At 59.9% G+C, this 56897-nt stretch carries 50 protein-coding genes, 1 tRNA gene and 5 pseudogenes (2 of these 56 cut by a window edge); 25 read left to right on the top strand and 31 right to left on the bottom strand.

The features are described from left to right. Both HU230_RS29760 and HU230_RS29755 read left to right on the top strand, forming a co-directional pair. Positions 1–514: the final stretch of a glycosyltransferase family protein gene (locus tag HU230_RS29760; RefSeq protein WP_224943712.1), read on the top strand. The gene continues 1007 nt to the left of window position 1, outside the view; 514 of the gene's 1521 nt are visible here — the last part of the coding sequence; the start codon falls outside the window, past its left edge; it ends in the stop codon at positions 512–514. Positions 515–622: 108 nt separating this feature from the next. After that, positions 623–696, top strand: a tRNA-Gly gene (locus tag HU230_RS29755). Positions 697–749: 53 nt separating this feature from the next. Here HU230_RS29755 and HU230_RS29750 read toward each other — a convergent pair. The 3 genes from HU230_RS29750 to HU230_RS29740 all read right to left on the bottom strand — a co-directional run bounded on the left by HU230_RS29750 (position 750) and on the right by HU230_RS29740 (position 4666). After that, positions 750–1763, bottom strand: a complete 1014-nt coding sequence (locus HU230_RS29750; protein WP_176534806.1) for a tyrosine-type recombinase/integrase — start codon at positions 1761–1763, stop codon at positions 750–752. Between the two features lie 444 nt (positions 1764–2207). Beyond that, a complete protein-coding gene (locus tag HU230_RS29745; RefSeq protein WP_176528763.1) occupies positions 2208–2993 on the bottom strand; it encodes a hypothetical protein in 786 nt (261 codons plus the stop codon). A 695-nt stretch (positions 2994–3688) separates the two neighbouring features. After that, positions 3689–4666, bottom strand: coding sequence for a hypothetical protein (locus tag HU230_RS29740; protein WP_176528764.1), 978 nt, complete (start codon positions 4664–4666; stop codon positions 3689–3691). 166 nt (positions 4667–4832) lie between these two features. On the opposite strand from HU230_RS29740, the gene istA reads away from it, so the two are divergent. From istA to HU230_RS29720, 4 genes are all read left to right on the top strand, one after another. After that, positions 4833–6332 carry an IS21 family transposase gene (gene istA / locus HU230_RS29735; RefSeq protein ID WP_166309211.1) on the top strand — a complete coding sequence of 500 codons (1500 nt, stop codon included), beginning with the start codon at positions 4833–4835 and terminating at the stop codon, positions 6330–6332. Further along, a complete protein-coding gene (istB, locus tag HU230_RS29730; RefSeq protein ID WP_166107168.1) occupies positions 6332–7195 on the top strand; it encodes an IS21-like element helper ATPase IstB in 864 nt (287 codons plus the stop codon). Before istA ends, istB begins: the two co-directional genes overlap by 1 nt. 157 nt (positions 7196–7352) lie before the next feature. Beyond that, positions 7353–7691 carry a hypothetical protein gene (locus HU230_RS29725; protein WP_176528765.1) on the top strand — a complete coding sequence of 113 codons (339 nt, stop codon included), beginning with the start codon at positions 7353–7355 and terminating at the stop codon, positions 7689–7691. A 130-nt stretch (positions 7692–7821) separates the two neighbouring features. Continuing rightward, positions 7822–9045, top strand: a complete 1224-nt coding sequence (locus HU230_RS29720) for a hypothetical protein (protein ID WP_176528766.1) — start codon at positions 7822–7824, stop codon at positions 9043–9045. Positions 9046–9050: 5 nt separating this feature from the next. On the opposite strand, the gene HU230_RS29715 is transcribed toward HU230_RS29720, so the two are convergent. Both HU230_RS29715 and HU230_RS29710 read right to left on the bottom strand, forming a co-directional pair. Further along, a complete protein-coding gene (locus HU230_RS29715) occupies positions 9051–9434 on the bottom strand; it encodes a hypothetical protein (RefSeq protein WP_224943709.1) in 384 nt (127 codons plus the stop codon). Between the two features lie 902 nt (positions 9435–10336). Then, positions 10337–10585 (bottom strand): annotated as a pseudogene (locus HU230_RS29710) (ATP-binding protein); the annotation flags it as partial. Positions 10586–10963: 378 nt separating this feature from the next. Between HU230_RS29710 and HU230_RS29705 the strand changes: the two are divergent. Further along, a complete protein-coding gene (locus tag HU230_RS29705; protein WP_224497196.1) occupies positions 10964–11116 on the top strand; it encodes a hypothetical protein in 153 nt (50 codons plus the stop codon). Positions 11117–11320: 204 nt separating this feature from the next. Here HU230_RS29705 and HU230_RS29700 read toward each other — a convergent pair whose 3' ends face one another. Beyond that, on the bottom strand, positions 11321–12865 hold the full coding sequence (locus HU230_RS29700; RefSeq protein ID WP_176528767.1) for an integrase catalytic domain-containing protein: 1545 nt from the start codon (positions 12863–12865) through the stop codon (positions 11321–11323). Positions 12866–13208: 343 nt separating this feature from the next. Here HU230_RS29700 and HU230_RS29695 point away from each other — a divergent pair, with 343 nt between their 5' ends. From HU230_RS29695 to HU230_RS29670, 6 genes and pseudogenes are all read left to right on the top strand, one after another. Beyond that, positions 13209–13850 carry a hypothetical protein gene (locus tag HU230_RS29695; protein ID WP_176528768.1) on the top strand — a complete coding sequence of 214 codons (642 nt, stop codon included), beginning with the start codon at positions 13209–13211 and terminating at the stop codon, positions 13848–13850. A 484-nt stretch (positions 13851–14334) separates the two neighbouring features. Then, positions 14335–14757, top strand: coding sequence for an IS66-like element accessory protein TnpA (gene tnpA / locus HU230_RS44180; RefSeq protein ID WP_176528769.1), 423 nt, complete (start codon positions 14335–14337; stop codon positions 14755–14757). Beyond that, positions 14754–15110, top strand: a complete 357-nt coding sequence (gene tnpB, locus HU230_RS29685; RefSeq protein ID WP_176528770.1) for an IS66 family insertion sequence element accessory protein TnpB — start codon at positions 14754–14756, stop codon at positions 15108–15110. Before tnpA ends, tnpB begins: the two co-directional genes overlap by 4 nt. 50 nt (positions 15111–15160) lie before the next feature. After that, positions 15161–16703 (top strand): annotated as a pseudogene (gene tnpC / locus HU230_RS29680) (IS66 family transposase). Next, entirely contained in the window at positions 16700–17344 is a 645-nt protein-coding gene (locus tag HU230_RS29675) for a UPF0149 family protein (RefSeq protein ID WP_224943706.1), read from the top strand. The pseudogene tnpC and the gene HU230_RS29675 overlap by 4 nt, the downstream one beginning before the upstream one ends. Positions 17345–17911: 567 nt before the next feature. Next, on the top strand, positions 17912–18448 hold the full coding sequence (locus tag HU230_RS29670) for a hypothetical protein (protein WP_176528771.1): 537 nt from the start codon (positions 17912–17914) through the stop codon (positions 18446–18448). A 438-nt stretch (positions 18449–18886) separates the two neighbouring features. On the opposite strand, the gene HU230_RS29660 is transcribed toward HU230_RS29670, so the two are convergent. The 3 genes from HU230_RS29660 to HU230_RS29650 form a co-directional block, all read right to left on the bottom strand. Next, positions 18887–19540 carry a DUF3800 domain-containing protein gene (locus tag HU230_RS29660; RefSeq protein WP_176528772.1) on the bottom strand — a complete coding sequence of 218 codons (654 nt, stop codon included), beginning with the start codon at positions 19538–19540 and terminating at the stop codon, positions 18887–18889. A 314-nt stretch (positions 19541–19854) separates the two neighbouring features. Further along, positions 19855–20097, bottom strand: a complete 243-nt coding sequence (locus HU230_RS29655) for a hypothetical protein (RefSeq protein ID WP_176528773.1) — start codon at positions 20095–20097, stop codon at positions 19855–19857. 297 nt (positions 20098–20394) lie between these two features. After that, positions 20395–20952, bottom strand: coding sequence for a hypothetical protein (locus HU230_RS29650; RefSeq protein WP_176528774.1), 558 nt, complete (start codon positions 20950–20952; stop codon positions 20395–20397). Between HU230_RS29650 and HU230_RS43875 the strand changes: the two genes are divergently transcribed. The 5 genes from HU230_RS43875 (at position 20914) to HU230_RS29630 (ending at position 27874) form a co-directional block, all read left to right on the top strand. Beyond that, positions 20914–21207, top strand: coding sequence for a helicase-related protein (locus HU230_RS43875; RefSeq protein WP_176528775.1), 294 nt, complete (start codon positions 20914–20916; stop codon positions 21205–21207). The genes HU230_RS29650 and HU230_RS43875 overlap by 39 nt on opposite strands. Positions 21208–21692: 485 nt before the next feature. Further along, positions 21693–23036 carry an IS1380 family transposase gene (locus HU230_RS29645; RefSeq protein WP_176528776.1) on the top strand — a complete coding sequence of 448 codons (1344 nt, stop codon included), beginning with the start codon at positions 21693–21695 and terminating at the stop codon, positions 23034–23036. A 249-nt stretch (positions 23037–23285) separates the two neighbouring features. After that, positions 23286–25202 (top strand): RNA-directed DNA polymerase, encoded by a 1917-nt coding sequence (locus HU230_RS29640; protein ID WP_210284164.1) that lies wholly within the window; start codon positions 23286–23288, stop codon positions 25200–25202. A 190-nt stretch (positions 25203–25392) separates the two neighbouring features. Beyond that, positions 25393–26619, top strand: a complete 1227-nt coding sequence (locus HU230_RS29635; RefSeq protein WP_176528777.1) for a hypothetical protein — start codon at positions 25393–25395, stop codon at positions 26617–26619. A 112-nt stretch (positions 26620–26731) separates the two neighbouring features. After that, on the top strand, positions 26732–27874 hold the full coding sequence (locus tag HU230_RS29630) for a phospholipase D-like domain-containing protein (RefSeq protein ID WP_176528778.1): 1143 nt from the start codon (positions 26732–26734) through the stop codon (positions 27872–27874). Positions 27875–28131: 257 nt separating this feature from the next. On the opposite strand, the gene HU230_RS29625 is transcribed toward HU230_RS29630, so the two are convergent. The 9 genes and pseudogenes from HU230_RS29625 to HU230_RS29585 form a co-directional block, all read right to left on the bottom strand. After that, a complete protein-coding gene (locus HU230_RS29625; protein WP_176528779.1) occupies positions 28132–31317 on the bottom strand; it encodes an nSTAND1 domain-containing NTPase in 3186 nt (1061 codons plus the stop codon). Next, the gene (locus HU230_RS29620; RefSeq protein ID WP_224943703.1) at positions 31314–32855 is read right to left on the bottom strand and encodes a toll/interleukin-1 receptor domain-containing protein; all 1542 of its coding nucleotides are present in this window, start codon (positions 32853–32855) and stop codon (positions 31314–31316) included. Before HU230_RS29620 ends, HU230_RS29625 begins: the two co-directional genes overlap by 4 nt. A 299-nt stretch (positions 32856–33154) precedes the next feature. Next, on the bottom strand, positions 33155–33607 hold the full coding sequence (locus HU230_RS29615; protein WP_234633841.1) for a plasmid partitioning protein RepB C-terminal domain-containing protein: 453 nt from the start codon (positions 33605–33607) through the stop codon (positions 33155–33157). Then, complete coding sequence (locus tag HU230_RS29610) at positions 33579–33953, bottom strand: ParB N-terminal domain-containing protein (RefSeq protein WP_224943700.1); 375 nt, start codon at positions 33951–33953, stop codon at positions 33579–33581. The genes HU230_RS29615 and HU230_RS29610 overlap by 29 nt, the downstream gene beginning before the upstream one ends. A 40-nt stretch (positions 33954–33993) precedes the next feature. Next, positions 33994–34872, bottom strand: a complete 879-nt coding sequence (locus HU230_RS29605) for a plasmid partitioning protein RepB C-terminal domain-containing protein (protein WP_176528781.1) — start codon at positions 34870–34872, stop codon at positions 33994–33996. Then, on the bottom strand, positions 34850–35359 hold the full coding sequence (locus tag HU230_RS29600) for a recombinase family protein (RefSeq protein WP_176528782.1): 510 nt from the start codon (positions 35357–35359) through the stop codon (positions 34850–34852). Before HU230_RS29600 ends, HU230_RS29605 begins: the two co-directional genes overlap by 23 nt. Positions 35360–35369: 10 nt before the next feature. Next, positions 35370–35991 (bottom strand): annotated as a pseudogene (locus tag HU230_RS29595) (IS3 family transposase); the annotation flags it as partial. 328 nt (positions 35992–36319) lie between these two features. After that, positions 36320–37602 (bottom strand): annotated as a pseudogene (locus HU230_RS29590) (IS256 family transposase). Positions 37603–38271: 669 nt separating this feature from the next. After that, positions 38272–39087 (bottom strand): helix-turn-helix domain-containing protein, encoded by an 816-nt coding sequence (locus HU230_RS29585; RefSeq protein WP_176528783.1) that lies wholly within the window; start codon positions 39085–39087, stop codon positions 38272–38274. Between the two features lie 404 nt (positions 39088–39491). Here HU230_RS29585 and HU230_RS29580 point away from each other — a divergent pair, with 404 nt between their 5' ends. Further along, complete coding sequence (locus tag HU230_RS29580) at positions 39492–39743, top strand: DUF3551 domain-containing protein (RefSeq protein ID WP_176528784.1); 252 nt, start codon at positions 39492–39494, stop codon at positions 39741–39743. Positions 39744–40171: 428 nt separating this feature from the next. Here HU230_RS29580 and HU230_RS29575 read toward each other — a convergent pair whose 3' ends face one another. Continuing rightward, a complete protein-coding gene (locus HU230_RS29575) occupies positions 40172–41191 on the bottom strand; it encodes an LLM class flavin-dependent oxidoreductase (protein WP_176528785.1) in 1020 nt (339 codons plus the stop codon). 245 nt (positions 41192–41436) lie between these two features. Between HU230_RS29575 and HU230_RS29570 the strand changes: the two genes are divergently transcribed. Next, the gene (locus tag HU230_RS29570; protein WP_176528786.1) at positions 41437–42603 is read left to right on the top strand and encodes an NADH:flavin oxidoreductase/NADH oxidase; all 1167 of its coding nucleotides are present in this window, start codon (positions 41437–41439) and stop codon (positions 42601–42603) included. A gap of 38 nt (positions 42604–42641) precedes the next feature. Further along, positions 42642–43571 (top strand): dihydrodipicolinate synthase family protein, encoded by a 930-nt coding sequence (locus HU230_RS29565; protein ID WP_176528787.1) that lies wholly within the window; start codon positions 42642–42644, stop codon positions 43569–43571. A gap of 6 nt (positions 43572–43577) precedes the next feature. On the opposite strand, the pseudogene HU230_RS29560 reads toward HU230_RS29565, so the two are convergent. The 7 genes and pseudogenes from HU230_RS29560 to HU230_RS29530 all read right to left on the bottom strand — a co-directional run bounded on the left by HU230_RS29560 (position 43578) and on the right by HU230_RS29530 (position 48953). After that, positions 43578–44746: pseudogene (locus HU230_RS29560) on the bottom strand (cytochrome P450). A 107-nt stretch (positions 44747–44853) separates the two neighbouring features. Further along, positions 44854–45651, bottom strand: a complete 798-nt coding sequence (locus HU230_RS29555; RefSeq protein ID WP_176528788.1) for a helix-turn-helix transcriptional regulator — start codon at positions 45649–45651, stop codon at positions 44854–44856. A gap of 194 nt (positions 45652–45845) precedes the next feature. Next, positions 45846–46208 carry a nuclear transport factor 2 family protein gene (locus HU230_RS29550; protein ID WP_176528789.1) on the bottom strand — a complete coding sequence of 121 codons (363 nt, stop codon included), beginning with the start codon at positions 46206–46208 and terminating at the stop codon, positions 45846–45848. 94 nt (positions 46209–46302) lie between these two features. Then, complete coding sequence (locus HU230_RS29545) at positions 46303–46623, bottom strand: cupredoxin domain-containing protein (protein WP_176528790.1); 321 nt, start codon at positions 46621–46623, stop codon at positions 46303–46305. 11 nt (positions 46624–46634) lie between these two features. Then, positions 46635–47156, bottom strand: coding sequence for a DUF4142 domain-containing protein (locus HU230_RS29540; protein WP_176528791.1), 522 nt, complete (start codon positions 47154–47156; stop codon positions 46635–46637). A gap of 94 nt (positions 47157–47250) precedes the next feature. Then, positions 47251–47940 carry an RNA polymerase sigma factor gene (locus tag HU230_RS29535; RefSeq protein WP_176528792.1) on the bottom strand — a complete coding sequence of 230 codons (690 nt, stop codon included), beginning with the start codon at positions 47938–47940 and terminating at the stop codon, positions 47251–47253. A 104-nt stretch (positions 47941–48044) separates the two neighbouring features. Next, complete coding sequence (locus HU230_RS29530; RefSeq protein ID WP_176528793.1) at positions 48045–48953, bottom strand: LysR family transcriptional regulator; 909 nt, start codon at positions 48951–48953, stop codon at positions 48045–48047. A 106-nt stretch (positions 48954–49059) separates the two neighbouring features. Here HU230_RS29530 and HU230_RS29525 point away from each other — a divergent pair, with 106 nt between their 5' ends. Together HU230_RS29525 and HU230_RS29520 are read left to right on the top strand one after the other, a co-directional pair. Next, a complete protein-coding gene (locus HU230_RS29525) occupies positions 49060–50124 on the top strand; it encodes an aromatic ring-hydroxylating dioxygenase subunit alpha (protein WP_176528794.1) in 1065 nt (354 codons plus the stop codon). A gap of 276 nt (positions 50125–50400) precedes the next feature. After that, positions 50401–51462, top strand: a complete 1062-nt coding sequence (locus HU230_RS29520; RefSeq protein WP_338077306.1) for an alpha/beta fold hydrolase — start codon at positions 50401–50403, stop codon at positions 51460–51462. A 65-nt stretch (positions 51463–51527) separates the two neighbouring features. Here HU230_RS29520 and HU230_RS29515 read toward each other — a convergent pair whose 3' ends face one another. The 3 genes from HU230_RS29515 to HU230_RS29505 form a co-directional block, all read right to left on the bottom strand. Next, positions 51528–51878, bottom strand: coding sequence for a RidA family protein (locus HU230_RS29515; RefSeq protein ID WP_028339041.1), 351 nt, complete (start codon positions 51876–51878; stop codon positions 51528–51530). Between the two features lie 179 nt (positions 51879–52057). Then, on the bottom strand, positions 52058–52984 hold the full coding sequence (locus HU230_RS29510) for a CE1 family esterase (protein WP_176528796.1): 927 nt from the start codon (positions 52982–52984) through the stop codon (positions 52058–52060). A 76-nt stretch (positions 52985–53060) separates the two neighbouring features. Further along, entirely contained in the window at positions 53061–54524 is a 1464-nt protein-coding gene (locus tag HU230_RS29505; RefSeq protein ID WP_176528797.1) for a CDGSH iron-sulfur domain-containing protein, read from the bottom strand. A gap of 105 nt (positions 54525–54629) precedes the next feature. Between HU230_RS29505 and HU230_RS29500 the strand changes: the two genes are divergently transcribed. Beyond that, the gene (locus HU230_RS29500; protein WP_176528798.1) at positions 54630–54977 is read left to right on the top strand and encodes a winged helix-turn-helix transcriptional regulator; all 348 of its coding nucleotides are present in this window, start codon (positions 54630–54632) and stop codon (positions 54975–54977) included. Positions 54978–55406: 429 nt separating this feature from the next. After that, the gene (locus HU230_RS29495) at positions 55407–55556 is read left to right on the top strand and encodes a hypothetical protein (protein ID WP_176528799.1); all 150 of its coding nucleotides are present in this window, start codon (positions 55407–55409) and stop codon (positions 55554–55556) included. A 155-nt stretch (positions 55557–55711) separates the two neighbouring features. Here HU230_RS29495 and HU230_RS29490 read toward each other — a convergent pair whose 3' ends face one another. Further along, entirely contained in the window at positions 55712–56149 is a 438-nt protein-coding gene (locus tag HU230_RS29490) for a lipocalin-like domain-containing protein (protein ID WP_176528800.1), read from the bottom strand. Positions 56150–56510: 361 nt separating this feature from the next. After that, a protein-coding gene (locus HU230_RS29485) for an EF-hand domain-containing protein (protein ID WP_176528801.1) crosses the window boundary here: on the bottom strand, positions 56511–56897 show its 3' portion. Its footprint extends 3 nt past the window's final position; 387 of the gene's 390 nt are visible here — the last part of the coding sequence; its start codon lies off the right edge, out of view; its stop codon occupies positions 56511–56513.

Genomic DNA, 56897 nt, shown 5'->3' with positions numbered 1-56897 from the left:
CGATTGGATACAATGGCTGCGCACGAAGGTTGCGTGGCGTCGCTGGGCATTGCCGATCGTCCTCGGCGGCTGGGCGCTGCTGTCGTTGGCGCTGGCCGGCGCCAGCGAAGATATGCGCGAGTATTGGACGCGCGGCGTCGGTGCTGCGCGGCTCGCGGCTGAGCTGCGCAGCGATCCGCAGATGTGCGGCCTTGCGCTTTACGACGTTCGTTTCCAGCAGTTGCCGGGGCGGGAGCGATTGGTCGGCCCGGTGCCGCTCTATGCGCTGCAGCCCGCCGATCCGCTCGCCGAGCTGATCCTGCCGCCGCTGCTGCTGCGGGCGACCAAGCCGGCCTTCAACCGCATCCTTGCGCGGCCCGAGGCCGCAGGCGATCTACCGGCGGATTTTTCACGGCAAAGCTGTGCCCGCGTCGGCTTTAGCGATGCCTGCATCTATACACGCGGCGGAAGCTGCGACGCATCCGCCGCGACGCCCTTTGTGATCAATGATGTGCTTGTGAGGATGGGCTGGTAGCAGGTGGCGGCGCGGCGATCGGTGTCAATGCACGCTTGATCCTCTGCCTCGGCCCGGGCTATGGTCCGCCGGTCGCACCCGCAGGGGCGACCTCAAGCAATTGAGATCGCGGGCGTAGTTCAATGGTAGAACGGCAGCTTCCCAAGCTGCATACGAGGGTTCGATTCCCTTCGCCCGCTCCAACACTTAGCTGAAGTTCGTAGAACGGTTTTGTCGGTGGTTTTGCAAGTTTTGTTCATTCTTTGGCTTCCAGCTTCTTGATTCTCGCCTTAATCGCCGCGGTACGACCGACGTAGCGGCGGATGATTTTCTCGACTGACTCCTCTTCCCAAGCAAGCGTCTCTGCGATCTCGCGCATGGTGAAGCCGGCGATGTAGAATTTAGTCGCAGCTGTTCCTCGGAGGTCGTTGAAGTGCAGATCTTGTTGCGACATCCCGGCGTCGATCTTCGCTTTGTTAAACGAGCTCCCGAAACCATCGGCCGTCCAGGGCCGGCGTCGGCTGTTGGTCAAAATTGTTGTTGATCGCTTTGGAATCCGAGCAAGGATTTCTCGGAGCGCGCCGTAAAGTGGAATGATCGCTTCGCGACGGTGGCGGCTTTTGCCCGTGGTCAGAATAATGGCATCGTCGCTGATATGTGACCAAGACAGGCGCAAAAGATCGCTCAAGCGCAAACCCGTGTGGCCGGCTAGATCAACGGCAGTCGCGATTTCGTTCGAACACGTATTTTTCAAGCGGGCGATTTCCGCATCAGCCCAGATGATTTCTGATCGATCGTTCTTATAGAGGTGTTCAACGCCTTCGCAGGGATTGCCGGCAATCTTGCCCGTTTTTACGGCATGTGCAGCGACACGGGAAAGCACCTGCATGCCGTAGTCGGCCGTTCGTGGCGTATCGGCCCATTTGTTACGCCAGCGGCGAATTACCGGCCTGATCTTTTCAGGCCTATCGAACTGTGAGATCCGCAGTTCGCCGAAGTATTCGGCTATGCGATCAAGCCAGGTGCCCCACTGGTCTCGCGTGGATTGTGCGAGCTTCCTATAATCGTTGCTTCGCTTGTAATCGCTAACAACAAACCGAAAGCGGCTCTTATCGGGCGCGCGATGGTCCTGAACAGCTTCGTTGTAGGACGCGATAAACTGGGGAGTACCAGGCTCGCCCTTCAGTCGCGGTCCACCGCGCCAAGCGTACCAATAGGTACGCCCCTTTGCCGTAACCTTCGCAATTCCCTTGAGCTCAATTCTCACCATGCTTCGCCTCGAACTCAGCCAACTCTCGATCAAGCTCATCCACTTCCTCGCGAGGCGAGGTTGAAGACTTAGTAACGAGAACGATCCGGCCATTTTTGTCGATTTCGACTCGCTGAACACCCACACCAGCCGCAATCGTCGCCCGCAGCAAGCGAGTGACGTCTTGTTGCTTGAAGGTGCAGGGGCCGCGGCGAGGCATCGATCAGAGCCCCTCTTGCCTATACTTCGATGGAGGCGCGAAGCCGCGACCGCTCTCGAGCGCGGCGGGAGCGCCAGCTGATGCACGTCCTGACGCACAATCAGCGGGTCCGTTGCTTGCCTTGGACCGCGACCCGTCAGCTTTTCGGTTTGCAGTCAGCAAGCGCGACGGCACAAGGGTTGGATGAACGATGTGCTGGCGCGTCATCGTTCCGTGCCCATTCTTGAGTATGCGAAGGTCGAAAGTCATGATGCGCCATTGATCCTTAGAAGCTTGCGCAGTGCTACGCGCAACGTGAGACTGGCGTTGACTGAAAATATCGAAGTTGGACTATCGACAACGCGCTTTATGGCGTCTCTCTCAAATTCGCTGGCGGTCCTTGACTTGAATATGCGCGATTTGCCGGCAAGTGCGGATTTTGGATGAAACTCGCCAGCCGCCCAATCTGGTACGGTTCCAGAACGATCGATCAGTTCGTCCCAAACGGCACCTCGAAAGACAATGATGTCGCTGCCGTCGTCGGTAAGATGACCGTAAACCTGCTGGCTCGCAGCAAAGCCCGAAGCGATAAAATGTCGGTTGATCAATGAGACGTAGAAATCGCCCGGCTGCTTACCGGGATCCTCAGTCGTTGAAAACCAGCTCCATTCTCGTTCGCCATGAGGCGCCTTGTCGACCATGCGCTGGTGGGCGTGCCAAGGATCAATGGAGTCATACAGGAGAGATTCCAGCAGGGTGTTTGCATAGATTAGTTTCCCCGAAACCTGGAGATTGAGGCCACCATGCTCGTGCATTGGGTAGATGAGGGCCGCGCGCTTCAGCATGCGACTGTCGAAAAGGCGCGTGGCAGTCCGCGATTGTGGGACAGCCTGCAGAATACCGAGCTTAAGAAGCTCGCGCTGCGACCGCTCTGAGAGGCCTGTTGCGCGCTGCATATCAGCCGCATTGAAGCGACTGTTGCCGTACCAAACGATTGCCGACTCGGCTCCTTCCATAAGCTCTAGACTACCATATTGACGCTTGTCCGTCAATGACTTTGACGCAGTCGCGTCAAAGAGGCGGTGGTTAATGACGGCTAGGACTAAAGTCTCGTCCGGGTGAGGTCGGCGCCCGAACCCGTGAAATTTCTAAGCCCTCTCGTACCAACGGTTCGAATCTTCCTTGCTCCGCCACGTAGTCTCGTTGGCAAGACCGAGAAGAGATTTCGGCGCGAATTCCGCGACACTGCCGCGGATTTCCGCCCATAAAATGCCGTCAAGGTAACCTCAGAGCCAAAAACCGGACGCGGAAAGGCGAACCCTTGGGACCATTCTCTAAACCGAATGTCCCCGGTGGCTTCGCCAACCGTATTCCGAGTTTGAATCCCACTCTCTCCGCCAGTTTGCCCCGACATTTCGTACCTCGGAACGGAGACAGGCCCGAAAACTCGGCCGTTTTCGTGAATCTTTTCGCCCTGGAGAATGCCGGCCGTACTAAAAACGAGCGACGAATGGGGCTGGAGAACGCGTTTTTCTCCGAATCCTAGAACGTCGGGAATCGGTACAGTACGGCATTCGGCGAAAAACAAGGCCCTCATGGGGGCCGGTTTTGAATCTCTCTCGCTCAAGCAAACCGAGAACTGTCAGAGAGCTGACACGGTCTCCGCCCATCCTCGAACCCTTATCAGTCAGGCTCCGGCAAGCTCCTGGGCAGGCAAGACGTCGGACCTCCGCGATGAGATGGTCCGCTAATAATCGGCCGCAAATTCGCTGTCGTAAAGGCTCTTTGCGTCTTCCGTTGCCCTGACCGCCCGGCGGACGTCCTCCCTAGTAAGATCCAACGCTCGCAGCTTTTCTCCAATCTTTGCGATAGCCTCGACACGACGATAAACGGTAGCGTGATCCTCGGCATACTGTGCCAGCCCCCGCAACTTCGGCAGCGCGTCCGCCAATTGCGGACCGTGGGGGTCTACGATGTCAGCAGCTATTGATCCATCAAATTGATTGGAAAAGAAAATGAAGTCGGGTCGCATGATCATGACCCGCGAGTTAACGGCGTAGGCAATACCGAGCGAGTCCTGACTCGACCGTGAGGGGTTCCGGTACCAGGCTTGAAACCCAGTCCGTGCCATCTCTGCCTTAAGAACCTCAATCTCCCATGTGTTCATTTCGGCTGGAAACTCGCCGTTGTCTCCGCAAAGTAAGTGGCGATCGTAAGTCGGCAGATGAGTTTCGTTACCATCTTGCTCACGAATCGTGGTGGCCTCCATCCACGACTTCGGCTTTGCAAGGTCGATGTCCTCTGGATCTGCGCTCATCTCTTTGATTTGGCGATAAGCTTCCTGCCGTTCATCTGACAAGCTCTTAACTTGGACGCGGTACTTGCTTAGCCATGACTTTGCCAGTTTACTCGCCTCGTCATCGAGATACGTCTTCACATCAGGCACCAAACCGAGCGCTGCAATATCCGCATGCGCCTCAATGAGGGCCTCCTCAACAGAGTCAGCCTCTTTCTTGTCTGCGAGATGTTCCGCGTATGTGCGAGATAGATCGGGGCTTATCACGCGCGAAGCTCGGCGATAGGCGTCCTCAATTACCGTGAAGTCGGCCTCCTCCCAGAAGTCGTTGAAGGACATTCCGCTTCCTTTCAGATCAGCCTTCAGAGTCTTTCCCTCGACGGTTAGCACCGCTTTTCGCGCTAACGTGATCTCGTCGGCGTACCGCATCTGGGCGGCGTCTAGGACCTTATGAAGCTCTGTATGCGCGATCTTACCAGCGTCTGTGTTTCGGCATGGAATAAGGACCCCCGTTTCGGGGTGATCGGCATCCAATCGGGACCCCGGGATAAGGGTCCACAGTGGCTTCCATCGAGTCATGGAAGCCGAGGTTGGGATGCTGGTGGTGGAGACGATTGGTAAGATCCGTCGCGCCTACTTTGTTGATGGTCGTCCGATCAAGGCGATCTGCCGAGAACTTGGCGTATCGCGGAAGGTGGTTCGCAAGGTCATTCGTTCTCAAGCGACGGAGTTCCGGTACGAGCGCGAGACGCAGCCGCTCCCGAAGATGGGTGCCTGGAGTGCCGAGCTTGATCGGTTGCTGGCAGGGAATGAGAGCAAGGCGGCGCGGGAACGGCTGACGCTGATCCGGCTATTCGAGGAACTCCGCGGCCTGGGTTATGCCGGCGGCTATGATGCGGTTCGTCGATACGCCCGACGGTGGACCAAGGAACGCGGCACCTCGACAGCGTCGGCTTATGTGCCGCTGAGCTTTGCACCAGGCGAAGCCTACCAGTTCGACTGGAGCCACGAGGTGGTCCTGCTGAGCGGCACCACGGTGATGGTGAAGGCTGCTCATGTTCGGCTCTGTCACAGTCGCATGCTGTTCGTGCGGGCCTATCCGCGGGAGACGCAGGAGATGGTGTTCGACGCCCACGACCGGGCATTCGCCCTGTTCAAAGGCACCTGCACCCGCGGCATCTACGACAACATGAAGACCGCGGTGGAGACGATCTTTGTCGGTAAAGGCCGTCTCTACAATCGCCGCTTCCTGCAGATGTGCAGCCACTATCTGGTCGATCCGGTCGCCTGTACGCCAGCGTCGGGCTGGGAGAAGGGGCAGGTCGAGAACCAGGTCGGGCTGGTCCGGGAGCGCTTCTTCACGCCGCGGCTGCGGTTCAAAAACCTCGACGAGTTAAACGCCTGGCTGCTCGACAAGTGCATCGCCTACGCCAAGGCTCATCGCCATCCGGAGCTGGTCGATCAGACGATCTGGGACGTGTTCGAAGCCGAACGCCCCAAACTCGTTCCCTATGCCGGCCGCTTCGACGGCTTCCATGCGGTGACAGCATCGGTCTCGAAGACCTGCCTGGTGCGCTTCGACAACAACAAGTACTCGGTCGCAGCCAGTGCAGTCGGACGACCGGTCGAGGTTCAAGCCTATGCCGATCGCATCGTGATCCGTCAGGATGGACGTATCGTTGCCGAGCACCCGCGATCCTTTGGCCGCGGCGATACCGTCTACGACCCCTGGCATTATGTGCCGGTGCTCGCCCGCAAACCCGGCGCCTTGCGCAACGGTGCTCCCTTCAAAGACTGGGTGCTGCCGGCCGCGATCGAGCGGATCCGGCGCAAGCTGGCCAGCACCGACGATGGCAATCGGCAGATGGTCGACATCCTCACCGCGGTGCTGACTGACGGTCTGTCCGCGGTGGAAGCGGCTTGTGCCGAAGCGCTCAGTCACAGCGTCCATTCCGCCGATGTCGTTCTCAATATCCTGGCCCGTCAACGTGAACCCGCCCCACCGGCCAACATCATGACGCCGGCCGCACTGACGCTCCGTCATGCACCGATCGCCGATTGTGCCCGCTACGACAACCTCCGGAGGACCATCTGATGGAACGAACCCAAATCTTCGACCTCATGGGCGAACTTAAGCTCTACGGCATGAAGGCTGCCTTCGACGAGATCATGGCAACTGCCGTCAAGCGCCAGCACGAGCCTCAACGCATTGTCGGCGACCTGCTCAACGCCGAGATCAACGAGAAGCAAGCCAGGTCGATCAAATACCAGCTCACCATTGCCAAGCTGCCGCTCGCCAAGGACATCGCCGACTTCCAGTTCGACGGCACGCCGATCAATCAGACTCTCGTCAATGATCTCGCTGGCGGCGGCTTCATCGCCCAACAACGCAACGTCGTGCTGGTTGGCGGCACCGGTACAGGCAAAACCCACCTGGCCATTGCCATCGCCAGAAGTTGCATCCGCGATGGCGCCAGAGGACGCTTCTACAACGTAGTCGACCTCGTCAACCGGCTCGAGACCGAGACCCGCAACGGTCGGCAGGGACGGCTCGCCGAGCATCTGACCCGCATGGACTTCATCGTTCTCGACGAGCTGGGCTATCTGCCGTTCGCGCAATCCGGCGGTCAGCTCCTGTTCCATCTCATCAGCCGGCTCTACGAGCGCACCTCCATCATTGTCACCACCAATCTTGCGTTCGGCGAATGGCCCAGTGTGTTCGGTGATGCCAAAATGACCACCGCGCTACTCGACCGATTGACCCATCACTGCGACATCGTCGAGACCGGCAACGACAGCTGGCGATTCAAAAGCCGCGACGATGTTCAAACAACCCGCGCTCGCGCCGTCTCCGCAACCCCGACCAGCTCCGACGACCCGAGCGCTACCAGCAGAGCACGCCGATCAAAGGGGTCCCTTTTGGATGCCGATAGGGGGTCCCAGTCGAACGCCGATTGACAACCACCGCTCAAACGACTGCTGAGTGATGCCTGAGAGGCGGCCTGGACAAACTGTCTGTGAATAGCTAGGAACATCGAAGAATTCTGTTAGTTAATCCTTGACTCGTTCGTGTTAACTTGGAATCACCGCTCACTGTTGATTCGCGAGCAAAGCCATGAAGACCCTAGGTTACATTGCCTTGTCGGGTGCGTTCGTTGGCGTGGTGGCGGCTCTGGGGACAAGCTTCATCATCCTCACAGCTGGCTTGGCTATCGCTGCCATCTCTCTTGTATTTGCTTACAAATTTATTCGCGCGGACAAGATCGAACTGCGCAAGAGCCAGACCAGAACCGACGACGTTAGGTCCGTGCTTCTCGGTCGCGCCAAGACTCGGGATGACTGGATACCCGACGCTCGCGTGCAGGGCGGAATGATTTTCAATAAGAGGGCCAATCGGCTCGAAATTACTGGCAAGCTTTCAAACGACACTCTTGACCGCGTCTTCAGATCCTGACCTCAACGATCCCACTGACGTAGATCAATTCGCAGGTTGGATACCCACTGCGAACGGACGTCTTTCATTCCGCCATATTGGCGAGACGCGACACCCGACGCCGTCCAAATACGCAAATGTTGCGACCACCTTGGACCGCTACATCCTTGTTTATCAGCGACGTGATCTAAGCGACTCGGTGTTTCGCACGATTACGGATCGCATTTGTCGAAGAAGCGGTGATTTTTGGTTTGCGCTCGTGGCAAAGAGTGCGGCTGCACCAGACAACGTAGATGGCAATTTATCCGGAACCATATTTGTATTTAAATCGAAAGAGGACTGGCGGACTGGACCGCAAGAAAAGGTTCGAACAGCAATTAATGAGATGAACGCGGCCCGACTATCCCTCGCCTCGGATCGAGATCGAGTGATTGAAGAGTCGCTTGTATATGGCCGTAAGGCCTTGGCAGACTCCGCCGACGTCTGGATCAACTTCGTCCTGGAAAGGAATGGCGAGTTACGGGTTGATAGACCTGCATTTAGCGATGACGACTTGGCCTATGCTTCGCGAGCCTTCGCAACCCAAGAAGGGCATGACTTCGACAAGTGGATTGCTGACCAGGGCTATTTCTTCTTGCGTGACATCGCCCACCAGCATCAGCATCACGATCATGCCGTTGATACGATCCTCATACTGCAACGGAAAGATGCCGCTGATGTCTCCTGGCGCCGGAATCTGCTGTTCTCTCTACAGTTCTATATTATCAGTAATCGTCGCAGCAGAGACCCGAGGGCCCTCATTCAAGCGAAAGGCATACTTGCGTATTTTGAATCTTTCCTCGGCATTTGCCGCAGTCGGCTCGAAGCTCGGTTCGATCAAATACCCCGCTTCGAGATAGAAGCCCTTCGGAATTCCCTCGACGCCAGCATCGAAGAGCGCGCCTTAGAGCAATCAATCCAGGCCGGGCGCTCAGCAAAAACAAGCAACTTCCGAGTCACCGTGTTGGCTGTTCTAGCTCCGACACTGGCTCTGATTGGAGTGGCACTTCAACCTCACATCGGCGGCGCGGAAAATCTCAAGGAATTTCCTGCACTCAATCACACGGCTTGGTTCATTTCGAGTTACGCAGTGGAGATACTGGCAATCACGGTGTTGCTTGCGACGTCAGCGATGGCGATTCAGTTTGCAGTAGGATCTCTTGCACGGCGTGGCAGCTACTCGCGACAGCTGCTTGCATTCGGCATTGCAAACCAACGAGGCGCATTTTTTGCCTCGCTGCTCATCGCTCTAGTGAGCGCGGGAGCAGGGATGTACTTCGGCCGAGCCTCATTGATGGAGCTGCTCGAACTCTTCGAAGGACTGTTCGGCCGATAGGGTGCTTACACCCAGTGCTCATCTGGAATTTCGCGCGGGAACACATGGATGATCGGCCCACCCGACACGATTCGAACGTGACCTTCTATTTGGGAAGCAACTCCGCCTCTATTTAAAGCGTGGAGTTCCATAACATTCGATGAGCGAAATCGAGCCGAGGAAGCCTGCGCCTGGCGCTTCGGTCTTTCCTCAGTCTCAAGCAGCGGGCGAGGCGGCAGCGTCAGTCGATAAAGAGAGGCCGCAGATTTAATGCGGCCTCTGTCTTCACCACCAATGGCGGTGATGATGCCGCCAACCGTAGTGATGGCCCCGGTGCCAGCCATAGTGGCGACCGTGGCCCCAACCGTAGTGATGGCCGCGACCACCGTGATGGCCCCACCCGTGTCCATGGCCGCCTCTGACCTGGATAATTCCATCGTCTGTGCTACCCAGCGTATGTGGCGTTGCCATCGGCATGGCCGATGCCGGCAAAATTGGCGTGAGCGAAAAAGCACAGCCAATAAATGCGATTGCGAGAAGCCGTTTCATCTTATGAGTCTCCACCCTTCTTGACTAATAACCCGACAGATTATCAGTTGGGTGTTGGAATGCCCGCTGAACGGAGCGTTCACCTCCGGTTCACGGCCGCTGCGTCCGGAGCCAAGCAGAGCGCGGCGCACTCTTGCGATGGCGTCGACCAAGAGCCTGATGACAACATTCATGGAACGTCGTTCGGATCGGGTGGTTGGTTGGCGGGGCTCACTCTGGAGGACAAAATGAAGCGCACAATCATCGCACTTTCCGCAGCATGCCTGATGGCTTCGAGCACCGCCGTTTTTGCACAAGGCGTCTCGAGCAAATCTCCCGGTCATGAGATGCAAGACAGGGGCTCCAAGAAGGGAAGCCCTGGCGCCTCAGGCTATGCGCCTGGACAGGAAATGCAGGCAAGAGGCTCGAAGGCTGGCAGCCCCGGCGCCTCGGGATACGCTCCTGGTCAGACGACAGGGGCCAACACGGGCATGAAGTCGGGCGGCTCGACCAGGTCCAAGTAGCCGGCTTGCGGGTCTTCCCAGCATTCGGCTGGGACGACCCGCGTCATCTCGGCCTTGGGCCGCGCGGCGCGGTGGCAAAGTTTAGACCTAGAACCTTGGCTCTGAGCCGTACTGCTGATTCGCTGCGGCTCATCTCGACGGCGATCTCGACAGCATAGCGGCCTTCCGTGATGAGCTTATGCAGAAGGTCGTCTTCAGCGGGATCCCAGGGGCGGTTCTTTGGCATCGTGATGCAAATCAGTCTGTAAGGCCAATTCGTGTCAATCGGCGTTCGACTGGGACCCCCTATCGGCATCCAAAAGGGACCCCTTTGATCGGCGTGCTCTGCTGGTAGCGCTCGGGTCGTCGGAGCTGGTCGGGGTTGCGGAGACGGCGCGAGCGCGGGTTGTTTGAACATCGTCGCGGCTTTTGAATCGCCAGCTGTCGTTGCCGGTCTCGACGATGTCGCAGTGATGGGTCAATCGGTCGAGTAGCGCGGTGGTCATTTTGGCATCGCCGAACACGGCAGAGTACCCCTATTCTTGAACGGGTCGTGTCTCACGTCACGATCACTGACCCGCATCATTTCCTATTTGGGCACCGGCTTGAGGTGCTGAAGGAGCGGTCGGGACGCGGTCCCGCCTACGTTGTTGTCGCGCTGCCGGACGGACGGCGGCGGGGGGTTCGGATCGCGTCGACGGATCTTACCGAGACGTCGATCGCTTTCCGCCCGAACGCGGCCGACCTGCCGCGCATCAGTGTACGGACGCTGATCCCATTGATGCAACATTTGAGCGCGAGTCTGAGCCTTCTCGACGAGAAGGTGATTCGCGATGACCCACCGACCGCTCCCAGGTCGCGTTGCGTATCGACCCCTGCCAACGTTGGCAAATCCATCCGGCCGTCCGATGGCCGACATTCCGCGCCTCTGGCCGAATCTGTCGACCGCGACGCAAACCCAGATTGCTCAAACGATCGCCGCGCTGATGCGGCGAATGCAAGCGATCCCCGGCACGCCCGGAAGGGGACTGGGTCGTGCTGATCAGCTCGACCGTCGCTGACGAGCGGCTCACGACGGCTCACCGAGCCAAGTTGGCCTATGTCTACGTGCGGCAGTCATCCGTGAACCAGGTGCGCCAGCATCAGGAGAGCACCGAGCTGCAGTACCGCCTTGTCGATCGCGCCATCGGTCTGGGCTGGCCGCCCGAGCGCGTCTGTCATTCGGCCTGCAATATTGCCCCCCCGTATTGCCGCATCTGCGAACGTTACCCTGATGGCGCCATTGCCGATGACGATCCGATGTCGATTGATCGGCCGCGCCAGGTGACTTTCCCGGCTTGCTCGACGAGAGGGGCTGTGGGCGGGTCGGGCCCTAAATAGCCCGAGCCGTCCACAACCCCGGGCAATGGGGCAGCGGTCGTGGCGTCGCCGAACGGACCCTGGGCGACCAACTGTTCGGCAGCCCTCCGTCTGAGCGCCCTCAGCAGACGCTGCACAATCGAATGCTGTCTCTTCCCGAACTCCTCGGGGTATTTCTCGCTCAGCCGGCCGACAATTGCGAGCGCCGTCAGCTGCGGCTGCTCTGCGAGCCAACCTTCGATCGCAGCAATATGCGGGTCGAGCTTGGACGGCATGCGAACTCTGGTCTTATAGGGCCGACGAGTTCGCCGGTGCGTGGCACGCGGCTCGCCGACCGTCACCGTCTTGCCGAGCGTCTTCGCGAACGTCGCCGCGGTCGCTGGCAGGGTGCTAGTGTGAGCGGGTTGCAGGCCGCGCGCCTGTCCGGCACGACGATCGACGCGATTGCCGAGTTCCTCTTGGGTTACGCGAATCTCCGCCAACAGCGCGACCGGATCGAGCGAGCGATACTGATCGCGTAGCCGTTTCTTCACGGCCGCGGTCACCTTGGGATGCGCCAATGCACGCTCATAGGGCGTCGACGGGGGATGATAGCGCTTGATCACTTTAGCCCCTTCGCGACGTTTCTCCTTCAGCTTGAACGACGGCTGGAAGAAGTTGACGTAGAGCCGTGCCGCCGCATAGAGGCGGCCCATCACACGCACCGTCTCGACGCCATCGAAGCGGCCATAGCCCATGAGGCGGCGGACGACGGCACCATTCTTCTGTTCGACGAACGCCTGATCGTTCTTCTTGTAGGCGCGCGAGCGAGTGACTTCGAGCTTCTGTTCGCGACACCATGGCACGACGACATCGTTCATGAAGGCGCTGTCGTTGTCGAAGTCCACGCCGCGCAACAGCCAGGGGAACAGGCTCTGTGCGCTGTTGATCGCCTCGACGACCAGCGAACCTTCCCGCGTCAGCAACGGCAGGCACTCCGTCCAGCCGGTGGCGACATCGACCATCGTCAGGGTTTGGATGAACGAGCCAGCCACCGACGTGCCGCCATGGGCGACCATGTCGACCTCGCAGAAGCCGGGCACCGGGCTGTTCCAGTCATTGAACGTGCGGATCGGGACCTCGCGCCGGATTGCCGAATAGAAGCCGGCACGGCGCCGCCTGCCGCCGCTCGCCACGAGCTTCACATCGACGAGCAGGCGGTCAATGGTAGCGGCACTGATCGCCAGAACACGATCACGGTCCGCCTGCCCAAGCTGCAATCGGCCATGTTGCTCGAGAGCTGGCAGCAAGGTCGGGATCATCACCTTGAGCCGCTTGCCGCACACCCGATCCGACGCCTCCCACAGCGCCGTCATCGCGTCCTTGACCGTCGCGCCATATCTACGCTTGCGCTCTCGCGGCGCCTCGACCTTGCGGGGCCCAACCGTCGCGCGTGGCCGAAGTGCACGCACCGCATGCTTGCGATGCCAGCCTGTCGTCGCGCATAGCGCGTCGAGGATGCGTCCCTTCTCCGCCCGTCCGCCCGTCCGGCCGATCGGTAACGCTCCATCACCGCCGACACCACTTCGCGCCGCGCGCCCATGCTGATCTTTCCCGCCATAGAGGCCACCGAACCGATTCGGTGGCGCCGACCCAGTCATCGGCGAGAAGTTGTCCAGTAACATTCTCGATGAGGCAATGCGGGGTCAAATTTGCAGGCCGATTGACAGATAGCCAAAGTCGGCGCCGGCGCTACGAAGCGCGACTGGAGTGCCACTTGGCGAAATTGGATCATTGCAGCCGCGGAGCGCATCTATGCCCGTCCTTCCTATCCCGCTTCCCAACGTTCGCAAACTGGATCAGATGCCGTCTTGGCCGGAATGGGTCGACTTGCGCGTGCGATCGATGAAAGACGAGTGTCAACGATCGTTGGTGGACGGGAAATACAGGACCCTGCCGACGCTCCCCGTCAACTTGGTTTTGACCCGAGATCAGAGAGAGGTGATTGAGCGTTATGTCTGCGACGTGAATGCCCTCTTTCAGCAGACGCCGGCTCAGCATGAAGATTGGGTGCGGGCTACGCTGGCAAAGATCACAGTGCTGCTCATGGGCCAATTTCGCAATGCGCGGCTCACGGCTGTAGAGGCCGAAATAGCCGGGAAGCATTATCTTCTGGCCCTTAGGGACGTGCCGTCATGGGCAGTCGAAATTGCGATCGATAGCTGGAGCGGCGGTTTCTGCGGTAACGATGAACACGGCGAACCGTACGATTGCGCATGGCGGCCCGTTCCCTTCGTGCTGAAGAAGCTTGCTATCAATGTGACCTTCCCCCTGTACAAGCAAACCCGAACGCTACACCGGCTTCTTGCGGCAGAGCCGATTGTCGAGTTCAGCGAGGAACACCGCGCCAGCATGAGAGCTAGGGTCGCCGGCCTGTTACCATCGGCGCGCGCTTAATTCGTTTGTTGAGTTCGTATGCGCTGGTCGGTTAACGGCGGCGGCGCGTATTGATCGCCTACCGTGGGATGCAGCCAAAGCAATGCCCGGCCTCGAGCGTGAGGGCGGCTGCCGGCGAGATGATGATCGCCGCAAGTAGACGCGACCTGTGTGGCACCATCGCATGCACGGGGTCCGATAGCGACGGGCCTGGCTCCGCCGAGCATGATCGCTGAGGACATGGGAAGCATCTCGGCGCGATTAGCGCTGGGATTGCTCGCCTATGTCCTCCGCAACAAACCTTCACCACCGAACATTCGAGGGCTTCGCCGTCGGTGAAAGATGCGGACGCGACGGTGGCCGTAGGGCTGAGGCGTTAGGCTGTTATCGCGGGAGCGGTTGTGGTCTGTTTAACAGATAGCGGTACGACAACCCCACCTCGTTTAAGTGGACGGGATGAGCGAGACTCGCGCGTGGATTTGACAACGCGAGGGACGCTCGTTCCATGCATCAAGACAGACATCAAGACAGGCATGATGCCGCCTCCTATCAACGGATCGAGGTGATCACAGGGGAAAGGCGACGGCGCAGTTGGAGCGATGCGGAGAAGGCGCGGATCGTGGCCGAGAGCGCCGATCCGGAGACGAGCATTTCCGAGGTGGCTCGACGCAACGGGGTGAACCGGGGACTGCTCAGTGTGTGGCGGCGCCAGGCGCGGCTCGCGTCGAGCGAAGCGCCGCAGTTCGTGCAAGTCAGGCTCGACGCCGCCGTCGAGGCGCAGCCGAACGCGATCGATAAGGCGCATGTTCTGACGGGGCCGGCCGAGCGGATCGAGGTGATGATCGCGGGCGCGACGGTGCGCGTGCCTGTCCGCGTCGACACTGCGACGCTGGAGCGCGTGCTGGCGGCGGTGAGATCGACGCGATGATCTCTTTCGGTCCAATGGTCCGTGTGTTCGTCGCGACGCAGCCGATTGACTTTCGTAAAGGCGTTCATGGCCTTGTCGCGCTGGTAGCGGAGGGATTGGGCGGCAAGCCCTACAGCGGTGACGTTTATGTCTTCCGATCGAAGCGATCGGATCGTTTGAAGTTACTGGTTTTTGACGGCTCGGGAATGGTTCTAGCGACGAAGTGGCTGGAGAATGGGGGCTTCGCCTGGCCACCTGTTCACGAGGGTACGATGCCGGTAACGGGGGCGCAACTGGCGATGCTGATTGAAGGTCTTGCGGAGTGGTCGCGTGTGGTCCCCAAGGTGACGAAGCGGCCGACGAAGGTTGCCTGACGCGTCTTGTTTTGCTGGCGATTGTGAGTGTGTTCGTGTAGCTCTGCGATATGGCGCTTCGCCCCGAAGATCTCCCCTGTGACCCTGCAGCTCTTGCCGAGATGGTGTTGGCTTTCGAAGGCGAGAACGATGATCTGCGCGCAGAGATCGCCACGTTGAAGAGCCTGATCTTCGGCGCACGATCGGAGCGCTCGGCGATCGTCTGCGCCGAACAGATCGCGTTTGATCTGGAACCGACCGCCGGCTCACAGCTCCCGGCCAATGACGACAAACCGGACGCGCCGAGACCGAAGCGGCGCAAAGCGAGGCGCAACATCGGCGCACTGCCGGCGCATCTGCCCCGGATCGAGCGGGTGATCGAGCCGGCGTCCACGCGGTGCCCGTGCTGCACGGGTCAGATGCATCGGATCGGCGAGGAGAGCAGCGAAGCGCTCGATCGGGTGGCTGCGTGTGCTCCGCACGATCCGTCCAAAATACGCCTGCCGCTCCTGTGAGGGCGCGATTGTCCAGGCCCCGGCACCGGCGCGGCTCGTCGAGGGCGGCATGGCGACGACGGCGCTGATCGCGCATATCGCCGCGGCCAAATATGCCTGGCAATCGACGCTCTACCGCCAGACGCAGATCCTGGCGGGTCAGGGTGTCGTCGTCGACCGTCAGACGCTGGCGCGCTGGATGGGGAGCGCGGCGTGGCTGGTCAGGGGCCTCTACGATCTGCAACTGAAGACTATGCACGGCTTCGAGCGGCTGTTCTGCGACGAGACGCCGATGCCAGTGCTCGATCCGGGACGCGGCCGCACGAGGATCTGCCAGTTCTGGGCGCACGCGACGGACGATCGGGCGTGGAAGGGGCCGGCGCCGCCGGCGGTCGCCTACGTGTTCGCAGGTGGTCGCGGCAAGAAGGAGATCGTGGCGCAGTTGGCCGGCTTCGAAGGCGTGCTGCAAGTCGACGGCTATGCCGCCTACGCCTCGCTGGCGGGCGATGCGAAGATGTCGGGCCAGATCCAGCTGGCGTATTGTCTCGTTCACGCGCGCCGCAACTTCGTGAGGGTGCACAAGACGACGAACTCACCCTTCGCCGCGGAGGTCATCGAGCGCATTGCGGCCGTCTACGCGATCGAGGAGAGGATCCGCGGTCTCGACGCCGGGGAACGCCGCGCGACGCGACAGGCCGAGACGAAGCCGCTGATGGAAGCGTTGAGGATCCGTCTGATCGCGGTGAAGGACGGGATCTCCCGCCGCTCGACGCTCATCAAGGCGATCGACTACATGCTCGAACGCTGGCAGGGCCTGACGGCGTTCCTGGATGACGGGCGGCTCGAGCCGGACACCAACACGGTCGAGCGATCGATCAGGCCCATTGCGATCGGAAAAAAGAACTCGTTGTTCAGTGGTGACGAAGGCGGGGGCGAGACTTGGGCGATACTCGCTTCGCTTCTTAACACAGCGAAATTGAATGGTCTCGACCCCGAGGCGTATCTCATCGACGTTCTCGATCGCATGGTGAGCGGCGCCACGAAGACCAACCAGCTGCACGAACTTCTGGCCTGGAACTGGAAGGCCGCACGCGAAGCCGAAAAGCGGGCCGTGGCATGACGAAGCCGAAGCAACGGCGAGGAAAACGGGCCAAGACGACGATGGCGGACTATGCCATGTCGTTCGAACGGCTCGGGCAATGGATCAGCGAGCGCGCCAGGTCGCCGACGCTTCGGCATCCGCGGGCGACGTCGCTCTCCATGCTCGACGGCGCGGTGGCCGCGGTCGTTGCCGGGCCGGTCTCGATGGCGTCCGAGGAATGGGTGTGCCCGCTCCTCGGCGTAGATCCCGACGCCTTCAATCACGACACCGAGGAGTTCTCGGCGATCGCCGCCACGCTGATGCGCCACAACGCAATCAGCGAGACGCTGTCGACGGGACCGGAGAGCTTCGAGCCGCTGTTCGTGCGATCACCGGACGGCGAAGTCGACCCGCAGCCCTGGTGCATGGGCTTCTACGCCGTCATGAAGCTTCGGCTTCTCGTCTGGTCGCGGCTTCTCTCCCCGAACGGAACCGAACACCTTATGCTGCGGCCGATCTTGGTCCATTGCATCGACGACGCCGGTCGGCCCTTGCTACCCCCGGCCCGGCACACGCTGGGAACGCTGCCCGTCGCTCAAAACGTCCGGCGCGACATTCCCGTAGCCGTTGAGGCCCTGCGGCAGTTCTGGATGCCTATACGCTTCAAGCGCGGTGCGTAGGCCGTCCGCGCCAAGTCGTGGCCCTCTCGCACCGTTACGTTTAACAGGGGGGGTGGGTCAAAAGTCTACGAGTTGCTCTCGTCGACCGGTCCCCAAGGTTCACACGCAAAATGTTCGGAAATAAAAACAAAAAGCCCACTTGGCCTAACGACTCATTTGCGCCGACTGAGGTGGAACGAGGGGTGGGGGGTGGTCAATTCCTCAGGGACCCTCATGCTTAGGGACCGGTCCACGGACACGCTCGGCTGGCTCGGCGTGAAGTATTTTGCCTGGGCTGCTGGTCCCGCTAGGCAGAGAGTTTGCAAACTTCAAGTGAATGGCAGCGGTTGAAGCATCGCCCGTCATTTACACTTGGGCGCGGGGTGCATTGAATGGTAGAGCGGCGGAGTCAGTCAACCAACAGCTCAATGAAAATGCCTAAATTTGAGAGGCCCAAGGTTTGCCGGCGTCGATGGCAGAGTGCAAATTCATATGGTGCGGCCAAAAAATGTAATCCGGCGCGCAAAACCAAATGACGATATATTTTGCTCGACCCGAGCTTGGGATCACGGCTCGGAAGTTGGATTCATGAAGAAGCTGGAAGACGACTTCCAGCGTCTGGTTGAATTGATAATCGCAGGTGATGTTCTGAGCTTAGATCAAGCGCAGATGCACATCATTAATGCCTTCTATGCGCTTTGGATGGCCCGCGCTGAGATTCGCGTCCAGCCGGCTCAAGACTTCTTGCTCAAGGGCGTCGTTCCCGGCCGCGCCTTTACAGCAGATGAAGAAGAAAGCTTAGAAAAAGTCGGATATGCCTTCTTTCGAGGATCCACTGTTCCCTCGCGGATCGTGAACGGCATGCGAGTGCACTTCCTGGTGGGGCGATATCTTCGCCAACTAAAGCCCACGGCAGATTGGGGAATCGTACGCACTTCCAGTGCTGAATTTGTTGTGCCTGACTGGCCCGTACATGGGTTTCTGCCTGTTCATCCGACTTTGGCGCTCGTGAACCCGGCGAGCAACCAAACGCTGACGACGGCTTCGGTGTCGTTGGTGAACAGACAACTTCGTGCGGCTAGCCGCTTCTACTTTTTTGCTCGAGATTTTTCGCGGTGCCCATAGCCACGCTGAGAGGCTCGAAATCCTACCGCATCACTGTAACAGCAGTTCTTAAGTCCAATCAGCGAGGGCTAGCGCCCAAGAAGGCGTCTATCAGTACTGCGGCAAGAAGCATGTGCACCGCTGTCTCTTGGAGTTCGACAGCAACCGTGTTGCGCTTGGTGTGGATGATCGGGACCGGGCCGAGAAGACAATCCTGGTTGTCACCGGCAAGCAGCTTACCTATCGGGAACTCGTTTCGTCGCAGAGGAAACGAGTCTCTAAAAAAAGACGCGGCCCGCTAGTTTTGGCTGAGTCTGGCTTATGAGGCCAAACGGTGCCCGGGGGCACATTCGCCAAGTAAGGGCCGCGTCCACAATATAACTCCGGTGGTTCACGATTGGAATCCCAGATGGAGAAATATTTCTCCCAGGAAAATCAATGATTTATTAGAGAATCACTTCAGTAGAAGTGGCGTGTTCCATGTGCCCAAAGGTCGAACTCAGATGAAATCTTGGCACTGATTAGCTTGTGAGAGCGGTCATCGCCGCTTTCCCATTTTCTCTGGATCGCCCAAGCGCAGTAATCGGCGGCCCAGAGCATTGGATCTTTTGCCGAATCCATGAAGCTGACCTCCCAGCTGTTCCTAGGGGTGGTTTGCTGGATGGTATTGTTGAGCGCCAGCTTGAATGACGCCTTCGTTTTCTTTTGGCCTAGGGCAGCCGCCGTTATCAGGAGCTTCTGATTCGGCACAATTACCTTCGGTCCGACGTGCTTGAAATGGTAGAACCAGGCATACTGATAGAAGATGGCATCGCTTGTTCTGGTCTGCGGTTGCGCCTTGCTCTTCTCAAGGAGAGTGGCGTCTATGCGAAGTGGATGCTTCGCGAGCACCGCAAATACCGCGTCTCGCGTTGATTGTGCATCGGCAGTCGCGTGCAATTTGTCCCGATCCACGTCGCCGCCCACGATCAGTTCACGGCGTATGTGCAGCAACTCGTGCGATAGCGTGCAGTCGTCAGTACAGATAGTGCAAAGCATGAAGTATTTGCTCGCTCCCTGCACCCTTTTGAAAGTGAAGCAGCCGGCCTCGTCTGCGAATAGGAATTTTGCCATGGTGGACTCGGGCTAGGAAACCAACGCAACTGGACAGGTTCAAGCAAGCCGCCCGCGACTCGGAAACGGACGACAACGAAAAGCGCTTTGACGGGAGACTAAGAAAAATCGCTCGTCAGAAGCCGACGTCAACGAAGCTCACACCCTCCAAAGAAAAGGTTAAGTGCTCTTAACCAGCGCGGAAATATGTGCCGTGGTGGGACATCTGGCCCATTCTTAGCGGGTGATTCTTAATGGATCATCAATATCTCCCAACGCTCAGCCTGACGGTCGGGGAGACGAGGTTGGCGTGGATTCGGGAGCTTTCTGAGCGCCTATCGCTTCTTGAAAAGATCGTTGATTGCCCGGTCGAGCTTCTTGATCTCGTCCTCGGCAGCCTTTGCGGACCCTTCGGTCTCGACTTTGAACTTGTGGCTGCATCTGCAAGTGAGGACAGGGTTTCGCTTCAAGTCGGCGAGGGTTTGGTCGCTCTTATGGCCGCACTTCGGGCATTTGATCGGAAACTTTGCCTTCCCGGCCATGTCTGACTTGCCGGTGGTGGTGATCGTCACTTTCATAATACGAATCTCCGGTTGAGCCGATTCGGTTGTAACAACCTCTGTGACTCATGATCCGGAACCGGAAATTCTCAAAATCGAATCTGACTCAAGCCACTGGAAATTAAGACTTATCCACGGGACGGACGTGCAGAGTGCACAATTGCGTTCGGCGACGCAGACTGCGATCGGCGAGATTTGCGCTTGTTGGTCATGCCGCACTCCGCTGTCGTACGAAGACATTCGAGTCATGAAACGAGACAGTGAAGGCACGCCGTGGCCACGCACATCGACGGCGCCGCTCGGCGCAAGCTCGGATCAGGCGGGTTGAGACTTGTCCTTTTGAAATCCGCCAATGATCCAGCCGATAGCAATGCCCAGCAACAGCAAGGCCACTGGCGGGATGATGGTGATGAGCCAGACTTGCAAAGCCCGATCCCCTGCTTCTAGCATTGTATCGATGTGGTTGAGGATGGCCTCGCGTGTGCCCGCTTCGACCTTGTGGCCCGATCTCACCTTTTCTTGCTGTATTCCGGCATCCAGCGTCTGCGTTAGTTGATCACGTGTCATGGAAGCATCGACGGTAATTTGCTGACCGGTGGGGCTGGTCACCGTATACTTCGTACGGTGCCATAGCGCCGGATACGCTTCTGGCTTCGCAATCATCACGGCTAAGCCTATCCACAACACCGATATGACAATCCAAGCCCTAAAAAACCCGCGTCCCCATCGCAATTGCACGCCCATCTCCCTTGAAAACCCAGCTAAATCAGGAATAGCTCGAAAGAGCCAATTTGAAGCAACACCGGGCGGGTCATCTGCACAAGTGCGTTCGGCATGGGCCCAGACATTCCAAACGTTCGCATGGTCATCCATTGGCAGCATCCATCCTCAGTCGAGGACTATCTCCAGGAATTCGGACGCGCCGGCCGAGACGGTAAGGCCTCTGTCGCGGTTCTCCTTTTCGATCAGAGAAGCAGCCGCGACAGCGGTCTTCTCAAGTTTATGGCCGATCGGGCAGTTGAGCGCGCGCGATTCACGAGGCGTTGGCCGCGTCGAGCCAGAAGCTCGCTCAAATCGGCAGGATGGCAACTTTGGCAACGAGCCGTGAATGCTTCCGCGACTTCTTAGTCGGCTATTTTAGCGGGCCAAGACGCACTGCGCGCCGGAGAGCTTTTCGACCTGGCTATTAGAACTCGTCTTTGCCGATCGCGGCGGAGCACAACAAAAGGTGATTTGTTGCGATGCTTGCCAGCAGCGATTGATCAAGCGTCAGGGACAGCTAGCCTTTGTCAGGAAAGTACTGAGTGAGTAACAGGCGCACACATAATCCTTCACTGTCCCGGTCGTGGCGATGCGGGTCTTGTATGCTTTGGTCCGGGATCGAAGGGTACGCAGAACTGCGAGCATCCAGCTGACATTTGTCAGCCATTGACCGAATTCTTCCATAACATCTCATACGGATGAACCGTGCGCGGCCTTGCGCTCTTTGACTAGCCCGTCTTATTCATCAGCGGCTTGTTGAGAGGCTGGCGAGCGTGGCGTAAGCCGCTGAGATGGCGTAGGATTCGGTTGCTGACACCCACCCTCCGCGCATCCGGGCCGCCACACTCGCCATGACCGACGATACGAGTCTGCCGTTCTCATTTCCAGCCGTTTCCCGCAAGAAGATCACAGCCTCGTTCGACGGCGGCAAGCTGACGTCGGATGGCGGCGTCATGCTTCTGGCCATGGCGGACCGGCGCCTCGGCTTGGCCGCGAAGTTGTCCTGCGTATTCCCCGAGCGGCGCGATCCGGGACGCATCGTGCACAGCCTTGCGGATATGATCCGCGCCCGCATCTTCGCCATCGCGTGTGGCTACGAGGATGGCAATGATCTCGATCGTTTACGCGGCGATCCAGCGTTCAAGCTGGCTTGCGGCCGACTGCCGGACACTGGCCGGGATCTGTGTTCGCAGCCGACCCTATCGCGCCTGGAGAATGCACCACACCTGCGCGAGGTGATCCGGCTGAGCTCTGTGCTGGTTGACCTATGGATGGACAGCTACGCGCGAGCGCCGAGCGCAATCACGCTCGACATCGACGACACGGTCGACGTGGTGCATGGCCGTCAGCAACTCTCGCTGTTCAACGCCCATTATGATGAACACTGCTTCCTGCCGATCCACGTCTACGACACCGAGCACAGCCGGCCTGTTGCGGTCATCCTGCGCCCCGGCAAGACGCCGAGCGGCCGCGAGGTGCGGGCACACCTGCGCCGCCTGGTTCGGCGCATTCGCCGGCGCTGGCCCGATACGCGTATCACCTTCCGCGGCGACAGCCATTACGCCGGCCCCGAGGCGATGACTTTTTGCGAGCAAAACGGCGTCGATTACATCTTCGCGCTAGCCGGCACGAAGCCGCTCGCCAGAAAGGTCGACGAGGTCTGTGATGCATTTCGAACCGAACGTGCGATCGAGAACAAGATCGTGGTTCGCGGCTACACCGAGACCCGCCACGCGGCCGGCTCCTGGCATCGTGAGCGCCGCGTCGTCGCCCGCATCGAGGCAACCCAACAAGGGCTCGACGTCCGCTACGTCGTCACCAGCCTGGATATCGGCTCGGCTGAGTGGATCTATGACAGCCTCTATTGCGCTCGCGGACAGGCCGAGAACCTGATCAAGCTGCACAAGACCCAGCTCGCCTCCGATCGCACCAGTTGCCGCTCGGCGCTCGCCAACCAGGTCCGCCTCGTCTTCCACACCGCCGCCTATTGGCTCATCCTCGCCGTGCGCGATGCCATCCCAAAGCCGCGCGATCTGGCAACGGCCGAGTTCAACACGATCAGGCTCAGGCTTCTCAAGATCGCAGCCCGCGTCATCGAGACCGCCACCCGCGTCCGTCTCGCCTTCGCTGCGGCGTGCCCCGACGCCGACCTGTTCCGCGGCTTGGCAAACGCTCTGGTCCCGCAAGCACCCTGACGCGCGGGGCATGAGCCCCCGGTCACCCCGCTGCCGTCCTCCAACGCGTTCACGAAGTCGGGTCGAAAAGCGGCGAAAAAGCCGAAGCGTTCGCGCGCGCCTTCACCCCGACCGGAAATGTTCCAGCTGCCCCGCCCGGCAATCATGAATAAGACGGGCTAGAGTACAATGTAGGCATTGATCTGTGGCTCTCCCAGGCCGGGAGCACGCAAAATTGCTTGCGTGCGTAAAACCCCATAGGGGCCGGCGATGAACATCGCGAGTGGTCCGTTTGTGCGTGCCATTGGCGTGATGCCGAAGGCGCCGCAGACGCGGCACCTGCCAGAGCACGAATCTCCTTCACGTGCTGGCTGTGCGATGCGCAACCAGGTGACCAACGGTGAGTTCAGCAAAGCTGACGAGTCGCCATTGCCAGCGGCAGCCGCAATGATGTTAACTGGCCAAGAGCGGGGAATACCAGCGAAAATGAGCGCCAAGACCAAATCCGAGCGCCTCAGGCGCCTTGCCTCGCACGGCTATTTTGCGCCCGAACTGCCGCCGTGCTTCGTGTCCGAAGATCTTGCTAGGTATCGTACGTCGATACTCGCAGCGATCGATGCCCTGCCACTAACTCGGCGGGGAGACCCAGCCCACTATGCCTTCGTATCGGAACCGGCTTGGTTCTATTTTCCGCGTTTCGGCAAAGAGGATCGCCGGCATGGCGTACCTAACCCCGTTGCTCACCTATTGCTCTCGAGGGTCCTGGCCGACAACTATGTCGATCTACGCCGTAGAGCGCGCGCGTCCAAGATCACACTTTCGCCGCCGGTCTTCGACTGGTCAGGATCCCGCGCCCTGATGCGCTCGAGTGTTGAGCTTAGAGACGACTTCCGCGTCAATCTTTCGTCTCGCCGCGAGGAGTATGTCGTGGCAGACGTTCGTGCCTTCTTCCACTCAATTTATACCCATGCCGTCCCTTGGTCGATCCATGGAAAGCAGTTCGCTAAGCGAAACCGAGGCTGGACACACTATGGAAACGTGATCGACCTCCTATGCCGCAACGCCCAGGACGGCCAAACGCTAGGTCTTCCGGTCGGTCCAGATACGTCGCGACTGATTGCAGAAGTCGTGGCATCCGCTATGGATGCGCATCTCCAGCAGCGCCTGATCATCGGGAGCCGAGACGCGTCGCGTTACATAGATGATTACACGCTCAGCAGCCCGAACGGGGCTAGCGGTGAAGAACTACTAGCCGCGCTACGTCAATCAGCGGCGATTTTCGAACTTGAGCTAAACAGTGAAAAGTCGGCAATTCACCCGACGTCGCTCCGTCAGAACACGGGATGGCAGCAGGCTGTTCTTGCGCATCTTCCACGCCCATCGCCGTCGGTGACTCGGATTGAGGCAGGCGCGCTACAGCATTTCCTTTATCAGCTCGGCCGCATATGCGTCGCTCACCCCGACATGAATGTGGAGAAGTTCGGGCTTCAACACGCGCGTTCGGCCATCGTCAACGCCGATCACTGGAAGACCCTCCTGTTCGCACTAATTAACGCCTATCGTCGAAATCCGAGTCTGATTTCGCTATTGGTGGAAGCGTGCCTACTGCGACAGGTGGTTCATGGGGATGTGCAGCTCGAAATCCTTAAGGAATTCATCGAAAATCGAATTCCCATCCTGGCCCGGGCTAACCGGACTGGTGAGATCATCTGGCTTCTATTCCTGGTGATGCGCGTCGGCCTGGTTCTTTCGGCTCACCGCTTGACGCCGCTATTCTTAGTCGAAAATGCGTTTATCGCACTTCTTGTGGTTTGCCTTGACGCCAGGGGCCTTGTACGCGGTGATGTCGACCGCTCTCTTTGGGACGAATCGCTGACAGGGGATGGCCTGCGCAGCTCCATGTGGCTCTACGCCTACGAGGCCGTCACACAAGGGTTCATTCCCGGCGTCGATGATGGCTTTATCACGAGAGACTCTTATTTCAGTCCGCTGCGATCTAAACGCGTGCAGTTCCTCGACATCAGGCGAGGCTATAATTCCATCACCGCGACCTTGCGCAGCCTACGGAACGAGAACACGCGCTTGAGGCGTATGCGTGAAGCAATCCAGGTTGAGGATTTCGATGGCCTCGACGATCTTGATGAGGGCGAAGAGTATGAGGATATCGGCGAGATAGATACTTACTGAGTCTCTGCGCCTCGTGGTGACCTCACAGACTACTCGTCAATGCTCTGGGCAAATTGATTGCGGTGGCCGCAGATAAATGGTCGCGTGAATCAACCTAGATGAGACGATTGCAATCGTCCGTTGTGGAGGTACGCTGTGGCCGTTTGATTCTCTTGATTGTCGATTGCCGGCCGCTGTTACTGGAGATGTTATGCGACGTCGCGACGGTGCACCCCTTATTATCACCGATGGTCGTGCCAGTCCCTTGAGTCGAGTGGACCTATCGGCCAAGCTCGTTCCCGGTCGATATGACGAAGCTTGGCTTCAAAAATTGCTGTTCGATCATCCCGAGTTGCTTCCTATAGAGCAGATAGAACCGGGGTTTGGTGATGTCGTTCCACTATGTCGTGAGCTTCCCCTCACGTTTGGCGCCGGTAGATCGGGCGCAATGGACAACGTTTTCGCGACAGTAGACGGTGGACTGGTGTTCGTGGAAGCGAAGCTTTGGCGTAACCCGGAAGCTCGGCGGGCCGTCGTCGCTCAAGCAATGGAGTATGCAGCGGCTATCTTCCGCTTGAATTATGAGGAGTTCGATGCTGCGGTTATGCGCGCTCGCCGCGCCATACCGTCAGCTGCAAAGTCTCTATATGCGATCCTCAATGAGAAGGATGGCCTGCTTGACGAAGCCGAATTCATAGACGCGATATCTAGAAATCTAAAGCGAGGAAGAGCCATCATAGCTGTTGTCGGCGATGGGATTCGTGAGGATTTAGAACAGTTGGTCGAACTCCTGCAGAGCCATGCCGGCCATCGATTTATATTCGCCCTAATAGAGCTTGGCATCTACCAGAGCGCTGACAATGCAACCAGAGTCATCACACCATCAATTCTGGCAAAGACAGCGCTAATCGAACGTGGAGTAGTTCAGATCGCCGCGCAAGGTGGAGGACAGATTATTGTCGAAAGGGTCACTCCGGCTTTGCAGCTTTCGGATAAGCCTCGCTCTATCGGTTTGGGCGAAGATGAGTTCTATGAACTCCTCGATAAGCGCGATGCGGGTATGGCAGCAGCCCTGAGGAGCTTTTTAGGAAAAGCGGAGGCACTCGGAGTTACTGCCGACTGGCAGAGGGCATTGAATCTTAAGCATCCATTTCCGGACGGTAACCCGCTCAACCTGGGGACTATCGACAAATCTGGATATCTGGATGCTGGACCAGCGACTTGGTGGGGGCGGACAAATATTGGGCGAGAGTATAACGAAGTGATCGCCAAGCTCATTGGTGGCTTCGTCAGAGAAATCAATCACGGCAAAGAATCGGCTGTGCGAACTGCCTCGGCTAAGATGCCTAGGCTTAAGGACTTTCTCCCTATCCACGAAGAAGCCTGGTTGAAGGCGATGTCTGATTACATCGAGGCCGCGCTCCGAAATCCTTCTTGAGTGCGTAGACCGGCAATACCGCTGCTCGCGATACTTGTGCAGTGTGTGATGCCGATTGCAGAGTTACATTTCTTTGGTGCATTTATAGCGCTGCAACTCTTGGACGAATAAAATGGAATTAATGCTGCACCGGCCCAATGGGCATGCGGGCCTAGCGATAAACTACAAGACTGCGTTCGAGAACGCTGTCGAACTATACATTGTAAGCGCGTACCTCACGGACTGGGATGAGCGACTAAGGCTAAACTCGCGATGCCGACGGCTCAGAATTATTATCGGTAAGGACTTCGGCATTACGCGGAAGGCTGCATGCCTTAAAGTGCTGGCCTGGCTCCCGAGGGGTAAGAGGGCGAACTGTTTCAAGGTGGCTGAGCAAATCAAAGGGTTTCACCCCAAGGCGGCCTTCTGGACCAACACAGATGGCAAGCACTTTGCAATTGTTGGATCGTCGAATCTCACCCGAGCCGCATTTGATGGCAACTACGAGGCTAACGTCTTCTGCGAAATCTCGAACAACAACTATGTCGCTGCGAAGCGTTGGGTGCGGGATATCGAACACGCCTGCGTGCCTGTTTCCGAGGACTGGCTCAAAAAGTACAAAGAAGCTCCTAGGATGCCCGGCGGAGAATCGGGAAGTTCAACCAATGGCGCCCGTCCCGAAGTCGTGCCGCTTCGACTCCCGCGGCCGACGGGCATGAAGAGATTGCTTCAGCAACGAAGGCAGCAACTCTCTCAGTACAGCAAGCATAAGGCTGGTTTGATGAAGCTCATTCGAGATTGTGCTGCCGAGCGAGTCACGAACGACGACTTCTACGAGCGGCTACCGAAATACTGGAGCCATGAAGTGGGTGACCGCCTGCAGGGAAGCGGATGGGAGCGGGCCGGCAAGAGTAGCAACTTCCAGGAACTTTCGCGCAGTTTCCTTGCCATTGAGGATTGCGATCCAGAAGAACGCGATGACGTGTTGGTTGCGGAGGTCGATCGCCTGAACGAATTGGGCGTCGCCGCGAGAGGCGCGTTCTTCTCTGAAATGCTGTGCCTTCGCTTTCCCGATCTGTATCCCGTTTTGAATAATCCCGTGTGGGAGTATATGAGCGACACCGGCTTCAAGGCGCCTCGTGGGTCGACCGAAGGAGAACGATACGTGGATCTGGCGCTGAAGCTTCGAGCAGCTTTGCGAGGCAATCCAGGGTATCCAGCTAAGAATATAGCGGAATTGGACGCCATCGTTTGGGCAACTTACGGCAGGGAGTGAGCATTTCCGCTATTGCCTGGTTTGGCCTTGCTCGCCCACCTGTCGGCGTGGGTCGGTGATGCTGGTTTGTTATGGACGACATTTGCGGTCCTCTTGGGCCTGGCGACGTATCCCGGATATCTTGTCCTGACATCGTCACCGATGTCGTCTCGCTTGCCACTTCTCGTGGACTCCCTGGGCGCAGTCCGATCACCCAAAGGCCGAGTTCTTCCATAACAAGGGATGGGCGAATGAAGATGGCTCGCCCAAAACGTAGCTTAGTGTCGCGACTGGATCAAAGGTTGCTGCTTCGCAAGCTTCGCATTTAGGTCTGCTGTTCGAGACACAATCTGCGAAGCTTCGGCTTCTTTACCCGGTGTCGCCTGGATGCTTGCAAGCGCCTTTTCATAAAACGCCCGCGCATTGATCTCGCCTACAGTGGCGACGCCACCGTTGGCTTCGCTGGCAAGGAAGTCTCCGGCCTCTTCAAGCGACTTAGAGAGGGCTATCTGCCAACCTGTAACCGCCTGGATCGCAGCTGCCTTCTGCGCAATCTCGTAAGCTGAGTCATAGGCGCCGAGCGCCAAACTAAATTTCTTTTGGCGTACCAGAACGTCTGCGATCTTGAGCTTCATGTCGAATAATTGACGATAGGGGGGAGATGCGATGTTGAGCAAGCTTTCGTAACTCTGAGCTGCCAAGTGATAACGTTCCAGTGCGGCGCTGGTGAACAGGAGCTCTGGCCCATCGGGTCGATTTATGACCTCATTCCACCAGGACATAAGGACATCTCCCCGCTTTCCGTTCAAGGAGCCTATATTCTCCTTCCATCTGGTAGAACTGAGGGTCTTTGAGAGGATGACTTCGGCGACTCTAACTGCCTCATTGTAGCTGTTTGAGGCTTCGCGCCAGTCCTGCTTCTGCACGAGGATGTCGCCCAGTCGGGTGTAATCAGTCGCCAGGCCTATACACCAGTTGATGTTTCCTGGATCGAGCTGATAAAGCCTCTTTCGCGTGTCTACCGCCGCTTTATACTCGCGCAGAGCGTCATCGTGATCGTCGAGTAATTCGCCGATTCGACGGTGGGTATTCGCAATGTTGGACGCAAGTGCAGCCGTCCACGTCTTCTCTTGTTGCTGATTAAGAACAGATAATGCGTTGTGGTATTCGTCGAGCGCTGCTTGTTTGTCGCCTGGTTGCTTTCTAGCGCTGAAAATCTGCGCAATTCGGTTCATCTCAATGGCGATCTGATAAGCGTCGGCAATAGTCTGTGCAATACTTAACCCTTCGTTATAACGGTCCAAAGCCCCACTCCAGTCTTTTCGGTACTGGTGAATGTCGCCGACCTTGTTCAAGGTAAAGATCACGTCGCGTTGATAACTTGAATCTCGAGGGGCGCTTAGGGCGAGTTGCCTAGCGATATCGACCGCGTCGGCGTATTCCCTCTCAGCTTTAGCCGAGTTTTCCTTGAGTGCCTTCGCCCATTGATCGCCAATCCTAAACTTACTGGCATAAAGCTGGTGTTTAAATTTCAAACTGTCGGGGTAGTTTTGTAGGAAGGTCTTCGATAGCTCTTCAGCCTGCTGGGCTAAGTCGAGAGCATCCTCGTCTCCCAAGGCTTCCTTCACATCGGACGCGGCGAGAAGCAGCGATATTTCAATCTCGGCCAAGTCGGGTGAGTGTTCGCCCGCTTTGGCGACGATATTATCGAGAGTCAACTTTGCGTCTTGCAGGATCTGGCCAGCGCCGCTCGCTCTGATCGTGCCGTCATCGAGAAATCCAGAGAGCCTCCCAATAGATACTTGAAAGGCTCGAAGCGTGTTGAGACGGTTGGAATCTGCTTCAAGTCGCGCCCTGTTGCCGGCTTGCCACAGCGTGAACATGATCGCAGCGACTCCCGCAACAGCGACAAAGGCGGCAGCTACAGCAAGCAGCTTCAAGCGTTGCCTACGACGCGACTTCAGCAGCAACCTTTCGACGCGCGCAAAGCCGCCGCCGTAACGGTTAGCCCAGGCCGCTGTTCGGGGACGGGCGTTCCACCAAGCCCACCGTTCATCGACAAGGTGTGCCGGGAGCGCTGCATCTTCGCCTTCCGTCATCGCGAGCAGGGCGCGATAGCGCTCCCCAGCCTGTTGCTCTACACGGAGCCATCCAAGCTCCGCTCCCTGCCCGCACACCTTATCCCACCGTCGAAGCAGCGCCTCATGACCAACGTCGATTCGTGTGCGGTCGGAAATCTCCTTAACTTCGGAGGGCGGAGGACTTAGAAAGGAGCAATCCTCTGAACGGAAGCGGTCCAATACCTTACATACGATAGACTTATCGGCGCCGGTCTCCGCCGTCACTTGAGAGAATGTCAGTGCGCGCCGAGTTGCGCGACCTTCCTTGTCGAACTCGGATAGTGCCCTAAACACTTGTTCTACTGCGAGCTGCAGATCGGGCCCGGGTAGTTCTTTCAGTATTTCATCAGCGTGCTTCGAGAGGGCATCCGCAAATCCACCGATGTTCTTGTAATGGTTCGACGTTATGCGCCGGTCAGTCTCTAGAGGGGAGCGGGTCTCTTGCGAAGTCTCCAACCTATCCCAATTGGCGGCCGGCGCCCTACCGCTCTCCTCCCACAGTCGGGAAAGGCAATGTTGTAGAACTGGCAACTGGTCCATCTCGGTGCTGCAGTCGTTCAAGAGCCTTTCGACGAGTTGCGGATCAATGATGGCTCCGGCCTTTTCGATGGGCTTGCGGATAACTTCTTCTAATTGGTCGCGCGTCAGCGAGGGCACGAGAAATTGAGCTTCACTGACGGCCTCCGGCAATCCATGAAATCGAGCACAATCTCCGATGAAGTCGGAGCGCATGGTCAATACCACATGGATACGATTGAGCGGGGAACGGCTTGCCTCGAGCAGTAGTTGGACAAACTGCACGGCTTCGTCGCGCGCATGCGCGTTATCTGGGGTGAGTGTCGTACTGTCCCCGTCTCCTGCGTAGCGGAATAGCTCTTCGAACTGGTCGATCACTAATACAAACGATTTACCTACCACGCATGTGGTTTCGCTCAGAGCTTCCGAGAGTCCGAAGCTTGATCGACGGAGTTGCGAAGCCACTCGGTCGCGTCGTCCAGAGGCTACCTTAGGGTCATCGTCCGTCGACAGGCCAGCAACCAATTCTGTCAAACGAACCAGCGGAGCATCACTTGGATGCATTTCGCGCCACAACCAGTTGCGTCCGCCAACCTCACTCGTTTCGGTGTCAAGCAGTGGTAGGAGTCCTGCCCGAACAAGTGACGATTTGCCGCTCCCTGAGCTACCAACTACGGCAATGAATCGGAAGCGGTCGATCAGCCTATAAAGCGCATAGATTTGGTCTTGGCGTCCGAAGAAAAACTCGTGATCCTGATAGCCGAAGGGACGGAGGCCCGGGAATGGTCGAGCGAGGGACGCAACGATCCTGGCCTTGAGCTCCGTCATAGGGTCCTCGCTCCAGCGGCGGGCACTAAGACGTCAAGGAGGTCTGCTGTCGGTATCTCCTTGTCGGAAATGTCGACAACTATGTCAATCTCACTGGGGGGAAATAGCAACTTGCCTGCCTGCTTTCGTTCGCCCGGCGGTGGCGCAGCCACAACAGCACGATAACTGAATTGTCGCGACCGGCCGAGAGCGCTCCAGTTGCGAAGTGCACTGGCTTGTGCACGGACCCAGACTTCCGACGCCGAAGCCCAGCAAACAATTACGCCGTCGCATTCGACAAGTTGTTTGCTGTTGAAGCTCTTGAGGTCGGCTTCCGGACCTTCAAGCGCTGGAAGCATCGCCTCTAGCTTTCTCTGTTGGAGCGCTTGAGCCAAGGCTAGCGCGTACTTGCTGTCCTCCTGAGAGTGATACAAGAACAGACGCACGTCGCGAGCGTCGGAAGGCAGCAGCGTGATTGACCGCGGCGGAACGATAAGCAACAGATGCTGATTCACGAAATCGACAAACTTGCTCAGGCTGTCTCCTTCAACCTTATCCGTCGCCAGTTGCTGATCAAACCGAGCTAGCACCTCCAGCGGATGCCGCCTTTTCTCGGCCTGCAGCTGGTTCGCATTCAGGGAAGTCGTCCAGATGCTGGGTGCCCAGATTACCCGATGAAACGTTCCAGGAGCTGCTTGCGATGTTTTCGCCGCTGACCGTGAGAGCTGCAGCTTCACCATCGGAAGCTCATCCTCTGGCGCTTCACCAGCTTTCTCACCAAGCAAATGGATGGCGATCTCCGCGTCGGCTAGGGCCTCGTCGATGGCATTGACCGATCGGTCGAGTGGAATGTCATCCTTGGGATCGGGAAGGATTCTGTGACCTTTGCCCGTGAGTTCCGACACTATTCGATCGTAACCTCGGCGCATGTCAGAGGCCGGCTTTGCAACGAAGATAGTTCTGCCGCTCGGAGCGTAGATTGGAGATAGGGTTGGCCGGGGCCTGCGTTTAACCAGGTGGGCGGCTAGCGCTTTAAGGCCCTCCCAATAGCGCTCGTCGCGCGGCTCCCCGCGGTCGAAGAATTCAAGGTCTCCAGCTATATCCTCCGGATCCTCATTGCGAACATAGAACCGGAACCCGACCTGCCCTTGCAACAAGGACGGTCGCTTGTCGGGATCGATGTGCCGTTTCCCAACTACAACGATGCGCTCGCGAAGCCCGTCTGGCCCGTGGTGTCGGGCGAACGTCTCGAGTTCCCGTCGACACCATTTGCTTGCCATCCAATTCGGCGAAAGAACAACGAGCAGGAACGAGGCTGTCTTCAGCGCCTCCTCGATCTCAGGCGTAAATTGGTCGGCGGGTGAAATGCGTCGTGTATCACGCCAAGTCGACGGCCGGTCAGGGCCAAGTTCCTGAAATTCGTAGCGGATGGCATCGTCCAGAAAAGTTACAAAGCCCTTTCGGCCCGGCTTGTCCGGTGGAGGAGCGTCATCGTCCCTGGAATAAGAAATAAAAATATCAGTCACAGCCGCCCCCTTCATCTGGTTGTCGACTGCCAATAGGGCTACTTAAATATGTAAATCCTCCGGCGTCAAGCCGATAGTTGTACTGGGCTGTCGCGCCGACCGTAAATTGCAGGAACGATCATTGGGATGATTGGTGCTTTAGAAGCCGCCGATAGGGATATCGCGCGGCTGCATGCCGCAAAAACCCTTCTGCTCAAGCCGAGCGAAGAACGGCCTTCCTCACATGCAAACGCGCTGTTTTAGAACCACTCATGACGAACGGTCGGCCGCCCGGCGAAGATGCACTCCATAAAGACCGATACAGTTTGAATAAAGGACTGCAGACAGGGCCGCTAGGCCAGGGTCGCTTCGGATTCCGTGATTCGCTGGAATTCAAACAGCAGCTCCTGGAAGTGTTTTGCGAGATAGCCAACGACCTTGCCGTTGCGCAGGAGTTTTGAGATGTAGCCGATCGCCAGGACCAGATCGAGATGGTCGGTGCCATAGGTCTGTTCGGCGACCTTGAACTCACGGGCGAGCGAGGCGGATTCCCGTTCCATCAACGCAACTTGCTCGTTCGACAGCCCCTTGGGCTGGCGCGGTGTATAGCCGGCCGCCAATTGACCGCGTGGCGTCGCCACCACCAACGAACGCACATAGCTGTTCGAAAAATTGTTCATCGCGATCATCAGCTCAGCGGCCTCGATCTGCCTGATCGGCGCCAGTTTGCGCAGCTCTGAAAAGGTATTGAGCGTCAAATGTTTTTCTTTGAGCAGCTCAACCGCCTGAGCGCTGATGCCGTCCAACAGCTTGCGGCGACGACGGATGCTGGCGACGTCGACATTGAGTGCCTTGTTCCTGAATGATCGCGATCCGGTTGACCCGCTTGTTATAGGTGAAGGCCTCGTCTTCGGTTGACACCAGACATTCGATCTCCACCAAGCCGGAATCCTTCAATACTTCCAGCCGCAGATGACCATCGAGCAGCAGAAATCTGCCAATTGCGTCTCGGCTCCGCGCCACAACCGGAGGTTCGACCAACCCGATTTCCGCAATCGAGGCCGCGATCTGCCGGTATTGTGCCGAGCGCTTGACCTCCTCCGACACCAGCTTGAGGGGCTGGATGTCGGACGGCGAGCGTGCGCTCCTCAAAGCTCATCCGGACTGCAATGTGAGGCCGCCGCGCCATGGCTCAACCCTGGCCGTGCAGCCGAACCGCAAGGTTCTTCGGTAAGGTATCGAGTTTTTCACTTTGCAAAAGCGTCAGAAAGTCCGGCTCGGTAAGCAGTTTCCGTAACGCCTCAAGGATGAAAAACAGCCGCGCTTTTGTGCTGTTGGATTTACGGACCAAGACCCGCTTACGGTCGGCGTCCTGTCGGTACGCGCGCAGTAGGGCATTCGAGCTGATCGGAGCGTCGTCGCTCCGGCGTGGGCCGGTCTTGTATCCCTTACCGCGACGCCGCCGCTGCTCGATCAATTTCTTGGCCGCAAGCAAGCGCTGGCCGCGCAATAGCTTCTCCTCATATGCGTGTTGCAAGACATTCTGGACGTCACTGTCTTCAGCCTGGGAGATCAAGACGGCGATGCTGACCGGTAATTGCCCGGCCTCGACCGCGCGCAACAACCGCTGCTCGCCACTTTCTAACAGGTTGCTGACGCCCCTGACATATTCGACAGTCAGCCCCGTCTTGCGGGCGATGTTATCGAACTCGTATCCCCTCTGCCGCAGACCGTCGATGTCGTGCAACAGGTCGATCGAGCGGTGTTGGCGCCTGGCGCAGTTCTCAACCAGGCTCATGATCGCGCCGTCCTCATTGGTTGCATCGATGACGAGCGCCGGGATCTCGCGCTGCCCAAGCGCTTGGTAGGCCTCGAGCCGCCCCTGACCACAGACAAGGTCGTAGCGCTGCTCGCCGTCACCCGCCTTCCTTTTCACCGTGATCGGCCGCTTTAACCCGAGTTCTGCAACGCTGGTGACAATCTCTTTGAAGACACGCCGGTTGCGAGCCCGTGGGTTAACCACATCGATCGCGTCGATCGAAATCATCTCAATGGATTGAACCAATCCCATAGGCGCTGCTCGAGGGCCCAAACTCCAATTCATCAATAATGATGCCGGACAGGTAACCGTGCTTCTCGAGCAAGCCCCGCAGCAGATCTAGTAGCTCTTCAGCGGAATAGTTCTCGGCGCGATCGTTGATGATCTTCTGTGCTGCCTGGAAAGTCTCGTCGTCGACGATCGAGTCAAATGCTTTGTCGTGTCGAACCCAGTGCTCGGGTGGGTTATAAACCCGGTGGCTTTTCAGCTTGCAGGAGCAACGGTTCCAGACGTTGTTGCCGGCATATTTTTCGTTGATCAGGATCTGTTGCACAGTGGCCCTACTCCTGGGGCGACCGAGATCGGTGAAGAGACCCTTGTCATTGAGGTAGGATGCAATCTCGCGCTCACTTTTGGCGTGATGCGCGAAGCTCTCGTAGATAAAGCGAACGGTCTCGATTTCTTCATCGGGGCCAGGAATTAGCATGACTTGAACCGCCCCGGGTTTGCCGGAGGCCATTTGGTTTAAGTTATGCCGCCATGTCGGGTTGTCCCAGCATGGCGTAATAGCGTTGCTCGGCTTCGGCCGGCGGTATGTTGCCGATGGGCTCAAGGAGCCGTCGGTTGTTGAACCAATCGACCCATTCCAGGGTGGCGAACTCGACAGCCTCGAAGCTGCGCCATGGCCCACCACGATGGATCACCTCGGCCTTGTAGAGGCGGTTGATGACGAAGGCCACGTAGACGAAGCCGGTCCAGGTCGCGACATAGGTGAAGTCGGAGAGCCAAAGGACGTTCGGCCGTGGCGCCTTGAACTGGCGGTTGACGTGATCCAGCGGGCATGGCGCGGCCTTGTCGCTGATCGTGGTCCTGACGGGTTTACCGCGGATCACCCCTTGCAAACCCATGTCCCGCATCAGTCGCGACACCATGCAACGGGCAACATCGAAGCCTTCGCGCTTGAGCTGTCGCCAGACCTTGCGCACGCCATAGACGGAGAAGTTGTGATCGAAGACGCGCTGAACCTCGATCTTCAGCGCCGCGTCCTGCCGGGCGGCGCGCCGACAGCTGGGCCGGATCGCGCCGTTTGGCCACATGGGCGTGGTAGGTCGAGGGGCCGATCGGCAAGACCTTGCAGATCGGCTCGCCCCCCCTTTGGGTCCACAAGGCGACATCCCTGGGGAGGGGCCGCGTGTCGGCGTTGCCCTCGAAAGCGGGCACCCCCCGTGTATACGAGTGGTCGCTCTTACAGGACTGAAAGCGCATTCCTTTAGGGGCAGCAACTGCCCCGGGCTGGCGGTTTGGGCTAATTTGCATGGCCTACGTGATACTGAGAGCCCTGGAGATTCGGATGTTCTCGCCTAGCGAGAAGACCTGAGCCGCAGCAGACGAGCAATTCTTTTTCTAGATTCTCTCCCTCCCTCGAGTCTATGCGTATCACGCGGAGCTATTCGCCAAATTTTGGTGACGGCGCGGCCGGTCAGGCGGCGGCGGTTATGGGCTGACGGTCAGTCGGTTTGGCGATGACCTCGATCCCGTCGTTGAATGTCACACCGAGAACGAGTTTTGGCAACTGGTTGTGGCCATCGAGACGACGCCGACTTTTCTGCGCGGCCTCAAGCAGTTTGAAGACCATCGCGAGCGCCGTTCTGTTGGACAGGCAGCCCTTCGATCGGATCGTGCGGTGGCGCACGGTAGCGAAGGTGCGTTCAATGGGATTGGTGGTCCGCAGGTGTTTCCAGTGTTCGGCCGGGAAGTCGTAGAACGCCAGTAGCGTGTCCCGATCCTTGCTCAGGCAGTCGGCCGCCTTCTCGTATTTGGGCGTATAGCTCTCGATGAAGGCGTCGAACGCCAGCTCGGCGGCGGCCTTGGTTTCGGCCATCCAGCTCTCCTGCAACGCGCGTTTGGCTTTAGGCTGCTGGCTCTTCGGCAACTTGGCGATCACGTTGGCGGTCTTGTGTACCCAGCAGCGCTGCTCGTGCGTTTTCGGCCAGACCTCGCCGGCGGCCTTCCAGAACCCGAGCGCGCCGTCGGCGATGGTGAGCCGCGGCGGCACGCCGAGCCCGCGCCGCTTCAGGTCGAGCAGCAGATCGCGCCAGTCCTGCGCGCTCTCGCGGGCGCCATCGGTGAAGCCGACCAGTTCCTTGCGGCCTTCCGGCGTCGCGCCGATCAGCACCAGGATGCACTGCTTTTCGTCTTCGAGGCGTGCTTGGAGATGGATGCCATCGGCCCAGATGTAGACGTAGCGCTTCGCCGACAGATCGCGCCTCTGCCACGCGGTGTGTTCGTCAAGCCAACCGTCCTTCAGACGGCCGATGGCGGATGCCGACAACCCGGCAGCATCCTTGCCGAGCAGCGCCGCCAGAGCCTCGGAGAAGTCGCCGGTGGAGATACCCTTCAGGTAAAGGATCGGCAGCAGCGTCTCGATCGATTTCGAGCGGCGCATGTAGGGCGGCAGGATCGACGGAGAGAACCGGATGCGGTCGGGATCGGTAGCCTCCGCCTCGCGATCGCGTACACGCGGCTGGCGGACGCCGACCGGACCGATACCATCCATCACCTCGCGTTCCGGCAGGTGACCGTGGCGCACGAGCGCTGGTGGCCGTCCGCAGTCTTCAAATCGGCATGCTTGCCGAGAAAGTCCGCGACCTCGGCCTCGACCGCCTGGGCCAACAGAGCACGCGCCCCATTGCGCAAGATTTCGGTGAGTTGATCGTCGACGTTTCCTGGCTGAATCAACTTGATGATGTTATCTTTGGACACGGCATATCGCTCCTTCGGTGGAGAAGTGGAGGCGTCAAGCACCCCCACGATATGCCGCCTTCCCGATTCCCGCCGTCACCAACTTTCAGCGATAGCTCATCACGCGGCACATGTTCTCAATCATCGATCGGGCACAACTGTCGCGCGCTATCCAGCACAGGTGGTTCATAGTAGCGGTCCGAGACTGTCTAACGTCTAGGCGAGACTGATCTAGAACGAGCCCTGAAAACAAATGCTCGCTTTTGGCGGGACGCCTAGCACGTCGTCTTTTGGTAATCGGTAAGCATTTGAGATTATCAGCGTTTTTTTTGGGCTTGTTGGCAAGCTTTGGTCGCTCGGACCGAAATTATGACTGCATCGAAAAAAAATCCCTGAGTGAGAGTGAGGCCGGTCCGCGAGGTGGAAGGCGATGAGGAATTTACCACCCCCCACCGCGCCAGCCGGAGCCATGTGTCGTCGCGCCTCCCCAATGGCTTTTTGTTATTTAGCTCCACGATTTTACCGGAGTCTGGGAAGTGGGTCTCCGACAGTCGAACCCAGACTTTTGACCACCTCAGCGCGCTTTACTGACAGGGACCTCAACACATCAATCCAAGCCACGATCCGAGGGAAATCTGACTTCGAGAATTGTTGGCAAAAGGATGAGGGAGAGGCCTCAGACTTTGACGTTCAGGCTTTTACACCCGGTTGTTGTGATCGCCCGTCAACGGAATCTGGTAGCGACGCTCGACGAATCGATTGTCGTCGATCGTTGGAGTGAGCTGCTCCAGCAATTTTCGCGCAAAGCTTCTTTCTTGTATCTGTGTTCTTCGTGGGGTTCACCATTTTCACCGCTTTGGACCCTATCAGACCAGCTGCGGGCAATTCGCAGGAGGGCGGTCGGTGGGCCGTAGGTCCGCGTTTGATCCATGTCGTCCATTCAGTGTACGTGATGCGAATCAGGTTCGTGAGATTCTTCCTACTCCGTTGTGGTCGCTCGATGATGTGAATGAAACCTAGCCGGCGGGCTTCATGCATGGCAGTTTGGACGGTCGTCCGACATACTCCAGCGATGGCCGCGATCTTGTCGTAAGGCAGATCACAGACGCCGTGATGTTTGACCTCGCCGGCAACGATCGCGAGCACGGCGCGTTGCCCTTCAGTGAACATCGCTCTCATTGCAGGCGGCATGGATGACGAACTGCCCAGCGTGCGCCGCCGATCTCGCGAGGCCTGACGATCCGGTGAACGTGGCCGTTGCCGCGTCCTAAAGCGTGACGATAAGCGCGCGTGAAGTTTGACGATGGGCGACTGCGCGATGAGTCCGCGCTCCGGTTTCCGATTCTGAATGGCCTCAGCGAGAAACTGAGCCTCATCATCGCTGATTGCCCCCATGGGCCAGTGGCGACGCCAGATGGCATCTAACAGAGTGTTGAGCTCTTCAGGCGAGGTTGCGGAATTGACGGATTTATAGAGCGCCGCCGCCGCGGTCGAAAGGTCGTTCATTGCTCGACCCCGGAAGCCGCCCGGCTGACGGCCGACCAAGCGTCGCGGCGCTTGCCAAAGAGCCCCAGAGACCGGTCTAACGTATCGTAGGCGGCATACCGCTTTGGAGAGATGCGAAGGTAATGACCTAATTTCTTCCGCCCCTCATAGACAGAGTGATAAAGCGGTTCGAAATTTGCGTTTTGCTTTTCCGCACTATCTCTTTGACGCGACTTGGTCCGATTTGTCCCGGTTTTGCAATTAACCTTTTGTTTTTGCGTGAGAAGAGTTAGCTTCCCAAGCTGCATACGAGGGTTCGATTCCCTTCGCCCGCTCCAGCCCCAAGGTCAGCCCCAAGGCTAAATTGCGCGGGATACTCCTGTCGGCAAGACAATGTGTTTCACGGCAATAGCAGGAGACTCGACGTGAGGTTGCTTGGAGCGCTGCTGTTCGCGCTGGGCGCGCTTTGCATGACGAAGCCGGCATCGGCACAAATGTATGATCCTCGCTATCCCGTCTGCATGCGTGTCTACGGGGAACTGGTCGGCGACCGAATGGATTGTATCTTCATGTCGATGAAGGAGTGCCAGGCCGGCGCTGCGGGCAATCCGGCAACCTGCCTGGTTAACCCCTTTTATGCGCCAAGGCCGGTGCGTCCCGGCAAGCCTGAACGATGACCTTTTCCGCTCGTATCCGCGAGCGTTCATTTGAGATCGATGTATGGAATGGTGGCTCTACGCGCTGTTCGCGATTGTTCTGATCGGATGCGTATTTGTCGTTCGCGCCCGTCGCGGCAGGAATTCGAGCGAGGATCAGGAACTGAACCGGCGGATTGACGAGCGTGTCGATCGTCTCGATCTCACGCGCCGCAATCGCGATCGGGATTCCTGACCTGGGCAAATCCACAAACTGGCCGCGCGGAATGATCCCGGGATATTACGGCGGTCTGTTCACGCAACGTGCGCGCCTAACGCACTGTACTCGACCTGTTCTTCTCACAACGCGCAGTTATGTTTCCGTAGTTCTCCGCGTTTGAGAACGGAGTTCCGCCGGAACTCGGGAGCGGCCGGCAAGTGGCCGAGGGTGCATCATCCTTCGGGGGTGATCAGCGCCATCCCATGGCGGGCGCGACGTGAGTCAAAATGCTCTCGATCACATGCGCGTTGTAGGCGACGCCGAGTTGATTGGGCACCGTCAGCAGCAGAGTGTCGGCCTCCGCGATCGCCTCGTCTGTCTTGAGCTGCTCGATCAGTTTCTCCGGCTCGGCGGCGTAGCCGCGGCCGAAGATCGCGCGCGTCCGCTCGTCGATGAAGCCGATCTGGTCCTCCTCCTGCCCGTTACCGAAATAGGCGCGGTCGCGGTCGTCGACCAGCGCGAAGATGCTGCGGCTCACCGAGACCCGCGGCTCGCGGCTGTGACCGGCTTCCTTCCAGGCGGCGCGGTAGGCCCGGATCTGGGCGGCCTGCTGGATATGGAAGGCCTCTCCGGTCTCGTCGCTCTTCAGCGTCGAGCTCTGCAGGTTCATTCCGAGCTTCGCGGCCCAGACCGCGGTGGCGTTCGAACCGGCGCCCCACCAGATGCGCTCGCGCAAGCCTTCCGAGAGCGGTTCGAGCCGCAACATGCCGGGCGGGTTGGGAAACATCGGCCGCGGATTCGGCTGCGCAAAACCTTGTCCGCGCAGCATGTCGAGGAATATCTCGGCATGACGGCGGCCCATGTCGGCGTCGGTCTCGCCTTCGCCCGGCTGATAGCCGAAATAGCGCCAGCCATCGATCACCTGCTCGGGTGAGCCGCGGCTAATGCCGAGTTGCAAACGTCCCCTCGCGATCAGGTCGGCCGCGCCGGCGTCCTCGATCATGTAGAGCGGATTTTCGTAGCGCATGTCGATCACGGCGGTGCCGATCTCGATCCGGCTGGTCTTCGCGCCGACCGCCGCCAGCAGCGGGAAGGGCGAAGCCAGCTGGCGGGCAAAGTGATGGACGCGAAAATACGCGCCGTCCGCGCCGAGCTCTTCGGCGGCGACCGCGAGGTCGATGGATTGCAGCAGCACATCCGCGGCAGAGCGGGCCTGGGATTGCGGGGAGGGCGTCCAGTGCCCGAACGAGAGGAATCCGATTTTTTTCATGTCGGCAATGTAGGCATGTCAGGCGCGAATTGCGATCCGTGGCGTGACCCGGCGATGTCGGAAAATGTTTACCAACCGGGACAAATTTGTGCAGCAGGTGTTGCGGGTTTGTGGATCGCGCCGCTGTGGACGCGCTGCATGCGCGCTGGTCTTGCCGCCTGCGCTGCGGCGCGGCTTGCGATCAGCTCGCGCGCCGCCTAGTTTTCCGCCGCCATTTTCCCGCCACCACGTTCCCGCAGGACCCGATGTCGCAGCCGTTTCTGTTTCAGCCGATCACGCTTCGCGGCGTGACTTCCCGAAACCGCATCCTGATTTCACCGATGTGCCAGTACTCGGCAACCGACGGCCTCGCCAATGACTGGCACCTCGTGCATCTCGGCAAGTTCGCCCAGGGCGGCGCCGGGCTCGTGATGGTCGAGGCCGCGGCGGTCACCGCCGAGGGGCGCATCACCCACGGCGATGTCGGCATCTGGAACGACGAGCAGATCGCGCCGCTCGAACGCATCGCCGCCTTCCTGAAGGACAACGGCGCGGTGCCCTCGATCCAGCTCGCGCATGCAGGCCGCAAGGCTAGCATGCAGCGCCCCTGGTACGGCAATGCCGCACTCGACGAGGCCGACCGCGCCCGCGGCGATCTGCCGTGGCGCACCGTGGCGCCGAGCGCGATCCCGATGGAGGAAGGCTGGCTGATGCCGCACGCGCTCGACGTGGACGAGCTCTCCGCGTTGCGCGAGCAATGGCGGCGCGCCACCTTGCGTGCGGTGGAGGCCGGCTTCGAATTCGTCGAGGTGCATTGCGCGCATGGCTATCTCCTGCACGAATTCCTGTCGCCATTGTCGAACCGCCGCAGCGACGCCTATGGCGGCGACCGCGCCGGGCGGATGCGCTATCCGCTCGAGATCATCGAGACCGTGCGCGCCGCCTGGCCCGCGGAGCGGCCGCTGGCGGTACGCATCTCCTCGGTCGATGGTGTCGATGGCGGCCTGACGCTCGAGGATCAGATCGCATTCGCGCGCGAAGCCAAGGCGCGTGGTGTCGATCTGATCGACTGTTCGTCGGGCGGCCTGCTCGGCTCGGCAACCGCGGCGCGGATTCCGCGCGGCTATGGCTTCCAGGTGACTTATGCAGAGGAAATCCGCCGCACCGCCGAGGTCGCCACCATCGCGGTCGGCCTGATCCTGCATCCGCAGCAGGCGGAGGATGTCCTGGCGGGCGGCCAGGCCGATCTGGTGGCGATCGGGCGCGAGGCGCTGTTCGATCCGAACTGGCCGCTGCATGCCGAGCTTGCGCTCGGCGGCGGGGGCGGCGAGGTGTTCGCGTCCTGGCCGAAGCAGTATGGTTGGTGGCTGGAGCGCCGCGAGCCGGGCCTGCGCAGGCTCGAAGGTCCGCCGCTGCCGTTCCGCAAGGTGTGACGGATCGAGCTGCGACAGATGATGTGGGAGGATTTGATATGACGATTTCGGCACAGCGTCCCTATCGCGGCGTCTTTCCGGTGGCGCCCACCATTTTCGACGCCGGCGGCAACCTCGATCTCGACGGACAGCGGCGCTGCATCGATTTCATGATCGATGCCGGCTCGCACGGCATCTGCATCCTCGCCAACTTCTCCGAGCAGTTCGTGCTGACCGACGCCGAACGCGAGACCGTGATGCATGCCGTGCTCGAGCACGTCGCGGGCCGCATTCCCGTGATCGTCACCACGACGCATTTCTCCTCGGCGGTGTGCGCTGCGCGCAGCCGCGAGGCGGAGGCCGCGGGTGCTGCGATGGTGATGATCATGCCGCCCTATCACGGCGCGACCTTCCGCGTTGGCGAGCCGGGCATCTACGAATTCTATCGGGTGGTGTCGGATGCCATCAACATTCCGATCATGATCCAGGACGCGCCGGTCGCCGGCACGCCGCTCTCGGTGGACTTCCTGGCACGGATGGCGAAAGAGCTCGCCAATGTCAGGTACTTCAAGATCGAGGTGCCGATGGCCGCGAATAAGCTGCGCGGCCTGATCGAGAAGGGCGGCAGCGTGATCGAGGGGCCGTGGGACGGCGAGGAGGCGATCACGCTGATGGCCGATCTCGATGCCGGCGCCACCGGTGCGATGACCGGCGGCGGCTATCCCGACGGCATCCGCCAGATCATGGATCCGTTCCTCGCCGGCCGCCGCGACGAGGCCGTGCAGGCCTATGCGCGCTGGCTGCCGCTGATCAATTACGAGAACCGCCAATGCGGGCTGCAGGCCTGCAAGGTGCTGATGCGCGAGGGCGGCGTCATCAAGTCGGACGCGGTGCGGCACCCGTTGCAACCGCTGCATCCGGCCACGCGCGCAGGCCTGATCGAGATCGCGCGGACGCTCGATCCGGTCGTGCTGCGCTGGGGGCGATAAGAGCGATTACGCGTCCCACGTCACCGGCAAATCCAGCAGGCCGCGGAACGCCCAGCCGCCGATCCGCGGCGGCTTGTCGGCGATCAGGCGCAGATTCGTCAGCCTGTCGAAAATCGCGGGCAGCGCGACGTCGGCGACCATGGCGCGCGAGGCCCAGGCGCCGGCGCAGAAATGCGGACCGGCGCCGAAAGCGATGCTCTTGCTGGCGTCGCGGCGCACATCGAATGCATCAGGCCTGTCGAAATGCTTCTCGTCGCGGTTCGCCGAGCCGAACATCAGGAACACGCGTTCGTTGGTCTCGAATGCAACGTCTCTGATCGTCCAGGGTCTTGCGATCCGCCGCGGCGACATCCCGATCGGCGAGATCCAGCGCGCATATTCCTCGAACGCCTGCAGCCACGAGATCGCACCGCTATTGCCAGCGCCAGCTGATCCGGGTGGGTCAGCAGCGCCCACACCGTGCCGGCGATCGCGTCGCGCGGTTCGTTCTGGCCGCCCGAGATCGCGAGCTTGATGTTGGCGCGCACGCTCTCCATCGGCATGTCGGTTTGCAGCAGCACGCCGAGCAGGCTGAGGTCGGGCGTCGTGCGCAGTCTAGGGACCATGTCGTCGATCGCGGCGTCGATGCCCGAGGTCGCCGCATGGCAGCGCGCCTCGATCGCGGGATTGCCGACATAATTCGCGATGCCGTCGATCATGCCCTGCGACCAGGCGTTCATGTCCTGGAAGCGCATGTTGGTGAGGCCGGTGATCGATTTCAGGCATTCGGCCGAGAACGGCAGCGCGAAGGCCTGCACGAAATCGACCACGCCGTCCGGCGTCAACTCGTCGAGGATGCGCGTCGCGTGTCCGGCGAACTGTGCGGTCCAGTGCGATCTGACGGTCTTCGGCGAGATCGCAGGGAAGATCGCCTTGCGCTCGTTCATGTGCGCATCGCCGTCCTTGCGCATCATGTTGTGGCCCATGAGCTTGTTCATCAGCCCCTCGGGCTGGTGCGAGGAGAACACGTCGATCTGCTTCTCCGAGACGAAGATATCGTCGCGGTTGCACAGCAGCGTGCTGCCGAGCTGCGGCACGAAGGCGATCGGCGCCTCCTTGCGCATGCGCGCCAGCGTCGGATAGGGATCCTGCCAGAAGGCGGGGACGTCGATGTCGAAATGGGGAGCGGTGCTCACGGCGCGATCTCGGGTTGGGCTCAGGTTTCCGAACCGAGCATAGGCCGGCAGACGCTGCCGGTCTGTCCCCACCGTTGGGGACAGAGGGAGGTGGCCGCTCAGGCTCTTCAGTTCAGCCGGCGTGCCGACGCCATCAGGCGCAGTGCGATCGCAAACAGCTCGTTCTGCGAGGAGATGCGGAGCTTGTCATAGGCGCGCTTGCGATAGGTGAGGGCGGAGTGCAGCCCGATGCCGAGCTCGGCGGCGATCGCTTCCGAGCTGAGGCCCGAAAGGATGCCCAGGCAGACCTCCTTCTCGCGGCCGGTCAGTCTGGCGAGCGGTTCGGCGGTCGCAAACAGGGTCTTCAGCCGCGCGATCGGATCGGCATCCGTTGCCGGGTCGCGCTGGAAGTGCCGCGCCACGGCTGCGGCCAACGCGGGCGCGACCGCGGCGAGGCGCGCGATCTGCTCGCGGCTGAAGCGGCCTTGCTCGGTGATCTGGTAGAAATTGACGTAGAAGCAGGTGTCGCCTGTCCAGATCGCAGAGGCGAACTTGTCGACGATGTCGGAATCGTCGAAGAAGATCTTCCGATAGCCGTCGCTGTACATCCGGCGCGCAAAGGTCGGCAGCACGATCGGCACGGCTTGCGCCTTGCCCTCGAACACCGCGTCGCGGTTCGGGTCAGCCTGATGGAAATGTTCGGAATAGGCGATCCCGAGGTCGCGTCCGGTCGGGATGTTGCCAACGTCGAGCAGGCACGCGGCGGACCGCGGGCCTGTGAACGAGAACACCATGCAGTGGCCGACACCGGCGACGCGGCGCAGTGCGCCGATCAGGGCTTGCGGAAAGCCGTCGCGGCCGATCGCCAGCAGCGCCGGCGTGATGTCGCTGACGACAGAAGTCTTGAAGGCGTAATCTGCCTTCATGGCGTCCTCCCTGTGTTTCGGGAAGACTAGCAGCGACATCGCGGGGGTGGAAGTTCCCTCGTCATTCCCCGGTGCGCAATTGCGCACCTGAGGGCGACGCGCAGCGTCGAGCCCGGAATCCATTTCACCATAAAGTTCGCGGCCGATGGATTCCGGGCTCAGCCCTTCGGGCTGCCCCGGAATGACGGAGTCCGTCAGGCGCCCGGCACCTGGTCAAGGAAGCCGGTGATGCTTCTGATCCGGCCGTCCTTCAGCATGGCGAAGTCGGTGCCCTTGATCGGGCTGTCGACGCCGTCGGGCCCGAGACCCCAGGAGAAGCGGACATGGTCGCCAAAGCCGTTCGGCTCGCCGATCAGCTTGAACGTGAAGTCCGGGAACTTCTGCTGCACGCCCGCGATCAGCGCGTCGACGCCGTCATGGCCGTCGCCGCTCATCATCGGGTCGACATAACGCGCATCGGCGGTCCAGTTCTCGCTCAGCATCTCGCGCCGCCGGCTCGGCGTCCGCTCGTTCCAAAGGTCGATATAGCGGCGGGCGATGGTCGTGTGGTCGGTCATGGTGCTCTCCTTCTGAAGTGCCGGACTGTGCGGCTGTCCGGACTATCGAAGGTTCGCGTGCGCCGATCGATTACCTCGCAGGTCATCGCGCAAGTCATGGCGCGATGGTCAGCACCGCCTTCATGTTGGGGTGGTAACGGCAGTAATAGTCGACAGTACCGGCTTTGCTCAGAACCGACCTGGCCGTCTTGTTCGGCGCAATCGTCACGTCGAAGTCGCCGTTCTTCGCGGTGGCGGTGTGCGCCAACACATCCTTGTTGACCCATTCGATGGTGTCGCCGACCTTGGCCGATACCTCGGCCGGCGAGATCACCAAATTCTCCATCACGATCTGGATGGTGGCTGCATGCGCCGGAACAGCCACCGCGCCGAGCGCGAGCAAAGCCAGCGTTGCGAGATAGCGTCCGGGCGACATCGCGCGTCTCCTTACTTCATGCTCGCCGCAACATGTTCGGCATGCTGCTCGTGGCCCTGGAAGATCTTAAGGCCGGTCTGCAGCAGGCTCTTCAGCTCGGGATTGCTCGCCGAGGGGATCAACTGTGTCTCCAGCGCGGTGTTGACGGTCTTGTGGTAGGCGACCTCGTTGTCGATATAGGCCTTATCGTAGGCTGAGCCCTTCAGCTTACCGAGCTCGGCGAGCTTGTCGGCCGCCTGCTTCGACAGCGCCTTGCTGGTGTCGTTGTCCTCCGGCGTTACCTTGAGCTTCTTGACGAGGTCGAGCGCCTGCTTGTTCACCGCCTCATGGTCGCGCGCCATGTCCTTGGCGAACGCCTTGACGTCCTTGTTGGAAGCTTTGGTCTCCGCCTGCTTGGCGGCGTTGATGTCGATCACACCTGCCGTGTAGGCGATGTGCGCGATCTGCGGATCGGTCAGCTTGGCGCCTTGGGCCAGCGCCGCGCTGGTGAAAACGCTGAGCGCGGCGACCGCGATGCTCAATCGAACGAACATGGTTTGACACTCCTGTTGAGCCGGGCGTAGCGCACGGCACGTCGTTGCTTGCACAGGAGTTGGATGGTGCGGACGGCCAGAGGTTCCCAAAAATCTATATTGTGACGCCGAGCCGCTTCAGAACCGCCTCGGTCAATCGCTCGCAGCGCCGGCCCGCGAAGGGAAAGGCCTCCATCACGATGGGGCCGATCTTCCGTTCGACATTGTCGCGCAGCATGGTCCGGGCACGGTGTAGGCGCGTCTTCACGGTCTCCGGCTTGAGGCCGAGGATATCAGCGGTCTCCTCGACATTCATGCCCTCGATCACGCGGGTGATAAAGACGAGCCGGAACGCCTCGGGCAGCTCATCGATCGCGTGCTCGACAACATGCTGGATTTCGCGCTGGGCCATGGATTTTTCCGGATCGTCCGCTGACGACAGCGGGAACGGGATGATTTGGGCTTCAACGGCGCCTTTCGGCAGCTCGGACCACTCCACGCTTGCGTGTTTGCTGCGCAGGCGGCCGAGCGCCTCGTTCATCGCGATCCGCGACAGCCAGGTCGAGAGGCTGGAGTCACCCCGGAACTGGTCCAGATGGGTGAAGGCGCGCACATAGGCGTCCTGAACCACATCCTCGGCCTCATTGTCGTTGCGGAGGATGCCGCGCGCCAGCCGGAACAGCCGGCGATTATTCGCCTGCATGATGGCACGGATCGCGGCCTCGTCGCGGGCAAGCGCGCGCTGCACGAGCTCGGCATCGCCTGAACGGATCGGCGGCAGGGACGTTACACGGGCCTGGCGCATGGCGGGATCACCCTCACTGTTGGCGATATATTACCATTGGATGCCAACCGGCCGTACAGGTTCCCGAGAAAATGGAGATCGGCCAAAATTGAGCCGATCAGCGGTCACGGCCTGATGTAAGCCTCCGGATCACCCCGCGCGTGCGCCTCCATCGCATCGAGGAAGCTGCGGACCTTTGCCGGGACGAATTGCCGCGCCGGCAGCAGCGCGTGCACGTTGAGCGGCTCGCAGGCATGGTCCGGCAACAGCCGGCGCAACTCGCCGGCCGCGACCGCGGCGCGGGTGTAGCTCGCAGTGACCCGCAGCACGCCATGTCCGGCGAGCGCCGCCTGCAGGCGGACATGGGCATTCGAGCTCGTGAGGCGCGCGCGATCCACCGCGAGATGCTCGACCGCGCCGCCGGGAGCCGTGATCGCCCATGGCGGATCGCTGGGACCGGTCAACAGCGGCAGCTTCCTCAACTCGTCCAGCGTGCGCGGCTCGCCGAACTTCTCCAATAGCGCCGGTGCCGCGAACAGGCCGCGCTCGAGGGTGAAGACCCGGCGGATCACGATGCCGGCCGACGGCAGCGGCGCCTCCAGCATCGCGAACACGATGTCGTAATTTTCGGCGATCGGGTTGACGATGTCGTGCTCGACATCGATCCGGATCGCGAGCTCCGGATAGCGGCCCATCACGGCGCAGGCGACCGGCCCTGCGTGATGCGCGCCGAATTCGTACGGCGCCTTGATGCGCAGGGTGCCCGCGACCGCGCTGCTCATCGCCAGCGCCTCGCTGTGGGTGTCGTGCAGCGCGGCGAACAGCGGGCGGACCTTGCGATAGATGGTCTCGCCGGAGTCGGTCAGCCGCAAGTGCCGCGTGGTCCGCTCGATCAGCCGCAGCCCGAGATTGGCCTCGAGACGCTGCACCGCAGCACTGAGGCTCGATTTGGGATGCCCGAGCACGCGCGCGGCCGCGGTGAAGCCGCCATGCTCGACAACCTCGCAAAACAGCTCCCAGTCGCGCCACTCCATGGCCGATTGTCCATCCAGCGGTACAGTGTGTCCATCCAAATCGGATTATCCCGATGACCGGGATCACCTAACCTCATTGCAAGCAACATTGCATTGGGAGGCTGACATGGCTGACGACGGAATTTTCCTGCGCAACGCCTGGTACGTGGCGGCGCTGAACCACGAGTTGATCGACGGCAAGAAGCTGGCGCGCACCATCCTGGAGCGGCCGATCGTGATCTATCGCGGCGCCAGCGGGAAGGTGGTCGCGCTCGACGACCGTTGCTGCCATCGCGCCGCGCCGCTCTCGATGGGGCGCGTCGAGGGTGACGACATCAGGTGCATGTATCACGGCATGAAGTTCGCGGCCGACGGCAAGTGCATCCAGATCCCCGGTCAGGACGCGATCCCGGCCAAGCTGGGCGTGCGCAGCTATCCGGTGGTCGAACGCTACAACATGATCTTCATCTGGACCGGCGATCCCGAGAAGGCCGATCCGAAGCTGATCCTCGACTATCCGCCGCTCGAGGATCCGAAATGGCGCGGCCTGCCGGGCTACATGCACTACAAGGCCAACTGGCTCCTGATCGTCGACAACCTCAGCGACTTCGCCCATCTCGCCTTCGTGCACACCAACACGCTCGGCGGTTCCGAGGAATACGCCTACAAGACCAAGCCGGTCGCGATCGAGAAACTGGACGACGGCTTCCGCGTCGAGCGCTGGCACATGGGCGCCGATGCGCCGCCCTACCACAAGAAGGTGATTTCCAACCGCGACGACAAGGTCGATCGTCGCAATATCGGCCGCATGATCGTGCCGGGCATCTTCACGCTCGACACGACATTTGCGCCGGCGGGCCAGGGTGTGGAGAAGGGCGTCCAGGTTCCGGGCACGCGGCAATACCGCAACGCGCAGTTCATGACGCCGGAGACGCGCTCGTCGACGCACTTCTTCTGGAACTACCTGCACGATTTCGACATCGACAATCCGAACATTTCGCTGTCGCTGCGGCATTCCCTCGAGGAGGCCTTCAACGAGGACAAGGATTTCATCGAGGCGCAGCAGAAGGTGCTCGACGTCGATCCGGACTATCAGCTGCTTGCGATCGGCGCCGATGCGCCGCTGACCTATTTCCGCTGGCTGTTTGCACGCAGGCTCGAGGCGGAAAAGGCTACAGCACGCGCCGCGTAGCCACCGAAACCATGGCCGCCGCTCTGCAGCAAGCCGCGCCGGGATCGCGAGATCGTGACGTCCCGGCGTGGCTGCTCCAGCGGGTTTCGGCGTAAGCTGAATACTTAAATTCGCCGGTTCTTGATCAGGGTCAAGGTTTCGATCCTCGCCGGCTTAAGTATCCCAATAGCGATCAACCGGTGAATGAGCTTGCACGAAGAGGCGGATCCATCAGAGCGGAGTGCGAGCACCAGCTGGGCGGGGCACGCTTGGCTATGGCCGTTTGAAGCCACGCGCTTGGCGCTCGATATCTACTCGCACTGGTACCTCGATCGCGGGCCCGAGCCGACAGATGCGCCGGGCGAGGCGGCGCTGCCGTGGACGACGGCCAATTCGGTCGCGCTGCAATTGCCGTCGATGCGCCTGCTGGACTTCTCGAACGCGGTCGAAGGCCGGCCGTTGCTGGTCTGCGCGCCCTACGCGCTGCATCGTGCGAAGATAGCGGATTTTGCCCCCGGCCACAGCTTGATGGAAGCGTTACAGGCGGCGGGCATTGCACGTCTCTATCTCACCGATTGGCGCTCGGCGACCCCGGAGATGCGATATTTCTCAATCGACACCTATCTGTCCGATCTCAACGTGGCCGTCGACACGATCGGGCCGCCCGTCGATCTTGCTGGCCTCTGTCAGGGCGGATGGCTGGCGCTGCTCTATGCAGCACGTTTTCCCGGCAAGGTACGGCGGCTCGTGCTTGCAGGCAGCCCGGTCGACGTCTCGGTGCCATCCGAGTTGTCCAAGATGGTCGCCTCGCTTCCGCAGCAAAGCTTCGAGGCAATGGTGCGTCAAGGAGAGGGGATCGTCAGCGGCAAGCACATGCTGCAGATCTGGAGCCTCCCGCTCAGCACGCTTGACGTGGAAGCGGCGCTGCAGCGGCAACTCGACGGCAAGCCGGAGGATGCACGGGCGCTGCTCGAACGCTTCACGCGCTGGAACGACGAGACGCTTGATCTGCCGGGCACCTACTACCTGGAAGTGACCGACTGGATCTTTCGCCAGAACCGGATCGCGGCGGGAGACGCCGTCGCGCTTGGTTGCAAGATCGATCTGGCTGCAGTGAAATTGCCAGTATTCGTGCTCGCGGCGGAGAACGACATCGTCGTTCCACCCGATCAGGCCTTTGCGACAATCGAGCTGTTAGGCACGCCGCCGGCGTGGCTGCAACGCGGCATCGAGCCGTGTGGTCACCTCGGCCTGTTCATGGGCTGCAAGGCTCTGGCTGGTTCGTGGCGTCGGATTGCGCGTTGGCTTCAGTCCGATCTCGGTGAGGCCACGGCCGAGCGATCGCGGATCAGCGCATGAGGTGCCAATGAAATGCCCCGAACTGCAATTTGCAATCCGGGGCATCGCGATGACCTGCGTCGCGCTTACTTCGCCGCGACAACCATGATCTCGACATTGTATTGCGGCGCCGCGAGCTTGGCCTCGACGGTGGCGCGGGCCGGGGTGTTACCCTCCGAGACCCAGCCGTCCCATACCGCGTTCATCTCCGGGAACGTCTTCATGTCGGTGATGTAGATGGTCGCGCTGAGCAGCTTCGACTTGTCGGTACCGGCCTTGGCGAGGTGGCCGTCGATGATCGACAGGATGTCCTTGGTCTGGTCGGTGACGCTGCCGCCCGCGGCCTTGCCGGCGACGACGCCGGCGAGATAGACGGTGTTGCCGTGCACGACGGCCTGGCTCATGCGCGGGCCGGTTTCGAAACGCTGAATGCTCATTTGGGTCTCCACTTGAATGGCGGGCATGTCTATAGCGTTTTCAAGCGAAGTGGCTACCGATTCGCGTGAAGAAAACGCGTCAAGACAAGAGATCGAGAGGTTTGGTTCTGATTTGATCAGAACCAGACCTCTAGCCTGTCGGGGCGACCGTCGCCACTGCGCATTTTGCAGCGTACATTTCACGGAAATCGCATGAAGAACGCCCAAATCGTGTCGGCGCCGTCGATGTCGCCGTTCTGGGGTCCGAGCAGCGTCGCCGCCAATTTCGTAAAATGCGCGTCCGGGAAGTGGCCGGGCATGCGATGACCGCCGCCATTCACGCGGTAAAGCACGACGTTACGTCCCTGCGGGCAGGCCGAGTCGATCCGCGTGACGGTCGATTGATCGGACGGATTGCGGTCGGGCAGATCGGTGGTTGCGGCGTCCCTGGTCTCGCAGCCATCGATGCGTCGCCAGAATTCCAATGTGCGCTCGGTCGACCAGAACCCGTCGACCGCGAAGTAGCTGGTGCCGCGGCCGCCCTGATAGGGGATCAGCGGGTCGACGGTGCCGTTCATCAGGAGCACCGGTACCGGACGCGCGGGCCGGCAGGCGCGGGCCGATTCGTCGGTCAGGTTCATGACGACGCTGGCCGCCGCGGCGAACAGGTCGGCGCGTTCGCAGGCCAGCGTCATGGCCATCGCGCCGCCGTTGGAGATACCAGTGACATAGATGCGCTTCGGATCGGCGATGCCGTCGTCCACGAGCTTTGCGATCAACTGGGTGATGAAGGCGACGTCGTCGGTGCCCTCAGACGGCGGATTGCCGGCGCGCCGCTGGTCCGGCCGGGAGTCGGCCCAGGCATGGTTCAACCCATCGGGATAGACCGCCGCAAGGCCGTCGCGCCTGGCGATCAACGGCCACGACGTCCGCGTGATCATGTCGGCACTGCTTTGGGTCTTGCCGTGCAGCACGATGACGAGCGGCGCCGGCCTGGCGGCCGGAGCTTGCAGCGTGAATGTTCGCGTCGTGCCGTTGATGATGAGCGAATCCGCAGCCGCCGGCCCACCGCTCAACGCAAGTGCGCCGGCCAGAGCCAGCAAGCCGATTGGACACCGCCGCATCATCAAAGAACCCACCCCTGCCGGCACGATTGCAGCACGCCGACGAGGTGGGTTCAACCAGTCCGGCTCGAGCGTGGCTTCACGATCCAGTTGGCGCCTTCAAGGCCGCCCAGCGTGCGAACAGCGCGACTTGTTCGGCCGGCCATGCGCCGTCGCAGGGCATGGTCCCGGCCTCGAGGCGTGCCAGAATTTGCTGGCCATGCCTGGCAACGTCCTCTTCCTTCCAGAGATCGAACGCGAACAGCATCGAGTTGCGATCCATCGGCCGGAACAGCGGCCGGATATGCCGCTCGAATTGCACCGGCTCATCTGGACCGGGCAGCGCGACGCTGACTTCGCTCGCGGCATGCGCATCGCCCGCGATGGCCGACGGCCGCGCGGCCGGCGTTGCGTTGCAGACCCACCACCAGCGCGGCACCGGCATGTTCGGCGGCGGTTTTGCGCCGGCGCCGGAATTCTCCACCGCAATCCGCGAGCCCCATTCGATATAGGCGACGAATGCCGCGCGGAATTCCGGATCGGACGGCAACCCGGCATCGTCGGCGCTCTGCACCATGTAGGTGGCCCACAGCGCGCGCTGCTCCGGCCTGATCTCCTTACCGATGTGCTGCGACACCATCCGCCGATAGCCGCCATAGCGTTCGGTGTAGAAGCGCGGCCCGCTGAATACCTCGCTGAGCCACGCCGCCACCCGTTCGGGATGGTCCGGCGACATCTCGGCGAACAGCGGGGAGAGCAGCGGGTCCTCCGGCACATAGCGGCTGTAGAAGCTGTAGAAGATGCGCGTCATGTCGAGCAGCGCGGGATAGCCGCCGGCCCATTCGAACAGCGTCGGCTCGCGCATCGGATCAGGGACCGGGTCGTGAAACCCGACATTCCAGTGCATGCCGCTGCAGAACGGCTTGTTGAGTGACGAGCCGCACCGGCACAGGCTGACATGCTCCTGCGACGCACCCGCATTCCGCGCGATCGGCGCGCCATCCTCGTCGACCAGTTCGACCTGGCCGGTGACGCGATAGGGACCGTCCTTCGATACTTCGATCTGCGGCGGCCGGTCGACGTCGGACAGGTTGGCATCCCGCGCGGGGCCCATGCCGATGCCGAGCGCGCCCGACGGGCATCTGCGCACCGCATTGATGAGGTCGTCGAAGCGCGCCCCACTCGGCGCGATGAAAGGCTCCTCGCCGAGATGGAACACCGAGTTGAGCCGGTCGGTGCAGAAGCCGGAATGCGCGCAGGTGCCGCGATTGTCGAACACGTAGGCTTGCTGGCCCGCATAGACGTCGAGCTTGTCGGGCACGCGCCGCGGATCTCTGGCGTCTGTGAAGCCGCGCGCGATGTGGCTGTCGTCGCAGAACGGCTTGGTCTGCGATTGCCCGCAGCGGCAGAGCCGCACCGGCGCCTCGGCTGCGATCGGCACGCCGAGATGATCGACGATCGGGATGCCGGGGTCGGGTTCGTAGGGCCCGTCGCGTCTGATGATGATGCGCCTGCGCTGACGTTGCTGGTCGCTCGGGCCTCGGGCGGAACTGTCTTCTGTCATGCCTTGCAATGATCCCTGAACTCGCCCAACCCGTGCAAAGCGTGCTTAGATGGATCGACGGCGGCTCTCAACGAACCAGATGGAAAGTGCCGCGGGAGAGTTGCGATGATCCGCAAGACCAAGCGCAAATATGGTTGCCCGGTCGAGTTCTCGATCGATCAGCTCAGCGGCAAGTGGAAGACCGTGATCCTGAGCCGGCTGAAGGTCCGCCCGATGCGCTATGGCGAGTTGCGCCACGACATTCCGCAGCTCAGCGACAAGGTCTTGACCGAGCGCCTGCGCGACCTCTGCAATTCAGGCTTCGTCAAGCAGGAGCGCGGCGGCGGCGCCTCGCGCTATTGCCTGACCAGGCGCGGCGAGATGCTGAAGCCGATGCTGCAGGCGCTGTACGATTGGGGCGAGGCCAACGCCGACACGTTCGGCGTCCGCTTCGCGAGCGCGGAGGTGGACTAGTTCCACTGCGTCATAAGGGTAGCGATGTGCCGCGGGACCACTTCGTCATTGCGAGCGAAGCGAGGCAATCCATCGCGCGGCATATGCGGAAGCATGGATTGCTTCACCGCTCGCGCTCCTCGCAATGACGGAGCTAGATATCGTCAAGGCCTCGCAGGATGAGCGACCAGATTCATGACGCAGTAAGATTAGGGTGCGTACTCATAAATCCGGTACGAGCATGCGGAAATGGCGGGGTCCGGATTGCCCTTAACAGCAGACGTCACCGACGCCTAAGTGAATGTCCGGCACGGGCCATCAGCGGTCACATTCGCACGATAGTCAAAGGCAGGCAGTGTCGGACTGCGAGAGGGCGCGTCGATTTGGTAGGCTTTCTTCCGGAACTGGATGGCTTGCCTATGAATACGAGGTCCCTCGGGAGGACAACGAATGAAGCGGATAGCCACTGCAATGATTGCCCTTGCTGTTTCGGTAATGTTTGCAGCCGCAGAGCCAGCAAAAGAACGCTACGAGCCAGGACTTGGCGAATTCATGACAGCCGCGCAGCTTCGCCACAGCCAAGCTGTGGTTTGCCGGTAGAGAAAGTAACTGGGACCTTGCTGCTTATGAAATCGACGAGATCAAGGAAGGTCTGGAGGAAGCCCGAAGGCTGCATCCAACCTTTGACGGCATTCCTGTCGCCGAGATGATGAAGACCATCATCGATCCGCGGATCGCGGAGCTTGAAAATGCGGTTATTCGGCTCGCTTGAAAACGGCCTCCAGCGTTACGTCTTTCACAAATGGCCTGTTAAACTTCAATTCGCTGTCCGTCAGAGAAGTGACGTTGCGCTTTTCTGAAGGATTGCCGGTCAGATTTGCGAAGGTGCTGGCCTGAATATCGAGACTAAGAACCATGCTGGTTTCGTCTAGCGAGTATTTGCCGAAATAAGCGATGGAGTTGGCGATCACGGCCTTAGCCTCTTCAGGCGTCGCTTTTGAAGGTAGGCCCGATTTGAGTTTAGGGAGATCAACGCTTGCCTGCATGAGCGTGAAATACCCGTTGCTGGTGTAGATAATCATGCCCTTCGCATTTTCACCGTAAAGCGGTAGCCTCGTACCGTCAGCGGAGACAGTATCAAGCGAGACCTGAACCCAGGTGCCAACGAGCGTATCCTTGGGAGATTTTTCCAATCGACTTCTCCTTGATAGTCAGCATGGTCCTCTAAGGTATTCCGATTGTGCGCGGCCGATCTTATCAAAATAAGGTCGGATGTCCGTTGAGGGTCCAAACTCGGAAGTTGAAGGGCCCAACCGAGAAGTCCGCTTCACCCCCGGCACCGAACTTTCGATAGCCAGTGCGGCACTTCCGAGAAGGGGCCAGAAGGCGACATGGAAGGTGTGGCCCGCTTAGCCACAACTCGGGCATGCCGACCCTTCGCAAGCCGGCGAACATTCGCTTATCATGAGCCAGTTCGGGTTATTCGTTTGGGCGAGTAGCGTACACGAGTTAGTTGCTCTACCTGCTGGTCAGACTTGGGCCGCAGAAACCTGATCACCTGGCCCCATGGATGAACGCTTGCATCTCTTCCAGCGTAAGCTTGCCATCCTTATTGCTATCCATTGCCTTGAAAATTCGTTCGTGAGCTGCCTGAAACTCCTGCAGTGAGATGGTCCCGTCGCCGTCGGCGTCCATCAGAGCGAACATCATACGCATCATAAAAGGTGGTCCCATCACCCCTCCACCCATCATGCCGCGCCCCATCATGCCGCCGCCCATCATGCTTCCGTGCCCCTTCGTGCTCGCGCCTTCCTGGCCCATCGGATGCGATTGCATTTGTTGCTGATCTGGTTGGGGTGTCACTTGGTTCTGTGCAAAGGCACCGACAGTGCCGTACGCCAGAATGAGAGCAGATGTCGTGAGTCCCAAGATGCGACTGTA

Source organism: Bradyrhizobium quebecense, assembly GCF_013373795.3.
Classification (GTDB): Bacteria; Pseudomonadota; Alphaproteobacteria; order Rhizobiales; family Xanthobacteraceae; genus Bradyrhizobium; species Bradyrhizobium quebecense.
This window is presented reverse-complemented; position numbering and strand designations above follow the sequence as displayed.

What these genes read in the sequence shown, in the direction of transcription:
- HU230_RS29750 (WP_176534806.1), bottom strand. Translation starts at nt 1,763, where the DNA reads ATGGTGAGAATTGAGCTCAAGGGAATTGCGAAGGTTACGGCAAAGGGG.
- HU230_RS29740 (WP_176528764.1), bottom strand. Translation starts at nt 4,666, where the DNA reads ATGCGGTACGCCGACGAGATCACGTTAGCGCGAAAAGCGGTGCTAACC.
- istA (WP_166309211.1), top strand. Translation starts at nt 4,833, where the DNA reads ATGCTGGTGGTGGAGACGATTGGTAAGATCCGTCGCGCCTACTTTGTT.
- istB (WP_166107168.1), top strand. Translation starts at nt 6,332, where the DNA reads ATGGAACGAACCCAAATCTTCGACCTCATGGGCGAACTTAAGCTCTAC.
- HU230_RS29725 (WP_176528765.1), top strand. Translation starts at nt 7,353, where the DNA reads ATGAAGACCCTAGGTTACATTGCCTTGTCGGGTGCGTTCGTTGGCGTG.
- HU230_RS29715 (WP_224943709.1), bottom strand. Translation starts at nt 9,434, where the DNA reads ATGGACACGGGTGGGGCCATCACGGTGGTCGCGGCCATCACTACGGTT.
- HU230_RS29705 (WP_224497196.1), top strand. Translation starts at nt 10,964, where the DNA reads ATGGCCGACATTCCGCGCCTCTGGCCGAATCTGTCGACCGCGACGCAA.
- HU230_RS29695 (WP_176528768.1), top strand. Translation starts at nt 13,209, where the DNA reads ATGCCCGTCCTTCCTATCCCGCTTCCCAACGTTCGCAAACTGGATCAG.
- tnpA (WP_176528769.1), top strand. Translation starts at nt 14,335, where the DNA reads ATGCATCAAGACAGACATCAAGACAGGCATGATGCCGCCTCCTATCAA.
- tnpB (WP_176528770.1), top strand. Translation starts at nt 14,754, where the DNA reads ATGATCTCTTTCGGTCCAATGGTCCGTGTGTTCGTCGCGACGCAGCCG.
- HU230_RS29675 (WP_224943706.1), top strand. Translation starts at nt 16,700, where the DNA reads ATGACGAAGCCGAAGCAACGGCGAGGAAAACGGGCCAAGACGACGATG.
- HU230_RS29670 (WP_176528771.1), top strand. Translation starts at nt 17,912, where the DNA reads ATGAAGAAGCTGGAAGACGACTTCCAGCGTCTGGTTGAATTGATAATC.
- HU230_RS29660 (WP_176528772.1), bottom strand. Translation starts at nt 19,540, where the DNA reads ATGGCAAAATTCCTATTCGCAGACGAGGCCGGCTGCTTCACTTTCAAA.
- HU230_RS29655 (WP_176528773.1), bottom strand. Translation starts at nt 20,097, where the DNA reads ATGAAAGTGACGATCACCACCACCGGCAAGTCAGACATGGCCGGGAAG.
- HU230_RS43875 (WP_176528775.1), top strand. Translation starts at nt 20,914, where the DNA reads ATGGGCCCAGACATTCCAAACGTTCGCATGGTCATCCATTGGCAGCAT.
- HU230_RS29650 (WP_176528774.1), bottom strand. Translation starts at nt 20,952, where the DNA reads ATGGATGACCATGCGAACGTTTGGAATGTCTGGGCCCATGCCGAACGC.
- HU230_RS29645 (WP_176528776.1), top strand. Translation starts at nt 21,693, where the DNA reads ATGACCGACGATACGAGTCTGCCGTTCTCATTTCCAGCCGTTTCCCGC.
- HU230_RS29640 (WP_210284164.1), top strand. Translation starts at nt 23,286, where the DNA reads ATGAACATCGCGAGTGGTCCGTTTGTGCGTGCCATTGGCGTGATGCCG.
- HU230_RS29635 (WP_176528777.1), top strand. Translation starts at nt 25,393, where the DNA reads ATGCGACGTCGCGACGGTGCACCCCTTATTATCACCGATGGTCGTGCC.
- HU230_RS29630 (WP_176528778.1), top strand. Translation starts at nt 26,732, where the DNA reads ATGGAATTAATGCTGCACCGGCCCAATGGGCATGCGGGCCTAGCGATA.
- HU230_RS29625 (WP_176528779.1), bottom strand. Translation starts at nt 31,317, where the DNA reads ATGACGGAGCTCAAGGCCAGGATCGTTGCGTCCCTCGCTCGACCATTC.
- HU230_RS29605 (WP_176528781.1), bottom strand. Translation starts at nt 34,872, where the DNA reads ATGGGATTGGTTCAATCCATTGAGATGATTTCGATCGACGCGATCGAT.
- HU230_RS29600 (WP_176528782.1), bottom strand. Translation starts at nt 35,359, where the DNA reads ATGGCCTCCGGCAAACCCGGGGCGGTTCAAGTCATGCTAATTCCTGGC.
- HU230_RS29585 (WP_176528783.1), bottom strand. Translation starts at nt 39,087, where the DNA reads ATGAACGACCTTTCGACCGCGGCGGCGGCGCTCTATAAATCCGTCAAT.
- HU230_RS29575 (WP_176528785.1), bottom strand. Translation starts at nt 41,191, where the DNA reads ATGAAAAAAATCGGATTCCTCTCGTTCGGGCACTGGACGCCCTCCCCG.
- HU230_RS29570 (WP_176528786.1), top strand. Translation starts at nt 41,437, where the DNA reads ATGTCGCAGCCGTTTCTGTTTCAGCCGATCACGCTTCGCGGCGTGACT.
- HU230_RS29565 (WP_176528787.1), top strand. Translation starts at nt 42,642, where the DNA reads ATGACGATTTCGGCACAGCGTCCCTATCGCGGCGTCTTTCCGGTGGCG.
- HU230_RS29555 (WP_176528788.1), bottom strand. Translation starts at nt 45,651, where the DNA reads ATGAAGGCAGATTACGCCTTCAAGACTTCTGTCGTCAGCGACATCACG.
- HU230_RS29550 (WP_176528789.1), bottom strand. Translation starts at nt 46,208, where the DNA reads ATGACCGACCACACGACCATCGCCCGCCGCTATATCGACCTTTGGAAC.
- HU230_RS29545 (WP_176528790.1), bottom strand. Translation starts at nt 46,623, where the DNA reads ATGTCGCCCGGACGCTATCTCGCAACGCTGGCTTTGCTCGCGCTCGGC.
- HU230_RS29540 (WP_176528791.1), bottom strand. Translation starts at nt 47,156, where the DNA reads ATGTTCGTTCGATTGAGCATCGCGGTCGCCGCGCTCAGCGTTTTCACC.
- HU230_RS29535 (WP_176528792.1), bottom strand. Translation starts at nt 47,940, where the DNA reads ATGCGCCAGGCCCGTGTAACGTCCCTGCCGCCGATCCGTTCAGGCGAT.
- HU230_RS29530 (WP_176528793.1), bottom strand. Translation starts at nt 48,953, where the DNA reads ATGGAGTGGCGCGACTGGGAGCTGTTTTGCGAGGTTGTCGAGCATGGC.
- HU230_RS29525 (WP_176528794.1), top strand. Translation starts at nt 49,060, where the DNA reads ATGGCTGACGACGGAATTTTCCTGCGCAACGCCTGGTACGTGGCGGCG.
- HU230_RS29515 (WP_028339041.1), bottom strand. Translation starts at nt 51,878, where the DNA reads ATGAGCATTCAGCGTTTCGAAACCGGCCCGCGCATGAGCCAGGCCGTC.
- HU230_RS29510 (WP_176528796.1), bottom strand. Translation starts at nt 52,984, where the DNA reads ATGATGCGGCGGTGTCCAATCGGCTTGCTGGCTCTGGCCGGCGCACTT.
- HU230_RS29505 (WP_176528797.1), bottom strand. Translation starts at nt 54,524, where the DNA reads ATGACAGAAGACAGTTCCGCCCGAGGCCCGAGCGACCAGCAACGTCAG.
- HU230_RS29500 (WP_176528798.1), top strand. Translation starts at nt 54,630, where the DNA reads ATGATCCGCAAGACCAAGCGCAAATATGGTTGCCCGGTCGAGTTCTCG.
- HU230_RS29495 (WP_176528799.1), top strand. Translation starts at nt 55,407, where the DNA reads ATGAAGCGGATAGCCACTGCAATGATTGCCCTTGCTGTTTCGGTAATG.